General features: G+C 44.7%; 45 protein-coding genes and 1 pseudogene. 17 read left to right on the forward strand and 29 right to left on the reverse strand.

What is annotated here, in order from left to right; all coding sequences use genetic code 11:
• Positions 1–446: 446 nt before the first annotated feature.
• A complete protein-coding gene (locus GPLA_RS19090) occupies positions 447–890 on the forward strand; it encodes a PA2169 family four-helix-bundle protein (RefSeq protein WP_007106639.1) in 444 nt (147 codons plus the stop codon).
• A gap of 121 nt (positions 891–1,011) precedes the next feature.
• Here the strand turns inward: GPLA_RS19090 and GPLA_RS19095 are convergent, their stop codons facing one another.
• From GPLA_RS19095 to GPLA_RS19150, 12 genes are all read right to left on the reverse strand, one after another.
• On the reverse strand, positions 1,012–1,227 hold the full coding sequence (locus GPLA_RS19095; protein ID WP_007106640.1) for a TIGR02450 family Trp-rich protein: 216 nt from the start codon (positions 1,225–1,227) through the stop codon (positions 1,012–1,014).
• A gap of 27 nt (positions 1,228–1,254) precedes the next feature.
• A complete protein-coding gene (locus GPLA_RS19100) occupies positions 1,255–1,677 on the reverse strand; it encodes a hypothetical protein (protein WP_007106641.1) in 423 nt (140 codons plus the stop codon).
• A 98-nt stretch (positions 1,678–1,775) separates the two neighbouring features.
• On the reverse strand, positions 1,776–2,195 hold the full coding sequence (locus GPLA_RS19105) for a GFA family protein (RefSeq protein WP_226993161.1): 420 nt from the start codon (positions 2,193–2,195) through the stop codon (positions 1,776–1,778).
• Positions 2,196–2,416: 221 nt separating this feature from the next.
• Positions 2,417–2,827, reverse strand: coding sequence for a hypothetical protein (locus GPLA_RS24135; RefSeq protein ID WP_226993162.1), 411 nt, complete (start codon positions 2,825–2,827; stop codon positions 2,417–2,419).
• A 91-nt stretch (positions 2,828–2,918) separates the two neighbouring features.
• A complete protein-coding gene (locus GPLA_RS19115) occupies positions 2,919–3,266 on the reverse strand; it encodes a hypothetical protein (RefSeq protein ID WP_007106644.1) in 348 nt (115 codons plus the stop codon).
• A 372-nt stretch (positions 3,267–3,638) separates the two neighbouring features.
• Complete coding sequence (locus tag GPLA_RS19120; protein ID WP_007106645.1) at positions 3,639–3,986, reverse strand: hypothetical protein; 348 nt, start codon at positions 3,984–3,986, stop codon at positions 3,639–3,641.
• Between the two features lie 276 nt (positions 3,987–4,262).
• On the reverse strand, positions 4,263–5,186 hold the full coding sequence (locus GPLA_RS19125) for a GGDEF domain-containing protein (RefSeq protein ID WP_007106646.1): 924 nt from the start codon (positions 5,184–5,186) through the stop codon (positions 4,263–4,265).
• Positions 5,164–6,000 (reverse strand): alpha/beta fold hydrolase, encoded by an 837-nt coding sequence (locus GPLA_RS19130; protein ID WP_007106647.1) that lies wholly within the window; start codon positions 5,998–6,000, stop codon positions 5,164–5,166. The genes GPLA_RS19125 and GPLA_RS19130 overlap by 23 nt, the downstream gene beginning before the upstream one ends.
• Before the next feature lie 49 nt (positions 6,001–6,049).
• Positions 6,050–6,637 carry a pentapeptide repeat-containing protein gene (locus GPLA_RS19135; protein ID WP_007106648.1) on the reverse strand — a complete coding sequence of 196 codons (588 nt, stop codon included), beginning with the start codon at positions 6,635–6,637 and terminating at the stop codon, positions 6,050–6,052.
• Positions 6,637–7,560: an alpha/beta hydrolase gene (locus tag GPLA_RS19140; RefSeq protein WP_007106649.1), complete on the reverse strand. Its 924-nt coding sequence runs from the start codon at positions 7,558–7,560 to the stop codon at positions 6,637–6,639. The genes GPLA_RS19135 and GPLA_RS19140 overlap by 1 nt, the downstream gene beginning before the upstream one ends.
• A 248-nt stretch (positions 7,561–7,808) precedes the next feature.
• Entirely contained in the window at positions 7,809–8,492 is a 684-nt protein-coding gene (locus GPLA_RS19145; RefSeq protein ID WP_040515433.1) for a haloacid dehalogenase type II, read from the reverse strand.
• A 95-nt stretch (positions 8,493–8,587) separates the two neighbouring features.
• Positions 8,588–9,232 (reverse strand): peroxiredoxin-like family protein, encoded by a 645-nt coding sequence (locus GPLA_RS19150; RefSeq protein WP_007106651.1) that lies wholly within the window; start codon positions 9,230–9,232, stop codon positions 8,588–8,590.
• A 122-nt stretch (positions 9,233–9,354) separates the two neighbouring features.
• Here GPLA_RS19150 and GPLA_RS19155 point away from each other — a divergent pair, with 122 nt between their 5' ends.
• On the forward strand, positions 9,355–10,239 hold the full coding sequence (locus GPLA_RS19155; protein ID WP_007106652.1) for a LysR family transcriptional regulator: 885 nt from the start codon (positions 9,355–9,357) through the stop codon (positions 10,237–10,239).
• An 84-nt stretch (positions 10,240–10,323) separates the two neighbouring features.
• Here the strand turns inward: GPLA_RS19155 and GPLA_RS19160 are convergent, their stop codons facing one another.
• Positions 10,324–11,169: a tetratricopeptide repeat protein gene (locus tag GPLA_RS19160; protein WP_007106653.1), complete on the reverse strand. Its 846-nt coding sequence runs from the start codon at positions 11,167–11,169 to the stop codon at positions 10,324–10,326.
• Positions 11,170–11,344: 175 nt separating this feature from the next.
• Between GPLA_RS19160 and GPLA_RS19165 the strand changes: the two genes are divergently transcribed.
• The 6 genes from GPLA_RS19165 (at position 11,345) to purD (ending at position 17,302) form a co-directional block, all read left to right on the forward strand.
• On the forward strand, positions 11,345–11,650 hold the full coding sequence (locus tag GPLA_RS19165) for a DUF962 domain-containing protein (RefSeq protein ID WP_007106655.1): 306 nt from the start codon (positions 11,345–11,347) through the stop codon (positions 11,648–11,650).
• 269 nt (positions 11,651–11,919) lie between these two features.
• Complete coding sequence (dusB, locus tag GPLA_RS19170; protein ID WP_040515404.1) at positions 11,920–12,921, forward strand: tRNA dihydrouridine synthase DusB; 1,002 nt, start codon at positions 11,920–11,922, stop codon at positions 12,919–12,921.
• 29 nt (positions 12,922–12,950) lie between these two features.
• Positions 12,951–13,244, forward strand: a complete 294-nt coding sequence (fis, locus tag GPLA_RS19175) for a DNA-binding transcriptional regulator Fis (protein ID WP_006991173.1) — start codon at positions 12,951–12,953, stop codon at positions 13,242–13,244.
• 102 nt (positions 13,245–13,346) lie between these two features.
• The gene (gene purH, locus GPLA_RS19180; RefSeq protein ID WP_007106657.1) at positions 13,347–14,957 is read left to right on the forward strand and encodes a bifunctional phosphoribosylaminoimidazolecarboxamide formyltransferase/IMP cyclohydrolase; all 1,611 of its coding nucleotides are present in this window, start codon (positions 13,347–13,349) and stop codon (positions 14,955–14,957) included.
• Positions 14,958–15,101: 144 nt separating this feature from the next.
• Positions 15,102–15,908, forward strand: a complete 807-nt coding sequence (locus GPLA_RS19185) for a class I SAM-dependent methyltransferase (RefSeq protein ID WP_007106658.1) — start codon at positions 15,102–15,104, stop codon at positions 15,906–15,908.
• Positions 15,909–16,009: 101 nt separating this feature from the next.
• Positions 16,010–17,302 carry a phosphoribosylamine--glycine ligase gene (purD, locus tag GPLA_RS19190; protein ID WP_007106660.1) on the forward strand — a complete coding sequence of 431 codons (1,293 nt, stop codon included), beginning with the start codon at positions 16,010–16,012 and terminating at the stop codon, positions 17,300–17,302.
• Between the two features lie 67 nt (positions 17,303–17,369).
• On the opposite strand, the pseudogene GPLA_RS19195 reads toward purD, so the two are convergent.
• The 9 genes and pseudogenes from GPLA_RS19195 to GPLA_RS19230 all read right to left on the reverse strand — a co-directional run bounded on the left by GPLA_RS19195 (position 17,370) and on the right by GPLA_RS19230 (position 28,508).
• Positions 17,370–18,301 (reverse strand): annotated as a pseudogene (locus tag GPLA_RS19195) (diguanylate cyclase).
• A gap of 91 nt (positions 18,302–18,392) precedes the next feature.
• Positions 18,393–18,554 (reverse strand): hypothetical protein, encoded by a 162-nt coding sequence (locus GPLA_RS23760; protein WP_007106661.1) that lies wholly within the window; start codon positions 18,552–18,554, stop codon positions 18,393–18,395.
• 59 nt (positions 18,555–18,613) lie between these two features.
• A complete protein-coding gene (locus tag GPLA_RS19200; protein WP_007106662.1) occupies positions 18,614–19,162 on the reverse strand; it encodes a BON domain-containing protein in 549 nt (182 codons plus the stop codon).
• Between the two features lie 190 nt (positions 19,163–19,352).
• Positions 19,353–19,529 (reverse strand): DUF1328 domain-containing protein, encoded by a 177-nt coding sequence (locus GPLA_RS23320; RefSeq protein ID WP_007106663.1) that lies wholly within the window; start codon positions 19,527–19,529, stop codon positions 19,353–19,355.
• Between the two features lie 221 nt (positions 19,530–19,750).
• Positions 19,751–21,088 (reverse strand): magnesium transporter, encoded by a 1,338-nt coding sequence (locus GPLA_RS19210; protein WP_007106665.1) that lies wholly within the window; start codon positions 21,086–21,088, stop codon positions 19,751–19,753.
• Between the two features lie 162 nt (positions 21,089–21,250).
• A complete protein-coding gene (gene tamB / locus GPLA_RS19215; protein WP_007106666.1) occupies positions 21,251–25,006 on the reverse strand; it encodes an autotransporter assembly complex protein TamB in 3,756 nt (1,251 codons plus the stop codon).
• Positions 25,003–26,769, reverse strand: a complete 1,767-nt coding sequence (locus GPLA_RS19220) for an autotransporter assembly complex protein TamA (protein ID WP_007106667.1) — start codon at positions 26,767–26,769, stop codon at positions 25,003–25,005. Before GPLA_RS19220 ends, tamB begins: the two co-directional genes overlap by 4 nt.
• Before the next feature lie 73 nt (positions 26,770–26,842).
• Positions 26,843–27,772 (reverse strand): mechanosensitive ion channel family protein, encoded by a 930-nt coding sequence (locus GPLA_RS19225; RefSeq protein WP_007106668.1) that lies wholly within the window; start codon positions 27,770–27,772, stop codon positions 26,843–26,845.
• A gap of 133 nt (positions 27,773–27,905) precedes the next feature.
• A complete protein-coding gene (locus GPLA_RS19230) occupies positions 27,906–28,508 on the reverse strand; it encodes a mechanosensitive ion channel domain-containing protein (protein WP_040515411.1) in 603 nt (200 codons plus the stop codon).
• 317 nt (positions 28,509–28,825) lie between these two features.
• Between GPLA_RS19230 and GPLA_RS19235 the strand changes: the two genes are divergently transcribed.
• The 4 genes from GPLA_RS19235 to GPLA_RS19250 are packed head-to-tail and all read left to right on the forward strand — an operon-like array spanning position 28,826 to position 33,116.
• The gene (locus GPLA_RS19235; RefSeq protein WP_007106671.1) at positions 28,826–29,506 is read left to right on the forward strand and encodes a methylamine utilization protein; all 681 of its coding nucleotides are present in this window, start codon (positions 28,826–28,828) and stop codon (positions 29,504–29,506) included.
• A complete protein-coding gene (locus GPLA_RS19240) occupies positions 29,507–31,834 on the forward strand; it encodes an EAL domain-containing protein (RefSeq protein WP_007106672.1) in 2,328 nt (775 codons plus the stop codon). It abuts the gene before it with no gap.
• 17 nt (positions 31,835–31,851) lie between these two features.
• The gene (locus GPLA_RS19245; protein ID WP_407636160.1) at positions 31,852–32,685 is read left to right on the forward strand and encodes a DUF3034 family protein; all 834 of its coding nucleotides are present in this window, start codon (positions 31,852–31,854) and stop codon (positions 32,683–32,685) included.
• 5 nt (positions 32,686–32,690) lie between these two features.
• A complete protein-coding gene (locus tag GPLA_RS19250) occupies positions 32,691–33,116 on the forward strand; it encodes a group I truncated hemoglobin (RefSeq protein ID WP_007106674.1) in 426 nt (141 codons plus the stop codon).
• A gap of 77 nt (positions 33,117–33,193) precedes the next feature.
• Here GPLA_RS19250 and GPLA_RS19255 read toward each other — a convergent pair whose 3' ends face one another.
• Entirely contained in the window at positions 33,194–33,667 is a 474-nt protein-coding gene (locus tag GPLA_RS19255; protein ID WP_007106675.1) for a thioesterase family protein, read from the reverse strand.
• Positions 33,668–33,752: 85 nt separating this feature from the next.
• On the opposite strand from GPLA_RS19255, the gene recQ reads away from it, so the two are divergent.
• A complete protein-coding gene (gene recQ, locus GPLA_RS19260; protein ID WP_051997701.1) occupies positions 33,753–35,600 on the forward strand; it encodes a DNA helicase RecQ in 1,848 nt (615 codons plus the stop codon).
• A 159-nt stretch (positions 35,601–35,759) separates the two neighbouring features.
• A complete protein-coding gene (gene dnaB, locus GPLA_RS19265; protein WP_007106677.1) occupies positions 35,760–37,151 on the forward strand; it encodes a replicative DNA helicase in 1,392 nt (463 codons plus the stop codon).
• A gap of 103 nt (positions 37,152–37,254) precedes the next feature.
• On the opposite strand, the gene GPLA_RS19270 is transcribed toward dnaB, so the two are convergent.
• From GPLA_RS19270 to GPLA_RS19285, 4 genes are all read right to left on the reverse strand, one after another.
• Positions 37,255–38,361: an OmpA family protein gene (locus GPLA_RS19270; RefSeq protein WP_007106678.1), complete on the reverse strand. Its 1,107-nt coding sequence runs from the start codon at positions 38,359–38,361 to the stop codon at positions 37,255–37,257.
• Between the two features lie 89 nt (positions 38,362–38,450).
• Positions 38,451–38,888 carry a secondary thiamine-phosphate synthase enzyme YjbQ gene (locus tag GPLA_RS19275; protein WP_040515412.1) on the reverse strand — a complete coding sequence of 146 codons (438 nt, stop codon included), beginning with the start codon at positions 38,886–38,888 and terminating at the stop codon, positions 38,451–38,453.
• The gene (locus tag GPLA_RS19280) at positions 38,878–39,342 is read right to left on the reverse strand and encodes a chemotaxis protein CheX (protein ID WP_007106680.1); all 465 of its coding nucleotides are present in this window, start codon (positions 39,340–39,342) and stop codon (positions 38,878–38,880) included. Before GPLA_RS19280 ends, GPLA_RS19275 begins: the two co-directional genes overlap by 11 nt.
• 49 nt (positions 39,343–39,391) lie before the next feature.
• Positions 39,392–39,823 carry a transcriptional repressor gene (locus tag GPLA_RS19285; RefSeq protein ID WP_007106681.1) on the reverse strand — a complete coding sequence of 144 codons (432 nt, stop codon included), beginning with the start codon at positions 39,821–39,823 and terminating at the stop codon, positions 39,392–39,394.
• Between the two features lie 343 nt (positions 39,824–40,166).
• On the opposite strand from GPLA_RS19285, the gene nudC reads away from it, so the two are divergent.
• Both nudC and hemE read left to right on the forward strand, forming a co-directional pair.
• Positions 40,167–40,988 carry an NAD(+) diphosphatase gene (gene nudC / locus GPLA_RS19290; protein ID WP_007106682.1) on the forward strand — a complete coding sequence of 274 codons (822 nt, stop codon included), beginning with the start codon at positions 40,167–40,169 and terminating at the stop codon, positions 40,986–40,988.
• A gap of 238 nt (positions 40,989–41,226) precedes the next feature.
• Positions 41,227–42,294 (forward strand): uroporphyrinogen decarboxylase, encoded by a 1,068-nt coding sequence (hemE, locus tag GPLA_RS19295; RefSeq protein ID WP_007106683.1) that lies wholly within the window; start codon positions 41,227–41,229, stop codon positions 42,292–42,294.
• Between the two features lie 58 nt (positions 42,295–42,352).
• Here the strand turns inward: hemE and GPLA_RS19300 are convergent, their stop codons facing one another.
• Together GPLA_RS19300 and mpl are read right to left on the reverse strand one after the other, a co-directional pair.
• On the reverse strand, positions 42,353–43,123 hold the full coding sequence (locus GPLA_RS19300) for a S1/P1 nuclease (RefSeq protein ID WP_007106684.1): 771 nt from the start codon (positions 43,121–43,123) through the stop codon (positions 42,353–42,355).
• Positions 43,124–43,189: 66 nt separating this feature from the next.
• A complete protein-coding gene (gene mpl, locus GPLA_RS19305; protein WP_040515413.1) occupies positions 43,190–44,536 on the reverse strand; it encodes a UDP-N-acetylmuramate:L-alanyl-gamma-D-glutamyl-meso-diaminopimelate ligase in 1,347 nt (448 codons plus the stop codon).
• 225 nt (positions 44,537–44,761) lie between these two features.
• Between mpl and GPLA_RS19310 the strand changes: the two genes are divergently transcribed.
• Positions 44,762–45,733 carry a class 1 fructose-bisphosphatase gene (locus GPLA_RS19310; protein WP_040515414.1) on the forward strand — a complete coding sequence of 324 codons (972 nt, stop codon included), beginning with the start codon at positions 44,762–44,764 and terminating at the stop codon, positions 45,731–45,733.
• Positions 45,734–45,740: the final 7 nt, after the last annotated feature.

Here is a 45,740-nt window from a genome sequence, read left to right on the forward strand (position 1 = left end):
GTTTAGATAAAGTCAGCGGCCACCAGTGAACAAACTCGCTGCTGACAAGATAGTCAACATGCTAGTTGATAAGCGCCTTGGGTCACTAAGGTGCTTTTTTCGTTTGACCCATCCTTTTCCGGTGACAAAAGGACCGAATGAGCCGCGCTCAACCACAGCCCTATCACACCGACTGTATTACCCGAGTAGTTTATTCAAGACCACATGCAATCTTTACTTGGTGTAAAAATAAACCCGTACAAAATATCATTCAGTCGCTTGTAGTTGAAAAAAAACCTTACAGAATGGGACCTTAAGTCACTGTTCTATATGTAATTAATTTTAGATTTCAATAAATTAAGATTATTCCATGCCGCTAGGCTAATTGGTACAGCCATTGCAATACCTAGGTTAACTCAGAGCAAGCCTCTGACGGGACAATAAGTTTAATCACAAAGGAGTAATCTATGTCTAATCCAAATCATGTTGAAAAAGTATCATCGATTATCAAGGTGCTGAACGGCGGCATCGAGTTTTATTCAGACGCCATCAAAAAGGTCGACTCTCAAAGTGTTAAAGCAGTCTTCGAGAAAATGATCAGCGACAAACAAGCAGCCATCACCACTTTGCAGCCGTTCGCCGTTGCCCAGCAAGGCGAATACGAAGATGACAATGCCGTGAGTGTCGATATCAGAAATATGTACACCAGTGTCATCAGCTCGCTCACCTCTAATAGCGACCACACCTATGTTAGTCAGTTAGAAGAAGTGGAAGATAAGATATTAGCAGTCTTACGTGACGCGTTAAAAGAAGACCAACCCGCAGCGTGCACTATGGCGCTAAACAATGTGTTGACCGACATGAAGCGCAATCACGACCAAATGCGTGCGCTACAAAAAAGCACCAGCTAAGACACAACAGCGGTACATGACCCATTACAGTCTGTGCCCAGACTATAATGGGCATTGAATACAAGTACTAAATAAAAACACCCCATCACTCACGTGATGGGGTGTTTTTTGCTGAGTAGCGCTACTTCCAGCCTTGGGCCCAATGGCGGGTATCTTTCAAGTCATGCCAGTTCAGCCTAATAGTCCGCTTTGACATAATCGCCTCAATGCAACATGACAGCACCAAGCCTTCCTCATCAAACTCCATGTCCGTGACGATAAAGTGTTTCTCTTTATTTTTAGGTGTTATCGCGGTCCATTTACTGTTGAGTAATTTTTTGGGGTTAATTTGATTCATCAGGCCTCGATTTACCACTTAACGGGCTTAAGCCATCAATAATGACTCAAGTAATTCATCAATTTCTGTTTTAAGTTCTTTATCTTCAATTTTATTAGCACTGATTTTCGCCGCTTGAAGATTCTTAATCGCCGACCCTTTGTCATTCAGTTCGACTTGTAATTTCGCCATCGAAAACGCGATAGAAGACATATGGTCTTTGGAATTCATCGCAATCGCTTTATCTAAGGCTTTTTGATAAACCACCACAGCATCAGCTAAATCTTCGGTGAAGTCAGCCAAAGTTTCCCACTGCTCCGGGTGATCTTTAGGGGTGTTTTCATGCTCGGCACATACAGCCTCAAGCTCAGCATAGAGCCTATCAAACGCAACTCTATCTTCTTTTTCAGCTGCCGCCATTAGCTTCTCAGACAGGTTATAAACCGCTTTGTATATTTTGGTGTTAATCATGTCGCATACCCTTTTTCGAAAATCGTCGAGCACCAAGCAAGCCCTGCTGCCCATTTTATGACGACAAAGATACCACGATTATCAACCTTAGCATTATGCTAAGTCGTAACGGGTACATGTTCTTCATATTGTGGCGTACCCTGCGCAATGGTTTCCCAAGACGCTTTTGACCCAACAAAGATATGCCGAGCCAATTCTACCTTTGGGTCGCCATCAACACACCCCAAGGTTACTCCATGAACCGTTTTCTCAAACACACCACAAAGCGTCGAACCGCACTGACTGCAAAACTGCACACCATAACCATCAGCATTTAAATAGGAAGTAAGAAGATGCTCACCGGACAGCCAGCGAAAAGTATTCGCATCGACTAACGCATAAGCCGAAGCTTGGGCACTAAACGCCTTACGACAGCGAGAACAATGACAAGAACGCGCATCTCGCAACGCTCCGTCAAACTCATAAGTGATATCACCACAAAAACAACCGCCAGTAATCATCAACACACCCCTTTGCATTCGTTATACCCAAGATCAGTATTTTATGAGGGAATTATCCATAGAAGAGTTAAACCAAAGAATCATCTTTTTACCTCCGTTGACGCTCATTTTTATCACCTTGACTAAGGCTCTGTCATATAAACACAGGGATAAGGCCCAGCAATTGACAGCAACACAACAGTAAGATTTCAGCAGCTTGAAGTATGGCCCAAATAACGCTTAATGCCCTATTATCACTGTCACCCAGCTTGACTCCCGTTTGGTAATTTAACTTCTGGCATCGCTGAACAAGGAGCAAGTTTCTCGTCATATCCAATATCAAATAACATGCCTTGGGATAGCTCCCCAGCCAGTATAGAGCGAGTATGATCAACGACCATAGACAAGCACAGCCATACCTTGGCGACAAAGTCGCTGCCCTTGTCTTTCCCCGACTCAAGAAACTCCGAGCATCGAAGGTTAACACTGGGTAGATTGCGTGGATGCAATCTGAGTGAAAGCCGCGTCGGGAACGCGTTTTTACGACCAGTGTTAGTCGAGACGCACAGGGAATAGAGGCTTGCTGGAGGGCGGCTTTTCTTGGTGACTTCTTTTAGCTGTTGAAAAGAAGTTACTCGAGCCCTCTGGCCGAGGGTTTGAAAGTACGTCATGGATGACGTGGCCGAAGGCCATAAGTGAGCTCAGCTCATAAGTGCACGAAGTGCATGCTGTAGTGGCCACAGGCCATAAAGTTAGCGCAAATTATATTTTTACGCTAGTACCTTGCACGTACCGCATGTTACTCAACGCCAGCAGCGACAACCCTCGTGCAGCCTGGTCCGATGCCATCTTGCTCCAACCAGCGTCCGCATGTTTTTGTGCCACAGAAAAATAATGCAAAGCCCGCTTAACACGAAGCTTAGTATTGCGATCTGATAGGTCATACTGACTCTCTTCTAACTTAGCTTTAAGCTGCTGTAACGCTGGAAAGAGCGGCGAAGCGACAATCGTGTTCATTGAGGTCGAGACACTTTCATCGGCCTGAGCACTCAGTAAAAAACTACCTGCGGCTATAGTGATCACTAAAGTCAATGACAATAAGGTTTTCATAGTTACTCACATATATACTTAGTGGTTAATTAAGGCCTAAAACACTGTCACCAAATTGATTATATTCAATAGGTTACAGATTAAATTTAGCATCTGTTTTTAATGGCAAGACGGTAACATGCATATAATTGATTAACGATTAGACAATATGTGTAGAAAGTGTGTAGCAAGGGAAATTAAATGGCTCCCCATGGATGTTGAAAAGTAGAACGATGTAGGGAGCACCGGGCTGGCACTCCCGTTGCCGAGAATAGAGACCTGTTGGTGGCGGCTTGTTTCTGGTTACTCTTTATTAGCTGTTTGTATAAGCAATTGTAGCCCAACGCTATGGATGACCCCGTTTAGTAGATAAATACCGTGCACAAATGCAAATTACATTTGCACTTCAACCCCCTGTCGATACTGCATATTATTTAATTCAAGCAAAGACAACCCACGATTGGCCTGTTCTGACGCTTCTTTATACCAACCTGAATCCGCATGCTTGCGAGCGATAGTAAAATAATGCACCGCCCGCTCAACCCGCAATTTAGTATTGCGATCACGTAAGTCATATTGCCCATCGAGCAATTTGGTCTCAAGGCGTGTGACCTCAACTGGCGCGCTTAGCACTGCAGTTTTTTTATCTATCGACAATACGCTTTCATCTGCCTGAGCACTTAACAGCGCGCTGCCTGCGGCTAATGTGATAATGGCGGTCAGGGATAACAAGACTTTCATGCTTACTCTCTTTGCTTACGTTTAATACTTAGGAAAGGCCAAATAGCCCCTGGATATAAACGCTCAGTGCAATAACGGTTCCTGTTTGTATGTCATAGCGTTTAATCAGCAAGCATCACCGAATAAAATAAATTATTAACTTAAAAATCAGCCAGTTAACAACAAAAAAATAGTCGCTATTTTGGGGGAGGATGATAGCTATTTTAATAATGTCGAACTGAATACCTAGCGGAAGGGATAAAAATTAGGTGCTTTTTACAGACTCTATCAACATTTTTACTGACCGCTATCGTGCTCACTGTACAACACACTGCGATTGCGTCCCGCCAATTTGGCGCGGTATAGTGCCGCATCAGCAAGTCTCACAAAATACTCGAAGGTAGTTTTTTGGCCGATTAATTCACTACTGATCCCAATACTGACGGTAATAGGCCCACCAGTGACCTGCATTGCTGATATCCCCTTGTGTAAGCGCTGACAAAATACTTGGGCACAGGCTGCATCGGTATTGGGCAAGATCAAGACAAATTCTTCGCCACCAAAACGCCCTACAATGTCAGAATCTCGTGCTACTTGTTGCAACACTTGAGACAAGGCTTGCAATACTTCATCTCCTTGTTGATGGCCATGGTTATCGTTGATACGTTTGAAATGATCCACATCCATCATCAGCAACGACATAGGCTTAAGTGTCCGCTTGGCTAAATTAAGAATGACGTCTGCCCGATGTTTTATTTCCCGGCGATTGAGTAAGCCGGTTAGCTCGTCGGTAATAGATAATGCCTTTAGCGCTAACGATTGCTCATGAAGAGCATTACGTGCTTCAACCAACTCCTCGTATAACCTGTCTCGCTTAGTCGCACTAAACAGGCTCCAAAACGTTAAGTCTTGTTCATTGTTTAAACGCGCATTGGCGATCACCGGAATACGCTCCCCCTTTGCACTCAGCAGGGCCAGCTGTATTTCATCGAAGCGTTTTTGAATGCTTAACACAGGCACAATATAACTTTCGTAAAAGATACAAGACGAACGCGTAAATAATGAATCCGAATTCTTGCCTAGAAGTAAAGCTGAGGTCCATCCCCATTCACGCTCGAAATACCCGTTCACATATACAATTTTGCGCTCACTGTCTGTGACCAAACAGCCGCATAAAAAGTCGTCTTGGGTAAATGCATTAGACATGATGACACGCGACATTTAAAAACGCTTCGATTGACTCGACAACTGTGTCTGGATCGGTCATATGTAAACAATGTCCTTTGGCTGGAACACAAAGATAACTCGCTTGGGGAATATGCTGTGCCACATATTGGCCAACCTGCTCAGATGCCAAGGCATCGTTTTCACTCTGTAATACTAAGACCGGACACCCTACTAAAGGCAATATATGTCGGTAATCAGAATAGAAGGTCGCTTTGGCAAACGTTTTAGCGATCACAGGATCGGTCGAACAAAAACTGCTATTAAGTTCACTTAACAAGGCATTGTCGTTACCTGTCCCCATCACTAAGGGAGTCAAATAGTTGGCCCAGCCCATATAGTTTTTATCCATGAGATTGAGCAACTCATCTAAGTCATCACGCTCAAATCCCCCTTGGTAGGTTGCATCAATATTCAAGAAACAAGGAGAGGGGCAGATCATCACGATCCGCTCAAAATAATCAGGCTGTTTATCGGCAGCCAACAAGCTAATCATACTGCTGACTGAATGCCCAACCAAGGTGACATTCGTCAGCGACAATGCCTCACAAATATCTAAAACATCTTGAGCGTAACCTTCAAGATTGGCATAGCGCTGCATTGAGAAGGCTGAAATATCTGAGCGGCCTGAACCCACATAATCAAACAACACCAAACGGAAATGCTGTGTTAACGCCGGTGCCACAAAACGCCACATATTTTGGTCACAGCCAAAACCATGGGCTAACAATAACGTTTTGACCTTAGGTCCAGCTGCGGATTCAATGACGGTTACATTATTACGCCGCATTACCTCGGATTCATTCAACATCTATGGTTACTCTTTTATACCTAATCTGGATAACATTCGTGCCAAACATTCAATCAACAAGCAGGATCCCAGATGAACTGAGTAAGCTTAGCGCCTCTAGACTGGAAAAGCGTGCTTTGTTTAATTCATTGTGCCTAATATCAATATGGTAGCCCTGTGCTCGGCTAAAGTCGGCTTGGCTTAAATCGGTATTGTGAAAGCGGCTACGAGCTAACTCACTGCCACCAAATTGGGCGTTGTTTAACCGCGCTTCCGTGAAGTCTACGTCATGGGCTTTGCAGTCAATTATTTTCAGGGCATTGAGTGTCAAACCAAAAAAGGAGCCTGCATTCAGTAAGCAATGTTTAAACATGGGGGAATGCCCCAAATTCGCCGCCCAATCGGCTTGGGTCCAGTCGATACCCAGCAATTTGCAATGGTCAAATAATGCACTTTGAAACTGGCTATTGTTCAACGTCAGCATGGATAGATCACAGCGCGTAAATTCACACTCGTCGAAGATGCAATAAAGCCATTGCCCTCGACTTAAATCTAAGCCGGCAAAACGACACTGTTCAAACCGCAGACCATCCCAGCGCGATAACGCTGCCAATGGATGCGTGCCATCAATGTCCTGCTCAAAATATTCTTTAACCATTAGGGTGCGCTGTCTTGTGAGTGAAGTGTTAACTCGCTCGCGAGTGGCTGAGCAATGATTTGTTGAAAATAACGGTCGATATCTTGCCCCACATTAACGTCACCGGCAAACCAAGGATGCAATTTAAGTAAGATACTGGTGTGGTCGATATTCTCACCGTACAAAATTGTTTCAACCGGGCTTTGCTTTAGGGCCATGGCATCAGCGAGCTGCTGCTGATTAAACTGGCCTACTGTGCTATCCCCTTTAGCGTGCAGTAACAACATAGGCGGCTCACCGCCAACAACATGTAGATTAGCTTTCATATTATTGAAATTATCCGATCCAAACGTAGCAATATATTCTGGAGAGTCAGGGGTAAAGGCATAAGGCCCAGCGATACCGGCAAAGCCCCTAATGACGCTACGAGACAAGCCTACCTCAGCTAAATAGTGCTGGTCGGTGAGCAATAATGCCCCGGTATGCGCCCCCGTAGAATGACCCGCTAGAAATATCTGCTGCGGGTCTCCCTGATAGTGCACAATATTCGCTTTCACCCAAGCAAGGGCCTGTGCGCCATCTTCAATAAATGCGGGGAAGCGACCTGCGGGATACTTAATATAATTGGGAACAACTACGGTATAGCCACGTTTGACAAAGGCTTGAGCGACAAAATAATACATATCCTTGCTGCCCCAATTCCAGCCGCCACCGTGAATAAAAACCAGTACTGGGGCAGGTTTGTCTTTGATGGAGCTCGAATAAACATCAAGGGTTTGCCAGGGTTGTTGAGCAAATGGGATGTCCTTGACGACGTCGGTCGGCTGCAATAATTTCAGTGCTGTGTTGAGAATGGATAAAGCCGTAGCTCGGCTATCTTGATACCAACACACACCCAACCAAATAGCGAGGCCCAACAGGATGATAAGCAGAATTTTAAGCATAATGTTCTTATTTTGAGTGAACGCCGCTTTGGCAATGCACGATTACTCTAGGTGTAATCTGAGTAAACGGTAGCATGTCTAAAAATCGGATGCACAGGTAACTAAGGTGGGGAATAACGGATATGAATGCTTAGATTAATAGCGTCTCAGGTAGAACACCAACAGCATACAGAAGCCTGCATGCTGATGGAATAAAGCGCAAGCTTGGCCTATGTCGCCGTTAGCTCCACTCTTTATTACTTAACGCGCTACTTTAATATTTCGACCAACTCAGTTAAGTCTTTAACCACATAATCTGGCTTAGCGGCTAAGGGATACAAGGCTTTACCTGGACGGGCAATAAAAGCAGTTTGCAAGCCAGCAGCTTTTGCACCTGCCACATCCCAACCATGGGCTGCAACCATTAACGCTTCTTCTGGTTTAACCTGCAATTGCTTAAGTGCCCATGCATAACTGCGTAAATCAGGCTTGTATACTTTGATATCTTCAATACTCAAACGCTCATCGAAATACTCGGTTAACCCAGCATTTTTGAATTGGGTTTCAACGCCCTTATTTGATGAATTGGTCAAGCTCACAATTTTGTAGCCCTGTGCTTTTAAGGCAGCTAAACCCGATTTTACATCAGGGTGAGCAGGTAAAGACAATAACGGCGTTTTAATTGCCGTGATAGCTTGCGCTTCGGTGATCTCGATATTGTTATTTTGCGCAACCATCATCAATGCCGCCACGCCAATTTTACCAAAATCATGGTACTCGCCTGTGACGGTAGTCACTAAGGAGTGATGTAACATGGTTGAGAACCACAAAGTGATAAGCTCATCATGGCCAGCTAATGCTTTACCGATTGAAGTACGCATGGTTTCTAAATCAAGTAGCGTTTCGTTCACATCAAAAATGAGCACTTTAGGTTTTGGCGCAGCATGAGCCATGAAGTTAGCCCCCAGTAACGACAATAAAAGTACGGTCATGGAAACGTATCGTGTTAATTTCACTGAATTCATAAATTATGTTTTCCGTTGATTGCTTAAAGTTGGGCTAAAATATCGATTACATCATTGGGTTCAGCGCGCTGAGTATAGTCTTCTGCGACAAATGCATAGGCAATTTTACCATCTTGCCCAATGATATACGTCGCCGGCATAGGCAAAGTAAAAGTGTCATCGCCGTTGGTCGCGGGAATATCTAAACCAAACTTTTCATACACTGGGCGCAGGCGCTCGTCTAAACTAAAGACCAAGCCGTAATCGTTTGTGACCTTATTACCCACATCCGCTAACACCGCATAGTCCAACGCATTCTTCTCTTTGGTGGTTAATGAGTTATCTGGAGTTTGCGGAGATATTGCCACCAATTGCGCACCTAATTGTTGAATTTCAGGTAACACATTCTGAAAGGCGCGTAATTCAAAATTACAGTAGGGGCACCAGCCTCCTCGGTAAAAACTCAATACCACCGGCCCATGAGCCAGCATTTCAGCGAGTGTAATCAGTTCCCCGGTGACATTTGGCAAGCTAAAGTCTGGGGCGTAATCCCCCACGGTTAGCGCATCATTGGCAATACCTGTTGCAACTAAGGCATCGGTAGCTTTAGCCATTAAATCAAAAACATCTTTCGGCATGTTAATGGCTTTCTGAGTGTCATACTGAGCAATTTGCGCGTGTAGTGACATGGTCTTTCCTAAGTTAATAATTTTGCTTGTTTAGCATATGGGGTTAGAAAAAATAAAACCTAGCAGGTAAAACTGAATACATGATTTAATATTTTCGAATCAAATTAAAATTGGAAAACATCGTGTACACAATTAATGAGTTAGAGACATTCGTCGCGATAGTCGAAAACAAGGGTGTGGTTTCGGCGGCAAATGCATTGAATATCTCCCCCGCGACCGTCAGCCATAGGTTATCGAAACTCGAGCGCATATTGGGTACCGTGTTGGTTTTCAGAGATAGTCGTAACGTACGACCTTCCGCCGAGGGCGAGGAATTTTATCAGCGTGTCGGAGATATTCTAGCCGCTCTGTATGATGCTGAATTTGCCATTGGTGCAAGAGACAGTGGGATCAGTGGCCGATTGCGCGTGACCCTGCCACCATGGGTATTCTCACTTTATATTCTGCCCAACTTGGCTAAGTTCGAACAGCAATACCCAAAAGTCGTCTTGGATTTTCTGGTCACTGACCACTTTGTCAATGTGGTCGATGACGCCCAAGATGTCGCCGTACGCGTGGGCACCTTGGCCAATTCTGGATTGCTAGCGCGTAAAATCACGCACAACAGGCGTATTTTGTGTGCATCCCCAGACTACCTTAGGCTACATTCACCGATTAAAGACGTGCAGATGTTAAGTGAGCACAGATTTGTGTGCCTGCCTTGGCAAAAACAACTCAAACTGCTGCATAACGATGGGAATGTATTCACATTTAATGCGAATACTCGATTTACCATTTCTAACTCAGACAACATGACCCAAGCGCTTCAGGCCGGGCACGGCATTGGTATTAAATCTGAGCTGGCCATCAAGCGCTGCCTGGCCAGTGGTGCATTGGTTGAAGTGCTGCCCAATGTGCTCGCTGCTCCAGAAGCCCCCGTGTGGTTCTTGCGCCCGCAAAACAGTTTGGCAACACGAAAAGCTGAAGCTTTTTTCGACTTTGTAAAACAGGCATTTAACGACAACTAAGCAGGCAGAATAAAAAATGCCAATGATTCTCACCATTGGCATTTTATTTTTGCATCCGCTAACCCTGAACAGGGTGCCTGGGTGTTAATACAATAAACTGTAAACCTTGCGACGATACTGGGACTTAAGTGGCTCGCCATCTGGTAGGGCATTGATCATGTCTAGCATTAATTTTTTGGCATCTTGAAAGTTGAGGTCTTGCAGCAATACAGAATGCATTAGGCTTAATGCTTCTTCTAACTGATTCGCCTGACGCAGTTGCACGGCTAGTTTTACTTTCAAATCTAAGTTATCAGGGTCATTTTCCAGCGCTTGTTGTAACGCAATAATTTCAGGTGACTCCGCGGCTTGCTCGGCCAATTCAATTTTGCCCAAAATAGAGCGGTAATAGCCGTCTTGGTCTACCAAGCCAATCGTCGCCAATAATTCCTTAGCTTGATTAACCTGACCGACTTCCACCTGACAATCTGCTAACAATAATTTAATGTCAGGACGATTAGGATCCAGATCAAAGGCCTGCTTAACTAAAGTAAAGGCTTCTTGGTAATTAGCCTGCTCAGCCATTGCTGTCGCTTGAGCAAACAATTCGTCTTGAGGCTTAGGTAGGTGTTTGTCTAGCATAGCTTGAATATTGGCTTCGCTTTCAACACCGGCAAAACCATCAATAGGTTGGCCATCTTTAATCAGCATAACGGTGGGCAGGTTTTGCACACCAAATTGTGCAGTGATATCGGGTTGTGCCTGGCAGTCCACCCGAGCATGCAATAAATTTGCACCTTGTTTATGCGCTATCGCTTGTAATACCGGCGCTAATTGTTCGCTCGGCTCATAGCCTTGGGCCCAGAACTCAAGCATAACCAATTGAGTTGTTGAGTCTTGCAATATGACTTGCTGAAAGTTGTCTATGGTGATGTCTACGCTATTTTGCATCTCAGATCTCTTATGATGTCGATGAACAAATGGTGGGGCCGTTTGTTGTAAACTCAAGCCGTGTTTTAAGCGCTAACCGTCGAAAAAACGTTAATTGTCGCCTATTGGACAATTGCTCTGACTGCGCCCGTGCTAACGTCACAGTCTATTGGAACAACATGGAAGGGGAAACCCAATGACGCAGAAATACCAACGTTTTGCTGATTTCTATCCGTATTACTTAAGTGAACATCAAAATACCGTTTGCCGCCGTTTGCATTTTATCGGCTCTAGCCTGATTATTTTACTCATCTTATACGCGGTAATGATTAATCAATTGGCCCTGCTATGGTTCATTCCTGTATTAGGCTACGGCTTTGCTTGGGTAGGTCATTTCTTTTTTGAACACAACAAACCGGCCACCTTTACCTACCCTTTTTATAGTTTTATCGGTGATTGGGTGATGTTTAAAGACATGTTAACCGGCAAGATAAAATTCTAAATCAGCGCTTAACCCCAGTATTGGTAGGGTTTCTCTGTTACAAACCCTGCCAGCTTAGCTACATTTAATTTACACAGTCGGTCAGATATTACTCAGCTGCAAGGTGTAATCCTCGTCAATCGCCTTGTTCTATAAGTGTCAAGCCCAAAACGTCAAAAAAACTAACAATTTGTTCAAAATATAGCCTTTCCAAGCCTGTAAAAAAACCGTAAACTTGCCGCCCTTTTTTGCAAACCGGACAGTTTTTGCGCGATTTCGCGTTTTGAATTATGCAGATTGGTCCTTACAAGCTTGAAAACAATTTGATTCTGGCGCCTATGGCAGGTGTGACAGATAGACCCTTTCGGCAATTGTGCAAACGCATGGGTGCTGGTTTGGTGGTTTCTGAAATGCTTTCGTCTAACCCTGATGTATGGCGATCAAGTAAATCCAAGCAACGTATGGATCATGTTGGTGAAGAAGGGGTTCGCGCAGTACAGATTGCTGGCGCTGATCCATTATTAATGGCGCAGGCGGCACAGTTTAACGTGGACAATGGTGCCCAAATTGTTGATATCAACATGGGGTGCCCAGCAAAGAAAGTGAATAAAAAGTTGGCGGGCTCTGCGCTGCTGCAAGATCCACAACTGGTTGAACGTATTGTTCAAGCTGTGGTGAAGGCAGTAAAGGTACCGGTAACCTTAAAAATACGCACAGGCTGGAATACGGATAATCGCAACGGGTTGCTCATTGCTAAGATCGCCGAACAACACGGCATTCAATCTTTAGCTGTTCATGGTCGCACCCGAGCCTGTATGTACAAAGGCAACGCTGAGTACGACACAATTAAAGCCATTAAACAGGCTGTGTCAATACCCATAGTTGCCAATGGTGATATCACCTGCGTGCACAGTGCAAAACACGTATTGGAGTACACCAACGCAGATGCGTTGATGATAGGCAGAGGTGCCCAAGGTAACCCTTGGATATTTCGCCAAATTCAACACTTTCTGCAAACTGGCGAAATACTACCTTCGCCCCCATTAAGCGAAGTGCGCGACGTATTAATAGCGCACGTAGCCAATGTTCATCAATTTTACGGTGACTTTATGGGAGCAAGGATTACCCGCAAACATGTGGGTTGGTATTTAGCGGAACATGACCGGGAGCGGTTGTTTCGAGCCAAGTTCAATGCCATCGATGAAGCTGCAGAGCAACTCGATACATTGGCATATTATTTCGACCAAATGGCAGGCGAATCTGCGACTCACGTCGTATCACCTGCTGCCTAACGATGACTAACTAAAGAGCAAGATTGTATATGTTCGAGCAAAATGTAACTTCTCCTTTTACCACTACGGTAACGACTCCTTCACAAACACAGGCACAGAAGCCTTTACGTGACTCTGTAAAACAGGCAGTTAATAAGTACCTTAAGCAACTAGACAACACAGACATTGAAAATTTGTATGAGCTAGTAATGGCCGAAGTTGAAGCGCCAATGTTAGAAGAAATCATGACTTTTACCCGCGGCAATCAAACCCGTGCGTCAATCATGTTAGGCATCAACCGTGGCACGCTACGCAAGAAGCTTAAACAATACGGCATGAACTAAGCTGAAAAAATATAAAGAGCACCCTAGGGTGCTCTTTTTGTATGCGCTATACTGCGCGCCCCTGGCATCACTGTTAATCCTTTTCTAGAAGATAAACACACTATGACGACTCAAAAACCTATTCGCCGCGCTTTACTAAGCGTTTCTGACAAAACTGGCATCGTTGAATTTGCCACTTTCTTAGCCGAGCAAGGCGTTGAGCTTTTATCTACCGGCGGCACGGCAAAATTATTGGCAGACAGCGGTTTAACCGTTACCGAAGCGTCTACTTATACCGGACACCCTGAAATCATGGATGGGCGTGTAAAAACCTTACACCCTAAAATTCACGGCGGTATTCTTGCCCGTCGCGGCCAAGATGAAGCGGTTATGGCCGAAAATAACATTCTACCTATTGATTTAGTCGTGGTGAATCTTTATCCCTTTGCTGCCACCGTCGCCAAGGAAGATTGCAGCCTAGAAGATGCCATTGAAAATATCGATATCGGTGGCCCGACTATGGTGCGTGCTGCAGCCAAAAACCATAACGATGTCACTATAGTGGTCAATGCTAAAGATTACGCTCGCGTGACTGAGCAAATGCAAGCCAATAACGGCTCTGTTACCGCCAATACCCGCTTCGATTTGGCCATAGCGGCCTTTGAACACACAGCGGAATACGACGGTATGATTGCCAATTACTTTGGCGCCATGATTGAGTCTGACGAGCACGGTGATGACTGCGCCGACGACTGCGGCCATGTGCACAGTGCCTTCCCGCGCACGTTCAATCTTCAAATGAGCAAAAAACAAGATTTACGCTACGGTGAAAACAGCCATCAAGACGCTGCCTTCTACGTAGAAAACAACATTCAAGAAGCCTCAGTCGCTACTGCGACCCAATTACAAGGCAAAGAATTGTCGTTTAACAATATCGCGGACACCGACTCGGCGTTAGAGTGCGTGAAAGAATTTGCTGAGCCAGCATGTGTTATCGTTAAGCACGCTAACCCCTGCGGCGTAGCACTGGGTAACAACATTCTTGAAGCCTACAACCGCGCATATCAAACAGACCCTACTTCCGCTTTTGGTGGCATTATTGCCTTTAACCGTGAGTTAGACGGTCCCACGGCACAAGCCATTGTGGATCGTCAATTCGTAGAAGTAATTATTGCCCCCACCGTCAGCGATGAAGCGGTTAAAATCGTCGCCGCTAAAAAAAATCTACGCTTGTTAGCCTGTGGTGATTGGCAAGGACAGCTTACCGACGGTTATGACTTTAAACGCGTAAACGGCGGCTTATTGGTGCAAGAGCGTGATTTCGGCATGGTTGAAATGGAAGACTTGACCGTTGTCACCAAAGTCAAACCGACTGAGCAACAGCTAAAAGATTTGATGTTTACTTGGAAAGTCGCCAAATACGTTAAATCTAACGCGATTGTGTACTGCAAAGACAGCATGACCATTGGCGTGGGTGCAGGCCAAATGAGCCGAGTTTACTCGGCAAAAGTCGCGGGTATCAAAGCTGCGGATGAAGGCTTAGAAGTGGCGGGTTCTGTGATGGCGTCTGATGCGTTCTTCCCTTTCCGTGACGGCATAGATGCAGCCGCAGCGGCAGGTATCAGCGCGGTTATCCAACCCGGAGGCTCTATGCGTGATAACGAAGTTATCGCCGCAGCTGACGAACATGGTATCGCTATGGTGTTCACTGGAATGCGCCACTTCCGTCATTAATTATCTGCATAAATAACCAGCCGAGCATGGTCATTTATTGACCATGCTCGGCTGACTTGCGCAGATTTACGCTACGTAGCATTCAGTGTTGTACAAAAAAACGCTACACTAGGTCCGTTTAATGACTCATTACAGGATTTGCTCATGTTTAAGCGTGCTACACAGTTAGTTTGTTCCGTTACATTAATAGCCTCATCTTTCGTGCAAGCCGATGCGCTCATCGATGCCCTAGCAGATGAAGGTCGCCCCACCGAACAACGCCTGCGTGATGAGTACCGTCACCCTCAGCAAACGCTACGCTTTTTTGAAGTTCAAGAAGACATGGCAGTGGCTGAAATATCACCTGGTGGTGGTTGGTACAGCAACATTCTTGCCCCCCTATTAAAAGAGAAAGGCCAGTTTTACGCGGCACATTTTTACGTAGACGAGAACACTAACGAGTTTTATAAAAAGTCTCGCGAACAGTTCGAGCAGAAAATTACCGCACTTAAAAGCTATCAGAACGTTAAAGTCACTACCTTTCACCCAATGAAAGCCACCGATTTAGCACCTGCTGAATCCTTGGACCGGGTACTGACCTTTCGTAATATTCATAACTGGTATATGCAAGACGGCGATGAAGGCGTAGAAAACGCGTTTAAAGCGTTTTATAAAGCATTAAAAGTGGGCGGTGTATTAGGTGTGGTTGAACATAGTTTACGTGAGTCTCAAAGTAGTGCCCTGCAACAAAGTTCAGGCTACATGAAGCAATCTTATGTCATTGCCTTAGCCGAAAAAGCCGGTTTTACCCTCGCGGGTAAGAGCGATATTAACGCTAATAAATTAGACAGCGGCGAACATGAAAAAGGCGTTTGGACCTTACCCCCAAGCCTACGCCTAGGTGAAAAGGATCAAGGTAAATACTTGAACATCGGCGAGAGTAATCGCATGACCTTAAAATTCGTCAAATAAATTGTAAATTCGGCTAACGATTAGCCACCAAAAACGCCGCCATAATGAGCGGCGTTTTGATAACCAGCTCCATTTGTTAACCTATTAGAAAAGCGAACCTCATGAAAGTATTGATAATTGGCGGCGGCGGCCGCGAACATGCTCTAGCCTATAAAACAGCACAATCTAACGGTGTTAGCCAGGTCTATGTGGCGCCTGGTAATGCGGGTACCGCGCTTGAGCCAAAACTCGAAAATGTGGCGATTGATGTTGAAGATATTAACGCACTTGTCGCCTTCGCCCAGCAAAACGCCATTGCGTTAACAATCGTCGGTCCTGAAGTGCCGTTAGTCCTTGGTGTAGTCGATGCGTTTCAAGCTGAAGGCTTAGCCATTTTTGGTCCAAGCAAAGCTGCCGCGCAATTAGAGGGCTCTAAAGCCTTTACCAAAGATTTCTTGGCTCGCCATCATATTCCAACGGCTGAGTATCAAAATTTTACTGAAATTGAGCCTGCTTTGGCCTATTTGCAAAAAACCGGTGCCCCCATCGTCATTAAAGCCGATGGCCTGGCCGCAGGTAAAGGCGTAATTGTCGCTATGACCTTAGCGGAAGCTGAAGAAGCCGTGCGTGATATGTTAGCGGGTAACGCCTTTGGTGAAGCAGGCAGTCGTGTTGTCATCGAAGAATTTTTAGATGGTGAAGAAGCCAGCTTTATTGTCATGGTCGACGGTAAAAACGTACTGCCTTTTGCCACCAGCCAAGATCATAAACGTGTTGGCAACGGTGACACCGGACCGAATACCGGTGGTATGGGCGCTTATTCACCTGCCCCTGTAGTGACAGATGAAATTCATCAGCGCGTCATGAATGATGTGATTTATCCAACGGTGCACGGTATGGCCAGTGAAGGTAACGATTATCACGGGTTCTTATACGCAGGTTTGATGATCATGGCTGATGGCACACCTAAGGTCATTGAATATAACTGTCGCTTTGGTGATCCAGAAACCCAACCTATTATGATGCGTTTGCAGTCGGACTTGGTGGAACTAGTGCAACTTGCAGTAGCAGGTAAGTTAGACCAAGCAACCGCTAAATTCGACCCAAGGGCAGCGGTCGGTGTGGTACTTGCCGCAGGTGGCTACCCTCAAGCTTATAATAAGGGTGATGTTATCTCTGGCCTGAGCGTAAATGATAGCGACAGTGCCAAAGTATTCCATGCTGGTACAAAAGAGATTGACGGTCAGGTAACCACTAACGGCGGACGCGTATTGTGTGCAACAGCCTTAGGCGAAACGGTGACTCAAGCCCAGCAACACGCTTATGAACTGGCGAAAACGATCAGTTGGAACGGCATGTTTTACCGTGACGATATCGCCTATCGCGCTATTGCTCGGGAACAAAAAGCCAAATAAAGCATTACCAATACTGTTAAACAAAAAGCGCCAATTGGCGCTTTTTGTTTATCTGCATAAACGAACGCTAGCTAACTAAACGATTACGTCCTTGGCGCTTGGCGGCGTACAGGCACTTATCTGCTCGCTCAATTAAGTACTCGGGGTGATTAAAGGTATCGTCAGTGATGTCACTGTGCTTGAGACTGGCCACCCCCACACTCACAGTAACTTTGCCGTTAACCATGGACGCTTGATTTTCTACACCTAAATTTTCAATGTTGGAAAGGATCAATTGCCCAACAAGCTCAGCACCTAATTTGTCGGTAAAGGGTAGTAATACTAAAAACTCCTCCCCGCCATAACGTCCCATAGCATCGCTTTCCCGCTGTAAACTGTCATAAATGGCTGCAGCAACTTGCTTGAGGCATTCGTCGCCTGCCACATGACCGTAGGTGTCGTTAAACCCTTTAAAAAATCGATATCAATCATCAAAACAGAAAGCTCGTGCTGTCCACGAATGGCCGCATACCAAAATCGATTAAAAGTGGTATCAAGCTGCATGCGATTTGGCACACCTGTTAAACCATCGGTGCACGATATAAGTGCCAGCGTGCGAAGCTTGGCAGATAGCTGCATATGATTACGAATTTTCACATCGAGAATATCTAGTGCGATAGGGCACGCGATCACATCCAATGCCCCCGCTTCCAATCCAGCTAGCATTAGGTCGTGGGAACATTGTTGACCAAACAAAATAACTGGAATATCCAGCGTAAGGGGATGTTCTTTGAGGCGTGTACACAGTAATAACCAATCGATATTGTTAGAAGATATATTGATTATCACTAAATCGATGGGCGCATTGATGGTTAACTGTAATGCGTCTTCGTTGTTAGCACTGACTAAAAGATGGAAGGCCCCAGCAAAGTGGGCAGTAAGTTCAGTTAACTGCTCGCCATCATCGTCAATCACTAACAGTGTTTGTTTTAGTACGTTAGATGCTGCAGGATTGTGCATATTGGCTCTATAGTAGATTGCCCCCGGTACTCAGCATTATTTTGCGTGAGTACCCCATGGGACGACAATAGTAAGCCTCATTGTTCAATATTCACACAGCGGATTCAACACCTTCTTGCTCTTTTTGGAAGAGTATTTTTTTCAACAAGGCATTTTCTTGTGCTAAACGTTGAATTAGGTCTAACTCACTTGTTTGCGGCTTGTTGACTTTGTCGAACCAATTAAAGTATGTATTTTTATTTTGATTATTCATAAATTCACCTGCTACTGCATTTAATGTTTTTTACTAAACCTGTACGGGACGCCAAAAACTTAATCACTCACCGTAAGCTTGTTGACGACTTGCTCTACATCTGTAATTTTTTTAGCAATCTCTACTGCTCGTTGCTTTTCAGCGTCGTTCTTAACCTGCCCTTCTAATACAACCACACCTTGACTGCTGTTTACGTCAATTTTAGTGCTGCCGATATCTGGCGCAACCAAAAGACGGGTTTTCACTACTGTAGCGACTTTTTTGTCCGTTAATTTACGTTGTATTGCACTGTCTTCATTCTCCCCAGGGGAAAATACCGTGAGCATATTTTCGATACCATTAACCCCGTCAACACCCAGCACCAGCTCCTGGACAAGGGCTTTATCAGTGTCGGTTTCCACCTTACCCCGCAGCGTGACTACGCCGTTGTCTACGTCAGTGTCTATACTGGTTGCATCCAAGTTGCCGTTTAGCAACAGGGTGGCCTCTACATAACCATCTAACCAACCGTCTTTAGCCGTGGCCTTCCAATAGTTTCCGGCCTGCGCCCATTGACTGACGCTGCTTAGCGCGGTGATCAACAATAAACTGCGAAATACTTTGCTCATTTTCATCTCCTGAGAACACATTAATTTCTCTGTTGCCAACCTAATGCGATAAAGATGCCAAAACTAACGTTATGATTTTGCTGCATTATTTTTTAAGTCGTTAGACTAAAGGATAAAGAAGCAGCAGTGTTTACGCTGTCGGATGTAAAAAATGCATGGAATTGATATCAACGATAGAGAGGACTAAGAACTATTGAATTGATCTTCTGTATTGCACAAAGGCGATAACACAACATATTACCACTAACACAAGACACAAAATAAAAATCAGCTTGGCGATACTAGCAGCCGCTCCAACTACCCCACCAAAACCGAATACGGCTGCAATAACGCCTATCACAAAAAAAGTTAGCGCCCAAGTTAACATACACACTTCCCTCAAAAACAAATAATTCTAGGCGGCAAAACCCCCTTCAATTCATTGTTATAAGCGACATACATGCCAACCCTCAATAATGCCCAAGATAGCGAGCAAACGCGCAAAAACGTCCGTTTATACTGTGAAACCTTGCATATTTTTCACACACCCGGGAAATATTTACACTTGCCAGTATTAATACAGTTAGGTAAAAACCAAAATGGATAGGGTTACAGTAAAAATAAAGTACCTAATCCTAAAAAGGCAACAAAACCAACGATATCGGTTACTGTCGTTAGGATAACCGAGCCAGATAAAGCGGGATCGATATTAAATTTATGCAATACCATAGGTACCACAACACCGGCAGCCGCCGCCGCGATGATGTTTAACAGAATAGCCACGCAGATAACGACTCCTAACATGGGATCCGCAAACCAAAAATAGGCGATGCAACCAATCACTAACGCCCATACCACACCGTTTAGCCCCCCGACACTCAATTCTTTTTTCAACAGCGCTTTAACGTTGGAACTGGTGACCTGCCCTAACGCCAGACCGCGTATCATCAGGGTAAGTGTTTGGCTACCTGCAATTCCCCCCATACTTGCCACGATAGGCATGAGCACAGCGAGCGCCACCACTTGCTGCAGTGTCGCTTCAAACATGCCAATGAAGCCTGAGGCTAAAAATGCAGTCAGTAGGTTAATTCCCAACCACACGGCTCTATTTTTGGCACTTTTCGGTACGGAGGAGAATAAATCTTCGTCTTCATCCATACCCGCAGTCGCCATGACCTGACGCTCGTAGAACTCATTTAATAGTTCGCTGGCCGTGGAGATATCCAAACGCCCGAGGACTTTATTTTGCTCATCCACCACAGGTAATGAGGCAAATCCTGAACGCTGAACCATAAGGGACGCTAAGGTGAGTTCGTCTTCGGCGTTGATGGTATCAAACGTCTCTTCGGATAAATCCACCAGCGGCACGTGGTCAGGTAATCCCATGACTTTAGTTAGCTTAACCGCTTCTGAAAACTGGCCAGCTCGGTTGACTAAAAAAATAGTGTCTGCATGGGTAGGAACATCTCTGCGTATTAGGCGCAAAGCATCACGCACTTTAGCGTTTAATGGCAACACTAATGGGTCTTGGCTAAGCCAGTGGCCAATTTGATCGTCACTGAACTGACTAGCATCGGTGAAATACTGACGCTGCTGCTTATCCATGGCGTCAAGCGCTTTGTCAACTAAGGCGTTGGGTAATGAGTCTGACAACTCAAGCAGTTGCTCGGCGTCGACTTCAAAGAAAATGGCTTCCCATTCATCTATGTCCGTTGCGGCGATCAGAGTTTCACGGGGGTCACCCCGCATGGCAACCAAAACATCTAATCTGCGGCGTTTAGGTATGCCGTCCCATACTTTCAAACGCTGTTCTAAGGGCAACGATTCAAGCAGTAACGCAACATCATCAGTGTCTTGCGCCGCCACTAACGCCACAATGTTATCTTGCTCACCACGTTCAGGAGCCGACACGACTTCGTCAATCAACTCGGGTAACAGTTCTGCCATGGTGACTCCTATCCAAAATGGGCTAGATAATGATGATGTTAATACGGTGAGTAACGTCTGAGTGTATGTTAGCCGTCATGCGCCTATGAGCTATAGACGCAACGCTAACGATAAAAGTCACACTTTTTATGACATTAATGGATTTTATTAACGAATAAAAATTTATTCAGGTTTTGATTTTTTGTCATCATCAAGGGTGAATTGATAATACAAGTCCAAGGCGCTGTTCAGTCCGCTAACCGCCTCTAAGTAGAGCTTTGGCATCAGCTGATAGCGTAGGGCGACCTCTGAAACCGAATCAAAGACCCCTACGCCATAACGTAGCTGCACCCCTGGTGCGATATATCCTGATACAGACAACTTGGTATCATCTCCTGCTCCAGTCGTATTCAGCGCAAGATCTTCAACCCCGAGTTTACGTCCAATGTTGCTGACTTTGTTTTCGCTTTTGCCCAATCCAAAACCAATCAAAGCACTGGCCAAGGCTGCGTCACTAGACGTCTCCCCCCCACTATCAATGGCAGTGCCACGCAACAAATACGATAAGGCTTCCGGCTGCTCCATACTGGGATCTGAGAAGACACTCACTTTTGGCTGCAAAGCGCTTCCTTCAATCCGCAAACCGGCGATGACCTCATCAGCCGTTTTTTCTGGGTCACGGATCGCCTCAACCACCAAGTAGGGGCTGTCTATGGGTCCACTAAATTGAATCTCTCCCTCGCGGATAACCAAGTCTTGTCCATACGCTCGGTAGCGCCCATTAATTAAATTCAGTTCACCGTTAGCATTAAGCACTTCACCGGATTGAGTGAGTAATAACGCGCCTTCTAAATCTGACGTCAGGCCAAAAGCGTCTATTTTCACGTCATTATTTTTCTTAGGGTCAATATTGATCTGTAAAGACAATTCCAACGGCGTTTTACTCTCGACTATTGCCTGCTCATGATTGACTAACACCACATCATTTGATGGCGATAAGGCACTGGGTGGCAATTCCCGCACTTTGATGCGGGCGTAAGGCAGAGTTACTTCTCCTTTAACCACTAAGCCAGATGAACTGAACGCTACATTGACATCTGGCGATAGCTTGGCGCGCACAATATTCTGATAGTCGATCTCCATTTCAGTGCCTTTAACATTAACCACGGCACTGGGCTCATCTTGCCAGCTAAACTGCCCGTCGATTTGACCTTTACCATTGCCCAGTTTAAAAGGGCCACTTAACGATGCAGCCTTTCCTTCAAAGGCAATAACTTGTTCGACCTGATTGATTCTTGAGGGCAATATAGGGCCCGCAAAAGCGCCTTCTTCCAGCTTTACTTGTCCATTCAGTAGAGGTGAAGTTAAGTCGCCGCTAAACCCTATTTGCCCATTAATATGTCCCGTTAACTCACTCAGTTGCGGCACAAATTGCGCCATAGCGCCAAGGGTAAGATTATCGATTACCAGCTCACCTGAGATAGGTTTACTGTCTCCGTCAACCTGTATATCAAGCTGTGAGTTAAGCCCGCCTAACTGCTGACTAGCAAGGAGCAGCTTGGTCTGTACATATTGCGCTTGGGTATCTTCTGCGGTGCGTGTATTGACTTGCATTGTCAGTGTATCTAACTGAAGTGGGCTTTCTGTGCCCTCGACCGTCCACGTTGAAGGCGTTAAAGTCATATTCGCTTCGACAACAGGCAAACCTTTAGTATCCCATTGCCCTTTTGCTACTAAGGTTAACTTGGCATCGGTATCTATCTTCTGTAACTCAGGCAAGTTAGCACTGAGTAAAGGAGATAAAGGCAGGTCGTTAATGGCAATGTCAAACTGTGCATCATTTGTTTGGTACTCCCCACGATTAATACACACGTGAGCTTCATTATCGACTAAGCAAAATGGCGAGATACGGTACGCATTTTTAGCCCAATCCGCGCTGATCTCGGGACCGTCTTCTTCTAAGCTAAATTGTCCTGCATCCATGGCTATCGTCGCAACATCGAGACGACCGTTCCACTGCGTTTCGGCCAAGCTGCCATGCAATTTAGTCACTATGTCCGCCTGGGCACTGTTCAAGGACAAGCTTAATTGATGCTGCTGCGCATCCCCGCTAAGGGCTAAATTGACATTAGCAACTGGCTGCTGACTGAATATACCGTCTGTGAGTTGCAGTTCAATTTCGACTTGCTTATCCACGTCCCAAATCACCTGCCCTTTGCTGCTCAACTGGGCAATACTTACTTCAGGCAAGGAAATACCGTTCCCAGAGCCGTTGAAACTAATTTCAGGCGCACTTACCGTACCATCAACTTGTGCATCAAGCTGAGCGTTACCGGCGAAGGACGGGTACAACTGAGACAAGTCTTTAGCGTCAATCGTTAACTGTGCCTGAACGTCTTCGAAAGCCTCTAGCGTGCCACTAACGGTGAGCTTGTTGTCACCCGTTTGCAGATGTAATTCAGGGATTTCAATACCTTGCACTGAATCAAAATTAACTTCACCTGAGGCACTGAGCTGATAGTCGAGCCAATCACCGGACGCCACTAGTTCACGCATATGGGCGCTAACATCTTTGCCGTCGTATTGACCATCTAAGCTGACTTTGCCTTTAATATTAGCTTCAAGCTGAGGCCAAAATTGCTGTGGTTGAATATCATTAAAGGTGACAACACTTTGCCACTTTGCCAAGGAGTCGACGGTAACATCGCCCACTGCTTCAACGCGTCCTCCTAGAGTGTCAATGGCCAAATTGGCAATCTGTACATGGCGTGTATTACCCGACGCGCGCAATACGAGAGCCGATTGTGGAATTGACCCACCTTTAATGGCGGTGTCTAAGGCCAGCTGATATTCGTTTACATTACCGCTGAGACTGACGTGTCCTTTATCCACAAAAATCTGAGGTTTAGTAACCGGCCAAGTAATGGGTTGCCAGTTAACCTCCAATGAAAGTGGTAATTGTTTAGATTGTAAGTCGGCACTTGCCACTGCCTTAAGCGTAACGAATCCACTGGTATCAAGCGTTAGCTCGCTGCGTTGTAAATTGCCTTTGAGATTCATCGTTCCATCAATGGAATAGGAACTGCTAGCATGACTTTTCACCATTAGGTGTAATTGATGCTGCCACTGTTTGCTCAAGCTGGCGGTTAAATCGACCTCGCCTAAACTGCTGCTCATGTGCAAAGACTTTACTGTGAGTAACTTAGGCGTAATATCGATCGCCGCACGCAGTTGCGTGAGATCAAAAATGGCCTGCTTGTTTTGCGTAACAAGCACATCATTCACAGCCACATTCTTAGCATTCATCACAATCGGAAAAATAATGGGCGGTAACTGCAGGGGAGTATACTGCCAGTTGGCGATACTCTGTAAATCAATGCCTGGTGATGCATTGACTGATGTATTAGCATCCCCAGGAGGTAACACCACCCGGATCCCGTCTAGCGTGAGGTGATCGAGACGCAGGGTACGGTACATACTTAGCTTAGTTGACAGTGCCTGCACGTTTAAATCGAGAGTGTTCTCAACATCAACGCGGATATTTCGAATATCGAGCTCCTCAATGGAAACTGGTATGGGCAGGGTAATACGCTTAAGGGGCTCATTGTTAGCCGGCGCTGGTGTTTCACTCGCGATGACCTTAACGCCAATACTTTGTGCGCTGAGCTTTGACAAACAAGCTTGCATGGTAGCCACACAAGACCAGTTCACATCTATAGTCAGTTTTCTCACTTGTAAATTTAATTCAGGGGTGACAAACGTCAACCGGTTCAGTGAAAGCTCTGAGAGCAGACTGCCAGCGTCGTAATCAATATCTAACGCCTCGAGACTACTGTCAGCGATCGACAACACCCCTCTTGTTCCCCAAGGAGAGGCAACCAATGCCACCAACAAAACCAACACAGCGAAGAAAACACCTACATACTTTAACCACTTCATAATGCTGGCCCCATGGAAAAATGAAAGCGCCAGGTCGTCTCTTCAACACTGTTTCCCCGAGCAAAATAAAAACGAATAGGACCCACAGGAGAAGACCAACTTGCACCTAACCCTATGCCCGTTGCCAAATCTTTGAAGGGTTTATCGCTGGCGTTGCCGATATCGGTAAAGACGGCCATGCGCCAGTCTTGTGCAACCGGGTACGAATACTCGATACTCGCCACGTTCAGGTACTGGCCACCGGTTAATTCGCCCTCTTCTTCTGGTGATAAGGTATTTAAGGCAAAACCACGCACACTTTGATCCCCCCCGGCGAAGTAACGCAAACTAGAAGGCACTTGGGAAAAATCGTTGGTTGCTATGGCCCCTAACTCCGCCCGAGCAAAAAGTCGATGCTTGCCATATGAGCGCAACCATTTTGTCTGCAAACTAATGCGCACTAAATCTATGTCTGACACCACTTCTTGGGTCGCCCCTTCAATGGTGTACTGTTGTTTATCGCCCCAGTTTATATCAAGCCCCCCACGTGTTCTGCGACGGCTTAGGGTCATACCAGGCAAGAGCAAGGTGGTCGTCTGTTCATCATCAGTGCCTTGGGTAAACTTTTCTTGCTCTAGGCGCAAGAAACCAATACGTTGCCAATCGCTATCTGGCGATCCCCAATGACGCTGCACGGCTAACGTCAAGGCCTCACTTTTTGTATCGTTGTCGTTTTCAGCTTTGACGCCTGCCTGATAACTGAGATAGTTATTCAATGGATCTTCCAACGGGACTTTGTACTTCACACTGATGTTCTGCTCAGGCTGAGAAATAAAGGCTTCCGCGGACAGACTATGCCCCTTGCTGTTGACCCAAGGCCTCTGCCATTTAAAACGCAAACGTGGGCCACTATCAGTTGAAGCACCACCACCGATATTAAACGTATCTCTGGGTTTAGCGCTGGCAATCAATTGGATGGGCACATTGAGCCCATCCGCTTTGCTCACCAGAGGACGCGCGACGACTTGTTGAAAATAGCCGGTTAATTTTAAATTTTGATTAAATTCTGCGAGCTTATCGGCGTGGTAAGGGTCACCTTCTTTAAAGGTAGATACTTCTTTTATCAGGACTTGGGCTTTGTCATCATCCGGGATCTGTAATTCGCCGAAGGCATAGCGTTTACCCGGGGAAAATTGCAAGTCGACGTTGGCCAAATAGGTATCAAAGTCGATGCGAATTTCTTGCACAATAAATTTAGCATCAAAATAGCCGCGTATTTGCGCCATGGATAACAACTTACTTTTTAGCCCATCATATTGTCCTTGCTCTAAATACGACCCTTCTTTCAGTTCGGCTTTGCCGACAATGCCCTGCAATACATCATCTGCTTTGTCAGCGCCGACCAACTCGATATGTCGCTTACCAATTTTAACTCGAGTACCCGCTTGCACGGTGAGATACAACTCACTGCATTCTTTGTCTTTAGAAAGACGCATTTTTAGGGTTTCGAGTTGATAATAGCCCACAGCTTGCGCCGCTTTAGTTACAGCCTCTTTAACCGTTTGACGATAATTTTGCGTCAGTTCACAACTAACCGGAGCACCAATGATACCGATATACACATCGATATTGTCTTTGAGGCGACTGTCATCGACCCCTTCAATATCAACTGATATTGCAAAGGCATTAGGCGCAATTAACGCCACAAGCGCAAAATAAAAAGTCCGCAGAGTAAACAAAGTAACCTCGGTAATTCGATAGCGAGCAGAACAAGGTCCATTCATGTTTCGCTATCAGATTTAAAAAACAATGAATAAGCAAGCAAAATACATGACAAACTGTTAACAATGGCTGAATTTAACCTTGTTGTGGTCCATCAGTCATGCCCAATTTTTTAGCGCCTGTCTCGTCGGCATCCCAGGGGCCAATATTGCCTGAACGCTTGGCTGCAAACCACATTGTCATAAAGTCTTTAATCAACTTTTGCTCAATTTCTATGGCGCGTTCCGTTGGACAAAAAATAGCAACGGTGACCACTGAATCCCCAACTTCTGAGGTCGAAACATTAATATGCGGATCAGGTCCGGCAATTTTTACATCCAAGCGTCGCTCAATTGTTTGACTATAACGATAAGCCACATCTTTAAAATCTTCACAGTAGCGCTCTGCGTTTAGTTGTAATTGATCAATGAACAAGTATGGATTAACACTCTGGTCCCGGGTGATATTAAAATGATGGGTGGCGTATCGTTTTAGAAAGTTAAGGTTTTTAATCGTGTTAGTGATCATCGCATTGTTAGGAATAAACAGCGTTTTACCTGTGTATTCGTATTTGTGGATATCAACTTCGAGTAAAGTACTTTTCATCCAATCTGTTTCAGATACTTCCCCAACGATTTCCCCAACTTGTACCCAGTCTCCAATGCGGAAAGGTCGTGTTGAGGCCAAGTAAAAAAAACCAATCACACATTGAATAAACTCACGAGTGGCCAATACAATCGCCACCGCAAATGCCGCGATAGACAAAGCGAAGTTTTGTAATTCGCCAGCCCATAAACCGAGTAATAAAAACAACATCACAAAATTCAAAAGGTTCTTAATGTTGTTGACTAAATCACGCTTATCTTTCCCTTTATTGATAGCCCGATTGCGCACAGTTTTAACCAATGCATATTTCACCCCTAGGGTGACAAACGTCATTATGATGGTTAGCACAACCTTATTGTTTAACAAGGCGCTAAGGAAAAGGGTGAAATGTTCTAAAAATGGCGGAAAATCTATACTCATTTACGGCTTCATACTTGTTTGGCGGTTTGAATCGGCGAACCCCATATCAATTTATATTTGGGGACCGCACTTTAGTGTCATTATCTAGGCTATTTTAGCATGCTTAGTCTTGCCGGATGTGCAGGTCGTGGGATTATTTTTTGCGTGAATGCTGTATTTTTCGTTCCGGTCTATCGGTAAATTTACCCACAGTTTTCCATTTCGCTCTGGGGTTAATAACACTCGGACGCGTTAAAATTAGATTATTCGGATACACAATAATTTCTCTGTCTTCTGTAATCAACTTGGTATTAAATAAATTAATTTCAGAAATAAAACCTTCTACGTAATTATCCGCGTCTAACACTCGAATGAAATTACCTCGCCTGAAAGAGGTTTGAAACAACAACAAAAAATAAGCAGTAATGTTACTGAGCAAAGACCAACTGGCGAAAAATGCCACCCCAGTAAGGGTAATAAGTGAGGTAGAAATGACCAGTAAGCCACTAAAGTCGATCCCCCACGCAATCAAAATAACCGCAAAAGTTAAGATCCCCACCACGAGACGAATAATATGGTAAGCCCGGATCACTTCGGGCGTTTTTAAATTACTTTCATCGATTTTCTTTTCAATTCTTGGCAAGGTCCACTTAGTTACCAGTACGTAAACTAGCAGCATCACGGCCGTCCAAACTAAGCTTCCCATGTAGTGGTTCGCCCAATCTATGATGCTATTAACCCATTGTGTTTCTAACATGTATTACAATCCAACTCGTGAAGGTATCTGCCAACGATTGATATACCTTATTTTAGGTTTAGTTTACGGGCAATTTAATGAAAAAGTGCATGCTAGTCGATAAGTGAATAGCAAGTAAAGCAGATTGACGTCTGGGCGCAATGCCAGCGATGAAAACAACACTTTTGCTTGCAAAAATAAGACGATAGCGAAATAAATAATTGTGTTTTTACGATCCCATGTGCAATTCTTCAATGCTCGTGTAAGATTAAATTGTAAAAAAATACGTTACGAAACGAATCCCCGACAAGATGTGGGCTAACAGGGTTGAAGTACTAATGAAAAAAGGTCTGATTTTTTACGCTATACCAAAGCGGTGGTTAAATAAGTTGGCAATTATTATTACCTCACTGGTAGTGTTTTCAGCTAGCGCCGCACAAGAGATACGTTTCAAAGTAGTAGATCAGTCGGGTAATCCTGTTCCCAATGCAGTAGTCAGTGCCCAAGGAGAACCACAGGATCACATTGATGACATGGCCGTTATGGATCAAGTCAATTCGCAATTTCTCCCCCATGTCTTAGTTGTACAAAAAAATCAGTCTGTGCGGTTTCCGAACAGCGACGATATTCGCCACCATATTTATAGTTTCTCCCAGCCGAAACCATTTGAAATCCGCTTATATAAGGGAGAGGGTTCAAGTCCGGTGACATTCGACAAGCCAGGCGTTGTGGTACTCGGGTGTAATATTCATGACCAAATGATCGGTTATATCTATGTTGCCGAACACGAATTAACCGCCTTAACAGATGAGAATGGCGAAGCTATCTTGCACACTCAGGCGACCGAATTTCATGTTTGGCAGGCCAAATTATCCACCAGTAATTCGGAACGTATTACCGTCACCCGAGAGACCTCAGATAGTGCGGTGCAAAACGTCACATTGAATCTGCTCGAAGAAAAGAAGCCAGAGGTTAAACGTCGTAAATTTTCTCGGAAATTCTCATCTGGAGCCCACTAATTGGCCACTAGAAAATTAAACCAAAGCATATTTCGACTCGTTGTTGGGCTCGTTATGCTGACCGCTATGATGATACTCATAAACGTCTGGACCTCGACCAGTAAGCACGCTAAAAACCAGTTAAATGGCGACCTTAAAGTTGCACAGAATGTATTTGAGCAGGTCCTTGAGAACCGTGAAAACGTACTTTATAACTCGGCCAATGTATTAACCGCCGACTTCGGCTTTAAGCAAGCGGTAGCAACCGGCGATAAACCGACTATAGACAGTGCCTTGTACAATCATGGCGCACGGATCAGTGCCGATGTAATGGCATTGGTTTCTCTGGATGGTACAAATATCACCAGCGTTCCCCAAATACTGCAAGCAGAAGAAACCTTTCCTTACCCACGCGTAATACAAAATGCGATTGTAAATGGTGGAGCATCTTCGTTATTACTGATTAATCAGCGTCTATACCAAGTCATGATGTTGACCATAGACGCACCCACCCCCATCGCCGTCGCCGTGATTGGTTTTGAAATAAACCAAGAGTGGGGACAACAATTAAAAAACGTAACCCAGCTTGAAACCACCATTGAAGTGCAGGTAAATGGTGAGAAAAACTTTACTATCAGTACTCTGCCTGATGAAATGGTGCCACTGGCTTTGTCTGAGCAAGGCCAAACTTTATCTTGGTTATCTCTTACACTATTCAATGACGTGCCTTACGTATCAAGACAATTTTTATTGGCAGATGAAGGGAACTTTAAAGTCTTAATCACCCTATCAAACGATGTACATCGTTTATTTGCAGACTTCAGTGCTTTGCAATTGAATATCTCGCTTATTGCCGTTTTAGCCATCATTCTGGCGTTATGCTTTGCCGCCCTTTTTTCCCGAAAAGTGGCAAACCCCCTTGTGGCTTTAGCCGAGATTGCCCAGCGTATTTCGACCGGCGATTACAACAAAGAAATCATTACCGAGTCTAGCTCCACAGAAGTCACAAACCTAGCCGTTGCGCTGGAATCGATGCAATCAAATATTCGTCAGCGCGAAGAGAAAATCAGCTATCAGGCACAACATGACATACTAACCGGGCTGAATAATCGCTACAATATGGAAGCCTTACTCAACGCAAAGTTTGAGCAAAACAAGTCCTTTCAAGTGTTTGGGATCAACGTATTTGGGTTTCGCAGTATCAATGACGTATTTGGCTATCATAATGGTGATATTTGTCTGCAAATATTAGCCAAGCGTTTAGTCGAACACGGCGGTTTAGGTGCACGCTTAGCTGGCGGCGAATTATTATGGGTACCTGATAAGTTTATTACCCATGAGCAAGTCGTACAGTTTAAAAATACCTTAGAAGAACCAATCGAAACCGGTGATGCCTCGATTATCACCAAGGTTTCAATCGGTATGCTCAACTGTCCGGTTGATGCGAGTAATGCAGAAGAGTTGTTTAGGCGCATGAATATTGTGCTTGATGAAACCCAGCTAACTGAGCAACTTTTACTTAACTATGAGCCTGAGTTCGAACATCGCTACCTTCGTCGTCTATCGATTATTGCCGAATTAAAAACCGCCCTCAATGACCGGCAAGATGAACTGAGCCTGTTTTATCAACCTAAATTAGATTTAACCAGTGGCAAAGTAACGAAAGTCGAAGCGCTAATTCGTTGGAATAACGCCATACTGGGTTTTGTTTCGCCGGAAGACTTTATTAACGTAGCGGAGCAAGCGGGATTTATAGGCAAAATTACCGACTGGGTGATCAACCAAGCAATCAAGGATGCAGTGTTACTTCGAGATTCAGGGCATGACATCAGCATCGCCATCAACTTGTCAGCCAAAGATGTGATGGACAATGCTTTATTGCCACATATCTTGTCTTTGATGGATGACTCCAAGCTCGATTGCAAAGCGTTGAGCTTCGAAATGACAGAAAGCGATCTTGTAAGGGAACCAGAGAAAGCGATTAAACAGTTACAAGCCTTTCGCGAAAAAGGCTTCGAGCTCGCAATTGACGACTTTGGTACCGGCTATTCATCTATGTCTTACTTGAAAAGTCTGCCGGTTACTACGTTAAAAGTAGATAAGAGTTTTGTACTCAAACTGGATTCCCAGCAGGGCGATCAGAAAATCGTGCGAACGGTTATCGATTTAGCCCACAGTTTTGGCTTAAACGTCGTTGCAGAAGGTATCGAAAACCAAGCTACTCTTCAACTTTTACATGGCTGGGGATGTGAGTTAGCCCAGGGGTTTTATATGTGTAAACCTTTACCTTTTAACGACTTTATTCATTGGCACAATAAACATCAATCAACTAACTGGTTAGCAAAATGACCCAAAAAATATCAAGTATGTCGTACTACCTCGGTTTTATATTCGCTCTTTGCTCCAGCTTAGTCTCGGCGCAAGATGGCAAACTGATTGGCACCGCAGGCTTAGTGCAATTAGAAGGAAGTGGCGGCGGTGGTATTGTCCCTTGGGCCACGTTGGCAGGCTACGACAGTAGGGACCAAATTTCTGTCAGTGCAGTCGCCACTCAAGTGGATGTAGATGACTACCGCTTGAACGTATTAGGCATTAGCGCATCGTTTTATGATCGGGTTGAAGTCAGCGTGGCCCAGCACCGCTTTGATTTAAAAGGAGCCGGGGTAGATATCAAGCAAAATATATACGGTGTTAAGTACCGTGTATATGGTGACGTAGTGTATTCAGACTGGCCACAAATCAGCGTTGGCGCACAACATAAAGTATTGGAGGATGAAGGTATAGCCAGCGCCGTAGGGGCAGATAAAACCGGTAGTGGTACCGATTTCTACATTGCGGCAACCAAAGTACACCTCGGAGCTATCGCTGGCTATAACGCCGTTTGGAACCTCACCGCTCGTGCGACCAAAGCAAATGAAATGGGCTTACTTGGTTATGGTGGAATAAAAAATGACAATTATGAAGTCATGTTAGAAGCCTCCGCAGGTATTTTATTTTCTCGTCACTTTGCAGTAGGTGTGGAATATCGACAAAAACCCGATAATCTCGGATTAGGCGAAGATGACTGGAAAGACTTATTCGTCACCTATATACCCAGTAAAGACTTCAGCATTACGCTAGCCTGGGCGGACTTAGGTAAAATTGCCGGAGCCGATGGTCAAGACGGATTATACCTTTCTTTTAACGGACAACTTTGGTGAGCACTATGAAACACACCCTAATTATCGTACTTGTATCGCTGTTTTTCGGGCTAAGCGCCTGCTCAACAACCTCAGAGCAATCCGTTTATGCACAAATGGGCGGCCAGCAAAAAGTGGAGGAAGTGGTAGATAACTTCATCACAGAAATAGAATTTGATCCGGTCATTTATGAATACTTTAAAGATTCAAATATTGATCGTTTCAGAGAAAAACTTATTGAGCATGTGTGCCATTTGACGGGCGGACCATGCGAATATACCGGTGACACTATGGTGCAAGTGCATACGGGTATGGACATAACCGAAACGGACTTTAATCGCGGTGTGGATCTGTTTATTAATGCCATGGATAAAGCGCAAATATCGCACCCGATTCAGAACAAGGTATTGGCTATTCTGGCTAAAACACGTAAAGAAATGTTATATATTTAGCGATAGTCTCGGCAGCAACACTTTTATCAGGCCGCCAAGCGCGGCCTTTTTTATTGCTAAACAAGCTACTTTAATCCCTATCCAACCAGGTAGGTGCCTGTACCCGACGCAATATGTTGTCCGTCTTCGTTGTGCAACTCCATTCGACACACGGCTACTTTGCGTCCTCGGCGTATTACACTGGCCGTTGCGATGAACTCTTGCCCTTTTCCCGGGCGCAAATAATCAACTCGCATATCGATAGTGCCATTGTTAGCTAGGGTATCTTTAAAAGCGTCAACTTCGTCTGACTTAAGTTGTTTAATGCCATACATCAATGCCACTATGCTACCCACGGTATCGAGAATGGCGGCAGTAGCTCCACCATGCAAAATTTTGTGCACAGGATTGCCCATCAGTGAGTCATTCCATGGCATGCGGATTTGTACTTCGTGATCCTCCAGTGTTTCAATTTGAAACCCCAAAGCTTTATTAAACGGCATGTTATGCTGAAAAAACTCCAATACGAACTCTGCCAATTTTTCTGGAGTTAAGTTTTTGTTATCGCTCACGTTATCTTCCTTATATTAGCGAAGATCCCAATGTGACTAACTTTTTATCTATTGGCAAGTGATGTATGCAGTAAAAACACGTAAAATGCGCGCAGAATTTTGTTTTAGAGCCAGATTTTTGTCCCAACTTAGCCCTTCTTCCCCAAGTATTAGCGACGCTAAAGACGTCTTAAAAACCGTGTTCGGTTACGATGAATTTCGTGATGGACAACAGGAAGTCATCGAGCAAATATTGCACGGACAAGACGTCTTAGTATTAATGCCCACAGGTGGCGGTAAGTCCCTGTGTTATCAAATACCCGCTTTAGTATTAGGTGGCTTAACCATAGTCGTTTCTCCGTTAATTGCGTTGATGAAGGATCAAGTAGACGCTCTTGTTGCCTCTGGCGTCAGCGCGGCGTATATCAACTCAAACCTCAGCAGTGAGGAGATGCTAAACGTATACCGAGGCATGCAAGATGGTCGCTATAAGTTGATTTATGTAGCACCAGAACGGCTCATGCAATTTGACTTCATGCAGCGTTTACACAGTCTAAACATCGCGTTATTTGCAGTAGATGAGGCTCATTGCGTTTCCCACTGGGGCCACGACTTCCGCAAAGAGTACCGCCAGCTTGGTCAATTAAAACAGCAGTTTCCAGCAGTACCCGTTATTGGCCTAACCGCCACGGCTGATATCACCACCCGCAGTGATATCTTGCAACAGCTGGCATTACAAGAACCGTTTGTTTTTAAAGGTAGCTTCGACAGACCCAATATTCGCTATAACCAGTTGTTCAAATATAAAGCCACTGATCAGGTTATTCAGTATGTTAAGCAGCAAGACGGTAGCGGTATTATTTATTGTAATAGTCGCAAGAAAGTTGATGATTTAAGCATGGCCCTAGCTCGTCAAGGGATCAATTGCGCCGGTTATCATGCGGGGCTAGAAGGACCAATACGGGATAAAATCCAACGGGATTTTATTCAAGATAATATCGATATCATTGTGGCTACGGTTGCTTTTGGTATGGGCATAAATAAATCAAATGTGCGTTTTGTGGTGCACTTTGATTTACCGCGCAGCGTAGAAGCTTATTATCAAGAAACCGGACGTGCTGGTCGTGACGGTATGCCCGCAGAAGCATTACTGTTATTTGATGAAAAGGACGCGGCGCGGATCAGGCAATGGATAGGCATGGGTGATAATCCCGCACGCTTGGATATCGAACTACAAAAATTTGCCGCCATGGAAGCCTTCGCCGAAGCACAAACCTGTCGCCGGCAGGTGTTACTAAACTACTTCTCTGAATATTCAGCCAAAGACTGCGGCAACTGTGATATTTGCTTAGATCCTCCAAAGCGCTTTGACGGTAAAGTCTCAGCACAAATGGTCTTATCCTGTATCTATCGTTTAGGTCAAAGTGTGGCCAGCCAATACGTTATCGATGTACTGCGTGGCAAAAAACTCAAACGCATTATCGAGCAAGGCCATGACGGCCTGAGTACATTCGCTATCGGCAAAGATAAATCTGATGCTCACTGGCACAATATTATTAATCAATTGATCCACAAAGGCTTTCTACGAATTGATATCACCCAAAATGCAGTATTAAAGCTTACAGAGGCGGCGCGTACTGTACTCAGTGGGCAATTCGAGCTTGCATTGGCCGTACCGCGCTTAACGATAGATTCAGCTAAAAAGTCAAAGCTCAAAGAAATGAATTATGATCGTAAGTTGTTTGCCAAGTTAAAACACTTGCGGAAATCCATTGCTGAGCGAGAAGACGTGCCGCCTTTTGTGGTTTTCAGCGATGCAACCTTAGCCGACATGGCGGACAAATTACCCCAATCAAGAATGGAGTTTTTAGAGGTCAATGGCGTGGGGCAAACCAAGTTAGACCGCTATGGCAGTGAGTTTTTGTCGGCAATATCAGCTTATTCTGTCGGCTAATTATCGTCTTAAATCACGCCTCACCTAGGCCCCCATTCTGAACTAAGATCACAAGCCACCCCATCAAAATGCCGTGGTTTCAGGCGTTATCTAACCTTTACTAACAGGGGGGATTTGGCGCATACTAGACACCTGTTTTTGAGGATAATGTACCTAGCTGTGAAAGCCGTCTCATCAAAAAATAAAGATCCAAAAGTCGAAAAACTCAAAGTCCCCCCTCACTCCATAGAAGCGGAGCAATCGGTGTTGGGCAGTATGTTGATCGCCCCTGATTCCTGGGACAAAGTCGCTGAACTGGTTACCGAAGAGGACTTTTACAACCGTTCTCATCAGGTGATTTATAGCGCCATTTTACGTTTATTAAAAAACAATCAACCCATAGATTTAATCACCGTTTCGGAAAACTTAGAGAATTTAGACGAGCTCGAAGAAGCCGGTGGCTTTGCCTATCTTGGCGAACTGGCAAAAAACACGCCGAGCTCTGCCAACGTTACCGCGTATGCCAATATCATAAAAGAGCGTGCGGTGGTAAGGGAGCTCATCGGTGTTGCCCACGATATTGCCGATGTAGGGTACAACCCAGAAGGGCGCAATAGCGGCGAATTACTCGACATGGCAGAGAGTAAAGTGTTCGAGATTGCCGAAAAACGTACCGGTAAAAATGAAGGCCCCCGGGGCATAGAAACAATCTTAACCAAGACGATTGATCGTCTTGAAGAGCTGGTTAAAAATAATAAAGAAGTGACTGGTGTATCCACCGGATATACAGATTTAGATAAGAAAACCAGTGGACTACAGAAATCTGATTTAATTATAGTGGCAGCACGTCCTTCCATGGGTAAAACCACTTTCGCCATGAACTTGTGTGAAAATGCCATGCTGTTGGAAGAAAAGCCCGTCTTAGTATTCAGTCTTGAGATGCCCGCCGAACAAATTATGATGAGGATGCTGGCTTCACTTAGCCGGGTCGATCAGACCAAAATTCGTACCGCTCAGTTAGACGATGAAGATTGGGCTCGCATGTCAAACACTATGGCCATGCTTAAAGATAAAGACAACTTGTACGTAGATGATTCCTCAGGCCTAACACCTATGGAAGTGCGTACTCGGGCCCGTAAGCTTGCTCGTGATCGTGGCGGTATCAGTCTAATCATGATCGATTACCTTCAATTGATGCAAGTGCCAGGATTAAGTGATAATAGAACCTTAGAAATCGCCGAAATATCTCGCTCACTTAAGTCCTTAGCCAAAGAACTTGAAGTGCCTGTGGTTGCACTTTCTCAGCTCAACCGGGGGCTAGAGCAACGCTCAGATAAACGTCCGATTAACTCGGATTTACGGGAATCAGGTTCAATCGAGCAAGATGCGGATTTAATAATGTTTATCTATCGCGATGAAGTCTACAACGAAGGCAGCGAAGATAAGGGCGTAGCAGAAATTATTATTGGTAAGCAACGTAACGGTCCAATTGGTACCTCACGATTAACCTTCCAAGGGCAATTTTCACGTTTTGATAATTACGCTGGCCCAGCGCGAGACGACGACTACTGATCGGTCTTCCCCGATTACAGTATTACAATCGTATTCATAGAATTTAGGCACAAAAAAAGGAGGTGAAATTCACCTCCTTTTTTATGTTCTAGCCTAAGTTAAATTACTTAGATACTTTCTCACGCTTAGAAGCACTAACACGCGCAACGATGCGACGGTTAATTTTATTAGCTTCTTTCGCTGTAGCTGCGTCAAGCAACTTGCTTTCACCGAAACCAACTGCTGTGATGCGTGCTGGTCTGATATCGTAATCTTCGATTAATACCATACGAACGGCTTTAGCACGTTCTTCAGACAACCACTGGTTGTAAGCACTTTCGCCTGGTGCTGATGCGTAACCTTCAATTACAGTATCAGTTGAAGGGAAACGTTTCATGAAGGCAGCAAAATCTTTAATGTCTGTATTAGCACGATTTTCGATTTTAGAGCTGTTGTTAGCGAACAAGATGCGTAATGTTTCTTCAACTTCAACTTCAGTAAAGACACTACAACCTGTCGCATCTACTTTGTCTGTAGAAGGCGTGTTTGCACACTTGTCTTTGCTATCTACTACACCGTCATTGTCTGAATCAGATTCAACAGCCGCTGTTGCTAATGCACAGCCCATAGCATCAACTTTCACACCCGGTGCAGTACCTGGGCATTTATCCATGCTGTTGTTCACGCCGTCATTGTCTGAATCGCGTGTCACTGGAGCAGATGTGGTGCCAAAACTGTAAGCCAAACCAATTTTAGCGCTTACATCGTTATAGGCTTCACCGAAATCGTGATAAGCCGCAATTTCAGTAATAACTCGCCATTTGTCGTTTATAGCCCAATGCTTACCAAGACCAATGTTAGCTAAACGTGAGCTATCAGTCAGATCAAGGTGCTTCACACCGGCAAACACATACATCAAGTCATCTGGTAAGAAGTACATGGCATCAACACCAAGACGGTTACCTGATTCATCACCTAACCCACCGGTTTGGTCGATGTTAAGGTGAGACCATTCTAAACGTGCAGCCCACTGTGGCTTAAAACGAAAACCTAGTTCCGCACCAAAACCAATACCATCGTCGTAAAACGTCGGCGCGCCATCTAGCTCACCGTCAGTTTTGTAAAACTCACCGAAACCACCTACCCACTTGTCGCCTACTGGCGCAGACTGTGCAAAAGCACCACTGGTAAAAGCAAGCAAGATACCCATGGCTGTCATGGTTTTTTTCATAATAAACGTCCTTAATGTAATGTGTTAATCATTTGATATCACCGCCGTCATGGGCATCGATATATTATCTGATTTAGTGTGTAAAAAATTTATTGGCCGGTAATTGTTGCAATCAAGCAACGTTCACCGCCCTGATTTCTATGCTCTCCCAAATATATTCCTTGCCAGATACCCAGTGCCAACCTTCCATTTTGTATGGGAATGCTCAGGTCGCTACCAAATATGCTGGCTTTAATATGTGCAGGCATATCATCTGATCCCTCGAAGTTATGCAGATAATATGCCGAATCTTCAGGAACAGCGTGATTAATGTGACTCTCTAGGTCTGACCTGACTGTCGGGTCTGCATTTTCATTAATCGTCAAACTGGCACTTGTATGCTGAATAAACAGATGCAAAATACCAATATTCATTGTTGTTATGACATCCAAATGGCGTACGACTTCATCAGTAATAAGATGAAATCCTCGCGGCTTCGCCTTGATGCATAACTTAGATTGATGCCAAACAGGTAAATTACTTGTCAAAGCACATCTCTAAAAATATTTTTCCATGGTCACTAGCAAATGGCATGATTAATTTTCGACCAGATGCCGTGTGGCTTAGTGTATGATCTTTACCGAAAACTACAACCGGGGTAGCCATGCCGAAATTGTAACCAAGTTTGCCTAATTCGTTTTTTGCTCCGCCGCAAATCATATTGGTAATTTCACCCACCATGTCAGCCACGTCATCATTCACTTTTTCTAACTGCTCACCGAGCATATTTTGCATAACTTTTAATGCCACACTGGTTTCGAAAGTAATAGACAATGAGCCTGTTATATCATCACCAACCATACCAATTAAACCCGATACATCCCCTTGGGCAGTGGTATCCGTTTTCTTTTGCGGCTTACCCGGCACCAACTCTATTTGCGCCATAGTACTGAGTACATTGCGTAAAGCAGCAATAAACGGATTTATAAACTCTGCATTCATCTTTACATCACTTCCTGTGGACTAGCATTTAATTGCACGCTGCACTTCACTATTGGCAAGTCGCGCACAACCCATGGGCCTCAATGGTCTGCTTCGAGACCTGAAAACCGTGGGATTCAGCTTGTTTGACTAACGTATCCTGCAAGCCTTCTGATTGAATTTCTTTAACCAAACCACAATTATCGCAAATTAAAAATTGTACAGGATGACTACATCCAAAGTGATGACAGGCAACAAAAGCATTGGTCGATTCTAATCGATGGATCAACCCAAACTCAAGCAAGAAGTCCAGAGTACGATACACAGTTGCTGGTTTAGCATTGGTTTCAGTCTCTTTCAATGTATCCAACAAGTCATAAGCGCCCACGGCACCTTTTTTGTCTAACAATAAGGCATAAACCGTTTCCCTGAGATGGGTAAAACGTGCACCTTTTTGCTCACAATATTGACGTGCTTTTTGTACCTGTGATCCAATGCTCATCTTTGTGTTGCCGACCTTCCTGTTAATCTTACTCATCTCCTTAAAACGCGGGGATTAGAGCTGGACTAGATTTGTCTATTCATTTTAACCAAGTATATCATTCATCTAAAGGGCTTTGTACGAATAGTAGCTTGATTTGCTTCATAAAGTTGAGGCATTAGCAGCCAATATGGGTATCATTGTTAACAAGCATTTCTTAACGAAAGCTGAACCGACATGTTCTAACAGCGTCATATACACAAACGCAACGTTATAAAGTGCGTAATCAACTTTACATGACGCACATTCTGACAATAACAGCCGCCATCAAAGCAAAGTTCTAAAGGCTGGTTATAGAGGTATTATGATAAAACAAAACGTTAAAATTCACGGCGATACTCCCAGTATATGGTTTATTTTCAGCGCCGAGAAACTTCTAGTGCCTCACGCGCAACCGGGCCCCATTATTGATACCTGGAACAACCTCGGCTTTGCCCATGCCTACCTAGATCAAGTCGTTCAGGTCGGTGAACATAAAGGTCAAACTTGCTATCTAGTGGATATGGGCAACGAACAAGTTGTGCAAGAAGGCATGCAACTAGCCCATCTCAGAACACTTTTACAACACGATGAATTAGAAGTATTTGCCGTCGCAGCACGCGCTTGGCAAGTCGCACTATTTTTACGCACCCATAGATTTTGCGGCCAGTGCGGTTCAACTATGCAAAAAATTGATTGGGAAATGGCAATGCATTGTCATCGCTGTCACCATAGATGCTACCCAAGAATATCCCCCTGCATCATTGTCGCTATTCGTCATGAAGACAAAATTCTACTGGCTCAAGGTAAACCACAAAAAGAGCGAAATATGTTCTCCACCTTGGCAGGTTTTGTAGAAAGCGGCGAAACCCTTGAACAAGCTGTTCACCGAGAAGTGTTTGAAGAAGTAGGCGTGGCAGTGAAGAATCTTAGATACATATCAAGCCAACCTTGGCCGTTTCCTCATTCTTTAATGGTGGGTTTTTTGGCTGACTTAGACTGCGGCGAAATCAAGGTAGACGGCCACGAGATAATCGAAGCTCATTGGTTCAAGTATGATGAACTGCCAAACATCCCCCCGAAGTTTTCTATTGCGGGGCAATTAATCGAACAAACGATCAAAGAAATCACCCAGACTAAAAACTAATTCTCAGGCATAAAAAACCCCACTTTAAGTGGGGTTCGAATATTTTAGCGTCTAAGTCTCGTTTTTTCGAGCTTCTTATTGTTAGTTTGCTTACGCAACATTGTTATAACAGAGTTTCTGCTGTTGTTGCAAGTTTTTACAATATTTAGGTTGATTTTCACTTCTTCATTCAATCTAACAGGGTACAATGTCGACTTTTTTGGCCTAGGACTGGCGCCCCACTCTACAGAGGAAATGCATGCATTCTTTAAAAAACGACCGATATCTACGCGCTTTGCTTCGCCAACCGGTAGATGTAACTCCAGTATGGATGATGCGCCAAGCTGGGCGCTATCTACCTGAATACAAAGCAACCCGTGCTCAAGCTGGCGACTTTATGTCTTTATGCAAGAATGCTGAACTAGCCTGTGAGGTAACGCTACAACCGTTACGTCGCTATGACTTAGATGCAGCTATTTTGTTTTCTGACATACTTACCATCCCTGATGCTATGGGTTTAGGTTTGTACTTTGAGCAAGGGGAAGGACCAAAGTTTTCTAACCCTATTACCTGTATGGCCGACATTCAAAACTTACCTGCACCGGATCCTGAACAGGAACTGCAATATGTGATGAACGCAGTACGTACCATTCGTAAGAACTTGCAAGGTGAAGTTCCTTTAATTGGTTTCTCCGGTAGCCCATGGACGTTAGCCACGTATATGATTGAAGGCGGCTCAAGTAAGGCCTTTACTAAGATTAAAAAGATGGCCTTTAGTGAGCCTCAAGCGCTGCACTTATTACTTGATAAACTTGCCGATTCAGTAATTCTTTATCTCAATGCGCAAATCGCCGCTGGTGCCCAATCAGTTATGGTTTTCGATACTTGGGGCGGCGTACTTTCTCCCCGAGATTATCAAGATTTTTCGTTGCAATATATGCACAAAATTGTCGACGGTTTAACCCGTGAAAACGAAGGCCGTAAAATACCGGTAACCCTATTTACTAAAAATGCGGGGATGTGGCTCGAGTCAATTGCTGCAACGGGTTGTGATGGGGTCGGCCTAGATTGGACGATTGATATCGACAACGCAAAAGCACGTGTGGGTGACAAGGTTGCGTTGCAAGGCAACATGGATCCTTCAATGTTATATGCCTCTCCTGAACGGATAGAACAAGAGGTAAAACACATATTAGCTGGTTTTGGTGAAGGTCCTGGTCATGTGTTTAACCTTGGCCATGGTATCCACTTAGATGTGCCACCCGAAAATGCCAAAGTATTTGTTGATGCGGTACATAAATATAGTGCTCAGTACCATAAAGGCTAAACGTACTTACTTGTACAAAAGGCAGCGTAATCGCTGCCTTTTTTATGGTTAGCGGAAATTACTTAAACAGCGCATTAAGGTAAGTTGCGATTCGGATCCCGCCCATTTTCAAACGCTCTTGTACTTGTGGTAAGTGATTGTATAAATAGTCCCACGATATCTTTTCTTCTTGTGGATAAATTTCATCTCTGATTTTAACACTTTCGCTGACCCACACTTGCGGATCAATATCGCTCCATGCACTAATATCTTGCTGACTAATCTTACGATTCAAACGTGCTGTCCACTCAGTATAGGAAAGTTCACGCTGGCCAAGCAATTCGCTGTCCCATACTCGGTGTAAGTTCGAGTCTTGCCAAAAAAAGTTGACCTTTACATCATTGCCGCCCCGATCGGTGCCGTTACCAGCATGCAAGGGTTGGTGCAGATCACCAATAATATGAACGATAAAACGCAGCGCTAATTGCTTATCCGCTTGACTTGCCTTGCTGTCTTTCATGGTAGCAGTGAACATTTTCAAAGCACTTATACCGTCACCTTGCTCTGGTGCGCCAACTTGAGCATACGTCTGTCCTTCAGGGACCGTCACATAATGAAAAGGCCCAGCCTCTTTCTGCCAAAACTCTTCAGGACTAGAGCGCATTTCGTCAGGGTAAGTAGACGCCTCGGCTAAGTCTTCATTGGGTAACAATGCAGTTACAACCGCTTGGGCTTGGGCTGTTAGATGTTGCTGGGCAATCGCCCCTGTTACCCGATGACCAAGTTGCCCCCAAGCCAATACGTTTACACTGAAAGTAGCAACGAGCACACCGACAATAATTTTTTGCATGAATGATCAAATCCCAATTAAATGTCATTTTTTAATGACTGAAAATATGGCTAATAATATGTGTTGTTATTGTGACAATTTTTGCAATAAGCGCTGATGAATACCACCAAAACCGCCGTTACTCATAATGAGCACGTGATCCCCTGGCTGAACGTAAGACAGAATGGATTTTTCCAATATGTCTAAGTCGCTGTGCACTGATGCTGTCACTTCGCTTTGCACTAAAAGCGCGTCCATAGACCAAGTCAAATTGCTTGGCTGGTATATAAACACCTGATCAGCTTTTGACCATGATTTTGCCAACGTTTGCTTATGCACCCCCATTTTCATCGTATTCGAACGGGGTTCTAATACCGCCAAAATTCGCGCATCACCTACTTTAGCCCGCAGACCTTCTAAAGTGGTGGCAATGGCAGTCGGATGATGAGCAAAATCGTCATACACGGTAATGTTGTTTACGGTGCCCAAGACTTCCATTCTTCGCTTGGCATTAACAAAGCTACCTAATGCTTCAATGGCAACGTCGGGAAGTACCCCTGCATGGCGCGCGGCAATAATAGCCATCATGGCATTTTGCACATTGTGTTGACCTAATAGCGACCATTTCACCCGACCAAAAACGGACCCCTTGTATACCACGTCAAACTCGCTACCATCGGGCAAAGCGTTAAGCACTTGCCAATCACTGCCAACAAACTGAACCGGAGACCAGCAACCTTTGTCGAGCACTTGAGTTATATGGCTATCAGCCTTAGGTGCGATAACCAAACCATTGCCAGGCAGCATACGGATCAAATGATGAAACTGTTTTTGGATATCAGCAATACTGTCAAAAATGTCAGCGTGGTCGAATTCAAGATTATTAATGACCAAGGTACGGGGGCGATAATGTACAAATTTAGAGCGCTTATCGAAAAACGCACTGTCATATTCATCGGCTTCGATAACAAAAAAAGGGGTTTCCCCTAACCGTGCAGAAATAGCAAAATTCTGCGGTATGCCACCGATCAAAAAACCCGGTGACATACCGGCCGATTCAAGTATCCATGCCAGCATACTTGAGGTACTCGTTTTGCCATGTGTACCTGAAACAGCCAACACCCATCGATCTTTTAGTACGTTCTCCAATAGCCATTGCGGACCACTGGTGTAGGGCAAACCACGGTTCAAAACATACTCTACCGCTAAATTACCACGAGAAAGTGCGTTACCTATCACGACCATATCGGGCTGTGGATCAAACTGCTGTTCGTCAAATCCTTGCGTCAACTCGATGCCTAATGCTTCGAGCTGGGTGCTCATAGGAGGGTAGACGTTACTGTCAGAACCGGTGACTTTATGACCCATCGCTTTAGCAATCGCCGCGATACCGCCCATAAAAGTCCCGCAAATACCTAAAATGTGTAGATGCATATAATATTTTCGAAGAGAAATAGACACCTAGATTACCAGATACCAATAGCAGTTCGCACTGACAAGATGATAATTTCGTGATCAACCTTGCAAACTGCGCTATTCGGGGCTGAGTTTTGTGACAAATCCAGTTACACTGGTTCGCGCTTACGCAGCGAGCATAAAAACAACAATATTCGCCTGTAATTCTGTCCCTACAATCATGATAAAAGGTCAAAATAACACATGAAAAGACTTAACTCGCAACTTCAAGAAGACGGCGCTCCAATGGAGCTGATCTTGCTATTAAGAACACTATTAGCAGGATGTAAGGAAATATCGTTTAGGGTCAGTCAAGGGGCGTTAGCCGGTGTGTTGGGCTCGACATTGAGTGAAAACGTACAAGGCGAAACCCAAAAGAAATTGGATGTCATCTCCAATCAAATTCTGAAAGACATTCTGAGTGAATCTGGTTATGTGAAGGCCATATCGTCAGAAGAAGAAGATGACGTAGTCGCTTGTAATCCTAACGGTAACTATTTAGTCAGTTTCGATCCCCTAGACGGCTCGTCAAATACTGACATTAACAGTCTTATCGGTACTATTTTCTCGATTACTCACGCCCCGCAGTGGATGGATGCAGATGACCCTTCAGCATTTTTGCAACCGGGTACTCAGATAGTAGCCGCAGGGTATGTGCTATATGGCCCAAGTGCCATGCTTGCCTTGAGTACTGGACGCGGCACCCACTTATATACACTTGATAAAACTCATGGCGGTTTTTTGTTAACGCAAAAAGATGTACAAGTGCCCAAGCAAACGTCTGAATTTGCTATCAACGCATCGAACCAACGTCATTGGGAAGATCCTGTGCAAAACTACATCGGCGATTTAATTGCTGGCGAAGATGGTCCGCGTGGTAAAGACTTTAACATGCGTTGGGTTGCCGCCATGGTAGGAGACATTCATCGCGTACTCAGTCGCGGCGGTATTTTCATGTATCCTTTTGACAAGCGCAACCCTGAAATGCCAGGAAAACTACGTTTACTTTACGAAGCTAACCCAATGGCATTTTTAATGGAACAAGCAGGCGGTTTGGCATCAACCGGCCATGGTAGAATATTGGAAGTAATGCCGACTGAAATTCATCAGCGAGTACCGGTAATTCTAGGCTCAAAAGAAGAAGTAGAAACTTGTTTGAGCTACTATAAAGCCTAAATAACCT

The sequence above is a fragment of the Paraglaciecola polaris LMG 21857 genome (genome assembly GCF_000315055.1).
GTDB classification, from domain to species: Bacteria; Pseudomonadota; Gammaproteobacteria; order Enterobacterales; family Alteromonadaceae; genus Paraglaciecola; species Paraglaciecola polaris.

Bases quoted from the DNA above. Each gene is read 5' to 3' on its own strand.
- GPLA_RS19090 (WP_007106639.1), top strand. From the start codon at position 447: ATGTCTAATCCAAATCATGTTGAAAAAGTATCATCGATTATCAAGGTG.
- GPLA_RS19095 (WP_007106640.1), bottom strand. From the start codon at position 1,227: ATGAATCAAATTAACCCCAAAAAATTACTCAACAGTAAATGGACCGCG.
- GPLA_RS19100 (WP_007106641.1), bottom strand. From the start codon at position 1,677: ATGATTAACACCAAAATATACAAAGCGGTTTATAACCTGTCTGAGAAG.
- GPLA_RS19105 (WP_226993161.1), bottom strand. From the start codon at position 2,195: ATGCAAAGGGGTGTGTTGATGATTACTGGCGGTTGTTTTTGTGGTGAT.
- GPLA_RS24135 (WP_226993162.1), bottom strand. From the start codon at position 2,827: ATGACGTACTTTCAAACCCTCGGCCAGAGGGCTCGAGTAACTTCTTTT.
- GPLA_RS19115 (WP_007106644.1), bottom strand. From the start codon at position 3,266: ATGAAAACCTTATTGTCATTGACTTTAGTGATCACTATAGCCGCAGGT.
- GPLA_RS19120 (WP_007106645.1), bottom strand. From the start codon at position 3,986: ATGAAAGTCTTGTTATCCCTGACCGCCATTATCACATTAGCCGCAGGC.
- GPLA_RS19125 (WP_007106646.1), bottom strand. From the start codon at position 5,186: ATGTCGCGTGTCATCATGTCTAATGCATTTACCCAAGACGACTTTTTA.
- GPLA_RS19130 (WP_007106647.1), bottom strand. From the start codon at position 6,000: ATGTTGAATGAATCCGAGGTAATGCGGCGTAATAATGTAACCGTCATT.
- GPLA_RS19135 (WP_007106648.1), bottom strand. From the start codon at position 6,637: ATGGTTAAAGAATATTTTGAGCAGGACATTGATGGCACGCATCCATTG.
- GPLA_RS19140 (WP_007106649.1), bottom strand. From the start codon at position 7,560: ATGCTTAAAATTCTGCTTATCATCCTGTTGGGCCTCGCTATTTGGTTG.
- GPLA_RS19145 (WP_040515433.1), bottom strand. From the start codon at position 8,492: ATGGCTCATGCTGCGCCAAAACCTAAAGTGCTCATTTTTGATGTGAAC.
- GPLA_RS19150 (WP_007106651.1), bottom strand. From the start codon at position 9,232: ATGTCACTACACGCGCAAATTGCTCAGTATGACACTCAGAAAGCCATT.
- GPLA_RS19160 (WP_007106653.1), bottom strand. From the start codon at position 11,169: ATGCAAAATAGCGTAGACATCACCATAGACAACTTTCAGCAAGTCATA.
- GPLA_RS19165 (WP_007106655.1), top strand. From the start codon at position 11,345: ATGACGCAGAAATACCAACGTTTTGCTGATTTCTATCCGTATTACTTA.
- dusB (WP_040515404.1), top strand. From the start codon at position 11,920: ATGCAGATTGGTCCTTACAAGCTTGAAAACAATTTGATTCTGGCGCCT.
- fis (WP_006991173.1), top strand. From the start codon at position 12,951: ATGTTCGAGCAAAATGTAACTTCTCCTTTTACCACTACGGTAACGACT.
- purH (WP_007106657.1), top strand. From the start codon at position 13,347: ATGACGACTCAAAAACCTATTCGCCGCGCTTTACTAAGCGTTTCTGAC.
- GPLA_RS19185 (WP_007106658.1), top strand. From the start codon at position 15,102: ATGTTTAAGCGTGCTACACAGTTAGTTTGTTCCGTTACATTAATAGCC.
- purD (WP_007106660.1), top strand. From the start codon at position 16,010: ATGAAAGTATTGATAATTGGCGGCGGCGGCCGCGAACATGCTCTAGCC.
- GPLA_RS23760 (WP_007106661.1), bottom strand. From the start codon at position 18,554: ATGAATAATCAAAATAAAAATACATACTTTAATTGGTTCGACAAAGTC.
- GPLA_RS19200 (WP_007106662.1), bottom strand. From the start codon at position 19,162: ATGAGCAAAGTATTTCGCAGTTTATTGTTGATCACCGCGCTAAGCAGC.
- GPLA_RS23320 (WP_007106663.1), bottom strand. From the start codon at position 19,529: ATGTTAACTTGGGCGCTAACTTTTTTTGTGATAGGCGTTATTGCAGCC.
- GPLA_RS19210 (WP_007106665.1), bottom strand. From the start codon at position 21,088: ATGGCAGAACTGTTACCCGAGTTGATTGACGAAGTCGTGTCGGCTCCT.
- tamB (WP_007106666.1), bottom strand. From the start codon at position 25,006: ATGAAGTGGTTAAAGTATGTAGGTGTTTTCTTCGCTGTGTTGGTTTTG.
- GPLA_RS19220 (WP_007106667.1), bottom strand. From the start codon at position 26,769: ATGAATGGACCTTGTTCTGCTCGCTATCGAATTACCGAGGTTACTTTG.
- GPLA_RS19225 (WP_007106668.1), bottom strand. From the start codon at position 27,772: ATGAGTATAGATTTTCCGCCATTTTTAGAACATTTCACCCTTTTCCTT.
- GPLA_RS19230 (WP_040515411.1), bottom strand. From the start codon at position 28,508: ATGTTAGAAACACAATGGGTTAATAGCATCATAGATTGGGCGAACCAC.
- GPLA_RS19235 (WP_007106671.1), top strand. From the start codon at position 28,826: ATGAAAAAAGGTCTGATTTTTTACGCTATACCAAAGCGGTGGTTAAAT.
- GPLA_RS19245 (WP_407636160.1), top strand. From the start codon at position 31,852: ATGTCGTACTACCTCGGTTTTATATTCGCTCTTTGCTCCAGCTTAGTC.
- GPLA_RS19250 (WP_007106674.1), top strand. From the start codon at position 32,691: ATGAAACACACCCTAATTATCGTACTTGTATCGCTGTTTTTCGGGCTA.
- recQ (WP_051997701.1), top strand. From the start codon at position 33,753: ATGCGCGCAGAATTTTGTTTTAGAGCCAGATTTTTGTCCCAACTTAGC.
- GPLA_RS19270 (WP_007106678.1), bottom strand. From the start codon at position 38,361: ATGAAAAAAACCATGACAGCCATGGGTATCTTGCTTGCTTTTACCAGT.
- GPLA_RS19280 (WP_007106680.1), bottom strand. From the start codon at position 39,342: ATGAATGCAGAGTTTATAAATCCGTTTATTGCTGCTTTACGCAATGTA.
- GPLA_RS19285 (WP_007106681.1), bottom strand. From the start codon at position 39,823: ATGAGCATTGGATCACAGGTACAAAAAGCACGTCAATATTGTGAGCAA.
- nudC (WP_007106682.1), top strand. From the start codon at position 40,167: ATGATAAAACAAAACGTTAAAATTCACGGCGATACTCCCAGTATATGG.
- hemE (WP_007106683.1), top strand. From the start codon at position 41,227: ATGCATTCTTTAAAAAACGACCGATATCTACGCGCTTTGCTTCGCCAA.
- GPLA_RS19300 (WP_007106684.1), bottom strand. From the start codon at position 43,123: ATGCAAAAAATTATTGTCGGTGTGCTCGTTGCTACTTTCAGTGTAAAC.
- mpl (WP_040515413.1), bottom strand. From the start codon at position 44,536: ATGCATCTACACATTTTAGGTATTTGCGGGACTTTTATGGGCGGTATC.
- GPLA_RS19310 (WP_040515414.1), top strand. From the start codon at position 44,762: ATGAAAAGACTTAACTCGCAACTTCAAGAAGACGGCGCTCCAATGGAG.